The sequence below is a fragment of the Paenibacillus xylanilyticus genome, assembly GCF_047246825.1.
GTDB classification, from domain to species: Bacteria; Bacillota; Bacilli; order Paenibacillales; family Paenibacillaceae; genus Paenibacillus; species Paenibacillus xylanilyticus_B.
Map to the genome: position 1 here is coordinate 172892 of NZ_JBFOLB010000007.1, position 57671 is coordinate 230562.

The 57671-nt window shown below is 40.3% G+C and carries 53 protein-coding genes and 1 riboswitch (2 of these 54 running past the window's edge); of the genes, 13 read left to right on the forward strand and 40 right to left on the reverse strand.

Annotated elements, in window-relative coordinates:
• From AB3N00_RS27145 to AB3N00_RS27160, 4 genes are all read right to left on the reverse strand, one after another.
• Positions 1-244, reverse strand: the beginning of a protein-coding gene (locus AB3N00_RS27145; protein WP_413037339.1) for a GerAB/ArcD/ProY family transporter. 854 nt of this gene lie to the left of the window's left edge; the window shows 244 of its 1098 coding nt (coding positions 1-244); the start codon lies at positions 242-244; its stop codon lies beyond the left edge, outside the window.
• Positions 245-302: 58 nt separating this feature from the next.
• Entirely contained in the window at positions 303-2018 is a 1716-nt protein-coding gene (locus AB3N00_RS27150) for a spore germination protein (protein WP_413037340.1), read from the reverse strand.
• A gap of 165 nt (positions 2019-2183) precedes the next feature.
• Entirely contained in the window at positions 2184-3044 is an 861-nt protein-coding gene (locus tag AB3N00_RS27155; protein ID WP_413037371.1) for a methyl-accepting chemotaxis protein, read from the reverse strand.
• A 542-nt stretch (positions 3045-3586) separates the two neighbouring features.
• Complete coding sequence (locus AB3N00_RS27160) at positions 3587-4420, reverse strand: MurR/RpiR family transcriptional regulator (protein ID WP_413037341.1); 834 nt, start codon at positions 4418-4420, stop codon at positions 3587-3589.
• Positions 4421-4621: 201 nt separating this feature from the next.
• Here AB3N00_RS27160 and AB3N00_RS27165 point away from each other — a divergent pair, with 201 nt between their 5' ends.
• The 5 genes from AB3N00_RS27165 to AB3N00_RS27185 all read left to right on the forward strand — a co-directional run bounded on the left by AB3N00_RS27165 (position 4622) and on the right by AB3N00_RS27185 (position 11253).
• The gene (locus AB3N00_RS27165; protein ID WP_413037342.1) at positions 4622-5509 is read left to right on the forward strand and encodes a cell division protein FtsQ; all 888 of its coding nucleotides are present in this window, start codon (positions 4622-4624) and stop codon (positions 5507-5509) included.
• The gene (locus AB3N00_RS27170) at positions 5502-7364 is read left to right on the forward strand and encodes an ABC transporter ATP-binding protein (protein WP_413037343.1); all 1863 of its coding nucleotides are present in this window, start codon (positions 5502-5504) and stop codon (positions 7362-7364) included. Before AB3N00_RS27165 ends, AB3N00_RS27170 begins: the two co-directional genes overlap by 8 nt.
• Positions 7339-8166, forward strand: coding sequence for an energy-coupling factor transporter transmembrane component T family protein (locus tag AB3N00_RS27175; RefSeq protein WP_413037344.1), 828 nt, complete (start codon positions 7339-7341; stop codon positions 8164-8166). The genes AB3N00_RS27170 and AB3N00_RS27175 overlap by 26 nt, the downstream gene beginning before the upstream one ends.
• Before the next feature lie 42 nt (positions 8167-8208).
• Positions 8209-8988 (forward strand): PHP domain-containing protein, encoded by a 780-nt coding sequence (locus tag AB3N00_RS27180; RefSeq protein ID WP_413037345.1) that lies wholly within the window; start codon positions 8209-8211, stop codon positions 8986-8988.
• Between the two features lie 321 nt (positions 8989-9309).
• Positions 9310-11253, forward strand: coding sequence for an NAD(P)/FAD-dependent oxidoreductase (locus tag AB3N00_RS27185; RefSeq protein WP_413037346.1), 1944 nt, complete (start codon positions 9310-9312; stop codon positions 11251-11253).
• A gap of 129 nt (positions 11254-11382) precedes the next feature.
• Here AB3N00_RS27185 and AB3N00_RS27190 read toward each other — a convergent pair whose 3' ends face one another.
• Together AB3N00_RS27190 and AB3N00_RS27195 are read right to left on the reverse strand one after the other, a co-directional pair.
• Entirely contained in the window at positions 11383-11976 is a 594-nt protein-coding gene (locus AB3N00_RS27190; protein WP_413037347.1) for a TetR/AcrR family transcriptional regulator, read from the reverse strand.
• A gap of 127 nt (positions 11977-12103) precedes the next feature.
• Positions 12104-12943: an AraC family transcriptional regulator gene (locus AB3N00_RS27195; RefSeq protein ID WP_413037348.1), complete on the reverse strand. Its 840-nt coding sequence runs from the start codon at positions 12941-12943 to the stop codon at positions 12104-12106.
• A gap of 187 nt (positions 12944-13130) precedes the next feature.
• Here AB3N00_RS27195 and AB3N00_RS27200 point away from each other — a divergent pair, with 187 nt between their 5' ends.
• Positions 13131-13565 carry a DMT family transporter gene (locus tag AB3N00_RS27200; RefSeq protein WP_376768950.1) on the forward strand — a complete coding sequence of 145 codons (435 nt, stop codon included), beginning with the start codon at positions 13131-13133 and terminating at the stop codon, positions 13563-13565.
• Between the two features lie 12 nt (positions 13566-13577).
• Complete coding sequence (locus AB3N00_RS27205; protein ID WP_413037349.1) at positions 13578-14054, forward strand: DMT family transporter; 477 nt, start codon at positions 13578-13580, stop codon at positions 14052-14054.
• 188 nt (positions 14055-14242) lie between these two features.
• Here the strand turns inward: AB3N00_RS27205 and AB3N00_RS27210 are convergent, their stop codons facing one another.
• Positions 14243-14686, reverse strand: a complete 444-nt coding sequence (locus AB3N00_RS27210) for a VOC family protein (protein ID WP_413037350.1) — start codon at positions 14684-14686, stop codon at positions 14243-14245.
• A gap of 88 nt (positions 14687-14774) precedes the next feature.
• Here AB3N00_RS27210 and AB3N00_RS27215 point away from each other — a divergent pair, with 88 nt between their 5' ends.
• Positions 14775-15749 (forward strand): helix-turn-helix transcriptional regulator, encoded by a 975-nt coding sequence (locus AB3N00_RS27215; RefSeq protein WP_413037351.1) that lies wholly within the window; start codon positions 14775-14777, stop codon positions 15747-15749.
• A gap of 10 nt (positions 15750-15759) precedes the next feature.
• Here AB3N00_RS27215 and AB3N00_RS27220 read toward each other — a convergent pair whose 3' ends face one another.
• Positions 15760-16125 (reverse strand): MerR family transcriptional regulator, encoded by a 366-nt coding sequence (locus AB3N00_RS27220; protein WP_413037352.1) that lies wholly within the window; start codon positions 16123-16125, stop codon positions 15760-15762.
• A gap of 120 nt (positions 16126-16245) precedes the next feature.
• Between AB3N00_RS27220 and AB3N00_RS27225 the strand changes: the two genes are divergently transcribed.
• Positions 16246-16896, forward strand: coding sequence for a nitroreductase family protein (locus AB3N00_RS27225; RefSeq protein WP_413037353.1), 651 nt, complete (start codon positions 16246-16248; stop codon positions 16894-16896).
• Between the two features lie 221 nt (positions 16897-17117).
• On the opposite strand, the gene AB3N00_RS27230 is transcribed toward AB3N00_RS27225, so the two are convergent.
• The 9 genes from AB3N00_RS27230 to AB3N00_RS27270 form a co-directional block, all read right to left on the reverse strand.
• The gene (locus tag AB3N00_RS27230) at positions 17118-17630 is read right to left on the reverse strand and encodes a cysteine hydrolase family protein (protein ID WP_413037372.1); all 513 of its coding nucleotides are present in this window, start codon (positions 17628-17630) and stop codon (positions 17118-17120) included.
• Between the two features lie 693 nt (positions 17631-18323).
• The gene (locus AB3N00_RS27235; protein ID WP_110821651.1) at positions 18324-19784 is read right to left on the reverse strand and encodes a hypothetical protein; all 1461 of its coding nucleotides are present in this window, start codon (positions 19782-19784) and stop codon (positions 18324-18326) included.
• Positions 19785-19845: 61 nt separating this feature from the next.
• Complete coding sequence (locus AB3N00_RS27240) at positions 19846-20022, reverse strand: hypothetical protein (RefSeq protein ID WP_181429897.1); 177 nt, start codon at positions 20020-20022, stop codon at positions 19846-19848.
• A gap of 45 nt (positions 20023-20067) precedes the next feature.
• Positions 20068-21678, reverse strand: a complete 1611-nt coding sequence (locus AB3N00_RS27245; protein ID WP_413037354.1) for a TnsD family Tn7-like transposition protein — start codon at positions 21676-21678, stop codon at positions 20068-20070.
• Between the two features lie 51 nt (positions 21679-21729).
• Entirely contained in the window at positions 21730-23493 is a 1764-nt protein-coding gene (locus AB3N00_RS27250) for a TnsD family Tn7-like transposition protein (RefSeq protein ID WP_110821649.1), read from the reverse strand.
• A complete protein-coding gene (locus AB3N00_RS27255; protein ID WP_110821648.1) occupies positions 23494-25230 on the reverse strand; it encodes an ATP-binding protein in 1737 nt (578 codons plus the stop codon). It lies immediately after the preceding gene.
• The gene (locus AB3N00_RS27260; RefSeq protein ID WP_110821647.1) at positions 25220-27376 is read right to left on the reverse strand and encodes a Mu transposase C-terminal domain-containing protein; all 2157 of its coding nucleotides are present in this window, start codon (positions 27374-27376) and stop codon (positions 25220-25222) included. Before AB3N00_RS27260 ends, AB3N00_RS27255 begins: the two co-directional genes overlap by 11 nt.
• A 12-nt stretch (positions 27377-27388) precedes the next feature.
• Positions 27389-28192: a TnsA endonuclease N-terminal domain-containing protein gene (locus AB3N00_RS27265; protein ID WP_110821646.1), complete on the reverse strand. Its 804-nt coding sequence runs from the start codon at positions 28190-28192 to the stop codon at positions 27389-27391.
• A gap of 156 nt (positions 28193-28348) precedes the next feature.
• Positions 28349-28684: a hypothetical protein gene (locus tag AB3N00_RS27270; RefSeq protein ID WP_110821645.1), complete on the reverse strand. Its 336-nt coding sequence runs from the start codon at positions 28682-28684 to the stop codon at positions 28349-28351.
• Positions 28685-28849: 165 nt separating this feature from the next.
• Here AB3N00_RS27270 and AB3N00_RS27275 point away from each other — a divergent pair, with 165 nt between their 5' ends.
• Complete coding sequence (locus AB3N00_RS27275) at positions 28850-29566, forward strand: hypothetical protein (protein ID WP_110821644.1); 717 nt, start codon at positions 28850-28852, stop codon at positions 29564-29566.
• A 111-nt stretch (positions 29567-29677) separates the two neighbouring features.
• Here the strand turns inward: AB3N00_RS27275 and AB3N00_RS27280 are convergent, their stop codons facing one another.
• From AB3N00_RS27280 to AB3N00_RS27290, 3 genes are all read right to left on the reverse strand, one after another.
• A complete protein-coding gene (locus AB3N00_RS27280; RefSeq protein WP_110821643.1) occupies positions 29678-30082 on the reverse strand; it encodes a dual specificity protein phosphatase family protein in 405 nt (134 codons plus the stop codon).
• A gap of 381 nt (positions 30083-30463) precedes the next feature.
• Positions 30464-31429 (reverse strand): hypothetical protein, encoded by a 966-nt coding sequence (locus AB3N00_RS27285; protein ID WP_413037355.1) that lies wholly within the window; start codon positions 31427-31429, stop codon positions 30464-30466.
• Positions 31401-32561 carry a hypothetical protein gene (locus AB3N00_RS27290; protein WP_110821640.1) on the reverse strand — a complete coding sequence of 387 codons (1161 nt, stop codon included), beginning with the start codon at positions 32559-32561 and terminating at the stop codon, positions 31401-31403. The genes AB3N00_RS27285 and AB3N00_RS27290 overlap by 29 nt, the downstream gene beginning before the upstream one ends.
• A gap of 692 nt (positions 32562-33253) precedes the next feature.
• Here AB3N00_RS27290 and AB3N00_RS27295 point away from each other — a divergent pair.
• Positions 33254-34108, forward strand: a complete 855-nt coding sequence (locus AB3N00_RS27295; RefSeq protein ID WP_181429896.1) for a cupredoxin domain-containing protein — start codon at positions 33254-33256, stop codon at positions 34106-34108.
• Between the two features lie 279 nt (positions 34109-34387).
• Here the strand turns inward: AB3N00_RS27295 and AB3N00_RS27300 are convergent, their stop codons facing one another.
• Both AB3N00_RS27300 and AB3N00_RS27305 read right to left on the reverse strand, forming a co-directional pair.
• Positions 34388-36517 carry a heavy metal translocating P-type ATPase gene (locus tag AB3N00_RS27300; RefSeq protein ID WP_110821638.1) on the reverse strand — a complete coding sequence of 710 codons (2130 nt, stop codon included), beginning with the start codon at positions 36515-36517 and terminating at the stop codon, positions 34388-34390.
• A complete protein-coding gene (locus tag AB3N00_RS27305; protein WP_110821637.1) occupies positions 36504-36872 on the reverse strand; it encodes an ArsR/SmtB family transcription factor in 369 nt (122 codons plus the stop codon). The genes AB3N00_RS27300 and AB3N00_RS27305 overlap by 14 nt, the downstream gene beginning before the upstream one ends.
• Positions 36873-37005: 133 nt before the next feature.
• On the opposite strand from AB3N00_RS27305, the gene AB3N00_RS27310 reads away from it, so the two are divergent.
• On the forward strand, positions 37006-38064 hold the full coding sequence (locus AB3N00_RS27310; RefSeq protein ID WP_110821636.1) for a flavin-containing monooxygenase: 1059 nt from the start codon (positions 37006-37008) through the stop codon (positions 38062-38064).
• A 721-nt stretch (positions 38065-38785) separates the two neighbouring features.
• Here AB3N00_RS27310 and AB3N00_RS27315 read toward each other — a convergent pair.
• The 9 genes from AB3N00_RS27315 to AB3N00_RS27355 all read right to left on the reverse strand — a co-directional run bounded on the left by AB3N00_RS27315 (position 38786) and on the right by AB3N00_RS27355 (position 46511).
• Entirely contained in the window at positions 38786-40774 is a 1989-nt protein-coding gene (locus AB3N00_RS27315) for a peptidoglycan D,D-transpeptidase FtsI family protein (protein WP_110821635.1), read from the reverse strand.
• A 173-nt stretch (positions 40775-40947) separates the two neighbouring features.
• Entirely contained in the window at positions 40948-41565 is a 618-nt protein-coding gene (locus AB3N00_RS27320) for a TVP38/TMEM64 family protein (RefSeq protein WP_110821634.1), read from the reverse strand.
• Positions 41566-41735: 170 nt separating this feature from the next.
• On the reverse strand, positions 41736-44171 hold the full coding sequence (locus tag AB3N00_RS27325) for a heavy metal translocating P-type ATPase (protein ID WP_110821633.1): 2436 nt from the start codon (positions 44169-44171) through the stop codon (positions 41736-41738).
• Positions 44172-44190: 19 nt separating this feature from the next.
• Positions 44191-44388: a cation transporter gene (locus tag AB3N00_RS27330; RefSeq protein ID WP_110821632.1), complete on the reverse strand. Its 198-nt coding sequence runs from the start codon at positions 44386-44388 to the stop codon at positions 44191-44193.
• Positions 44389-44646: 258 nt separating this feature from the next.
• The gene (locus tag AB3N00_RS27335) at positions 44647-44976 is read right to left on the reverse strand and encodes a four-helix bundle copper-binding protein (RefSeq protein ID WP_110821631.1); all 330 of its coding nucleotides are present in this window, start codon (positions 44974-44976) and stop codon (positions 44647-44649) included.
• Positions 44977-45220: 244 nt separating this feature from the next.
• Positions 45221-45457, reverse strand: coding sequence for a glutaredoxin family protein (locus tag AB3N00_RS27340; protein WP_110821630.1), 237 nt, complete (start codon positions 45455-45457; stop codon positions 45221-45223).
• Positions 45458-45511: 54 nt separating this feature from the next.
• Positions 45512-45715 (reverse strand): cation transporter, encoded by a 204-nt coding sequence (locus AB3N00_RS27345; RefSeq protein WP_110821629.1) that lies wholly within the window; start codon positions 45713-45715, stop codon positions 45512-45514.
• 98 nt (positions 45716-45813) lie between these two features.
• Positions 45814-45996 carry a metal-sensing transcriptional repressor gene (locus tag AB3N00_RS27350; protein ID WP_258377758.1) on the reverse strand — a complete coding sequence of 61 codons (183 nt, stop codon included), beginning with the start codon at positions 45994-45996 and terminating at the stop codon, positions 45814-45816.
• 194 nt (positions 45997-46190) lie between these two features.
• Positions 46191-46511 carry a metal-sensitive transcriptional regulator gene (locus AB3N00_RS27355; RefSeq protein ID WP_079350242.1) on the reverse strand — a complete coding sequence of 107 codons (321 nt, stop codon included), beginning with the start codon at positions 46509-46511 and terminating at the stop codon, positions 46191-46193.
• Positions 46512-46659: 148 nt separating this feature from the next.
• Between AB3N00_RS27355 and AB3N00_RS27360 the strand changes: the two genes are divergently transcribed.
• Positions 46660-48258: a multicopper oxidase family protein gene (locus AB3N00_RS27360; protein ID WP_258377757.1), complete on the forward strand. Its 1599-nt coding sequence runs from the start codon at positions 46660-46662 to the stop codon at positions 48256-48258.
• A gap of 545 nt (positions 48259-48803) precedes the next feature.
• Here AB3N00_RS27360 and asnB read toward each other — a convergent pair.
• From asnB to AB3N00_RS27405, 9 genes are all read right to left on the reverse strand, one after another.
• The gene (gene asnB / locus AB3N00_RS27365) at positions 48804-50699 is read right to left on the reverse strand and encodes an asparagine synthase (glutamine-hydrolyzing) (protein WP_110821628.1); all 1896 of its coding nucleotides are present in this window, start codon (positions 50697-50699) and stop codon (positions 48804-48806) included.
• Positions 50700-50913: 214 nt separating this feature from the next.
• Positions 50914-51387 carry a C40 family peptidase gene (locus AB3N00_RS27370; RefSeq protein ID WP_110821627.1) on the reverse strand — a complete coding sequence of 158 codons (474 nt, stop codon included), beginning with the start codon at positions 51385-51387 and terminating at the stop codon, positions 50914-50916.
• Positions 51388-51392: 5 nt separating this feature from the next.
• A riboswitch (cyclic di-AMP (ydaO/yuaA leader) is annotated at positions 51393-51526 on the reverse strand.
• A 158-nt stretch (positions 51527-51684) separates the two neighbouring features.
• Positions 51685-52392, reverse strand: a complete 708-nt coding sequence (locus AB3N00_RS27375) for a response regulator transcription factor (protein WP_110821626.1) — start codon at positions 52390-52392, stop codon at positions 51685-51687.
• Between the two features lie 109 nt (positions 52393-52501).
• Positions 52502-53893, reverse strand: a complete 1392-nt coding sequence (locus AB3N00_RS27380; protein ID WP_110821625.1) for an ATP-binding protein — start codon at positions 53891-53893, stop codon at positions 52502-52504.
• Positions 53880-54065, reverse strand: coding sequence for a hypothetical protein (locus AB3N00_RS27385; RefSeq protein ID WP_110821624.1), 186 nt, complete (start codon positions 54063-54065; stop codon positions 53880-53882). The genes AB3N00_RS27380 and AB3N00_RS27385 overlap by 14 nt, the downstream gene beginning before the upstream one ends.
• Before the next feature lie 149 nt (positions 54066-54214).
• Positions 54215-54577: a hypothetical protein gene (locus AB3N00_RS27390; RefSeq protein ID WP_258377755.1), complete on the reverse strand. Its 363-nt coding sequence runs from the start codon at positions 54575-54577 to the stop codon at positions 54215-54217.
• A gap of 327 nt (positions 54578-54904) precedes the next feature.
• Positions 54905-55813, reverse strand: a complete 909-nt coding sequence (locus AB3N00_RS27395; RefSeq protein WP_110821623.1) for a WD40/YVTN/BNR-like repeat-containing protein — start codon at positions 55811-55813, stop codon at positions 54905-54907.
• Between the two features lie 274 nt (positions 55814-56087).
• Positions 56088-57074, reverse strand: a complete 987-nt coding sequence (gene spoIIP / locus AB3N00_RS27400) for a stage II sporulation protein P (RefSeq protein WP_181429895.1) — start codon at positions 57072-57074, stop codon at positions 56088-56090.
• A gap of 444 nt (positions 57075-57518) precedes the next feature.
• Positions 57519-57671: the final stretch of a YdhK family protein gene (locus AB3N00_RS27405; RefSeq protein WP_258377754.1), read on the reverse strand. It continues 414 nt past the right edge of the window; only the last 153 of its 567 coding nucleotides appear in the window; its start codon lies beyond the right edge, outside the window — the gene reads right to left on this strand; it ends in the stop codon at positions 57519-57521.

Below are 57671 nucleotides of genomic sequence, written 5' to 3' on the forward strand. Positions count from 1 at the left end.
ATGGACCTGTAATTTCCCCAACAAACTGGAACCCCGTCTTGCTGGGAAACCTGCGGCACAGGATAACGAGAATAAATCCTACACCAGTGATGATCAGACCTGACAGGATAATGGAAATCCAGACATCCGGGGTCCCTACAGCCTCTACCGTCGTGCGTGGAAGAGTCAAAATTCCGGCGCCTAACATGTAGTTAATAATGATGACCCCTGCTTGTTTGGTTGATATCTGATTCGTGGAATTCACATTATCACCTCTTTGCCGATTGATGGTGCTAACTGCAGAAAACTCTCTTACCTATCAATTACTTTTTTCGATCCTGATCTGTCGGATTCATCATGCTGGGACGTTTCTTCATAAGCCGGAGTGGAGCTCGGACAAAAAAATCTTTCCATTCATTCAGGCTATACGGCACAACCGGACTGGCATACGGAACACCAAAGCTGCTAAGACGGACAAGATGGCTGCATATCAGAAGAAAGAACATGATCACCCCATATAATCCAAGAGCAGCCGCACTAAACATTCCAGTAAAACGAAGAATGCGCAGCGTGATTCCCGCACTGTACGTTGGAATGGAGAACGAAGAGATGGCTGTTACGGCAACCACGATCACGAGGAATGGGCTAACAATCCCCGCCTGTACAGCCGCATCCCCGATAATGAGACCCCCGACGATGCCCATCGCCGGACCAATCGGTTTGGGCAGCCGGATCCCGGCTTCCCGTAAAATTTCGATCGCTGTCTCCATAATCAAGGCTTCAATGATCGAGGGAAACGGTACACCTTTTCTTGTCTCAATAATGGTCAGTGCCAGTTTGGTTGGAATCAAACCCGGGTGGAACGAAATGAAAGAGATATACAACGCTGGTGCCAGAAGCGCCAGCATGGCTGCCAGAAAACGAAGCATCCGCAAAAATGTTCCCGGAATCCATCGATCGTAATAGTCCTCAGGCGATTGCAGCAGCATGCTGAACGTAGCCGGCACAATGAGGGCAAAAGGTGTACCGTCCAACATGATGGCAACCCTTCCTTCAAGCAGCCCGCTCATGACGCGGTCAGGCCTCTCGGTATTCTGAACCTGTTGAAACGGGCTTAGCTCATTATCCTCAATCAACTGTTCAACATATCCGGATTCCAACATGGCATCCATATTCAGTCCTTCGATCCGCTTCTGAACTTCAGCGACGAGCTCCGGGTCAGCAATATCCTGAATGTACGCAATGGCCAAATCCTTTTTGATTCGATCACCGACTTCATATTTCTGGATAAACAGGCTCTGATTGCTGCCATACCGCCGCAGTATACCTGTATTATCACTCAGTTCTTCGGTAAAACCGATTCGTGGACCGCGCAGCAATGCTTCCGACAGCGGCTCTTCTATGCTGCGTGTCTTCCCCTTGGATGTGCCAATGAGCAGCGCTCCACGCATACCCTCAATGATCAGAGCATTCTTGCCCACAAGCACGCCGAGTGCCAGCTCTTGCAGTGATTCCGTTTCCTGAATCTGGCTGACAGGAAGCAGCTGGTTTTTCAGATAATTCTTGAGATCATTCGCATGATCCGGATGCAGAAAGCTCTCCTGCTTCAGTTCTGGTACCCCATGTAACATAAGTGGTCTAATCAAATGATCATCGATCAATTGCTGATCCACCAAACCCTCGACATACATAACAGCAGCAGGTGTATTTGTCCCACGAATGATAAACTCTCGGATATGTACGTCTGCATTCTGACCAAATGTTTCTCGTGAACTGATCAAATCTGTGGCATAGTTACCTGTAAGTTTGATATTGGCGTAAGCGCCTGTTTCCATTTTCTGATTCTGGTCAGCGTTATCTGATGAAGAGCCTTTCCCTGCTTGGTTGGGTTGGTTGTTATCCTTACCTATTCCCCCACCTCTAACAGTGGATTTAAGCCAACGATTCGCTTGTAAGATTACAATGGGAATGATCAACACTAAAAAAGCCTGCACCCATATTTTCCAATCCGGAACGTGCGATAAAATTTTGGACCACATCACCCTCACCCCAACATTTCTCTAAGCTGTGAACCTGCATGTATTTCTGTGTATTCTTTCCCTGAAGTCTCACAATAATTCCCGTATTTTTGACGTTATAAAAAAACAGGCCCCTGATTAGGAGCCCGCTTCTTTTGTGGCAGTTTATAGTGAGAAAGAAATATTTTAAACAATCTTCGTTACTTGCTGAGCTTTGGCATCAAGCAGCTGTGCTGACGCAGCAATGGTTGTAAAATCATTCAATGCTATCTCAATTTGCTGCTGGCTCTGTTCTACGTATTCGTCTACTTTCTGTGTTCCCCCGGTAATGTTCTTCATCTCTTTTGTTATACCATTCACACTGTCCCGGATTTCATTAATGGAATTCTCCACCATGCTCGACAGCTTTTTGACTTCCTTGGCTACCACATCGAACCCACGTCCATACTCGCCCGCATGTGCCGCTTCAATGGCAGCATTCAGCGCCAAAAGCTGTGTCTGCGACGCAATTTCCCGAATGGTTTTGACAACCCCCTGAATGGAGACTGCCTGCTCCTGCAAATGAGTCAGCGTAGCCCGATTATCGGCTGATACTTCTGAAATTTGCGTAATGGTGGACATCAGATCCCGACTGCGTTCTATACCAATATCAGCATGCTCATTCAGTTCATGTGACATCGTTTTCAATTCATGGACCACGGCCGAAATATTTCGCTGACGGCTTGTAATGTTCGTGGCAATTTTGGACACCCCGAGAACCCTCTGGTTGAATTCATCATAGACAGGCATGTATGTGGCTTCGAGCCAGACCGAATTACCTTTTGCATCCTTGCGTTCAATCTTGTCCTGGAAACTTACCCCGTTAAAAATGCTCTGCCAGAACCGCTCATAATCCGGGCTGTTCGCAAATTCAGCAAAGCACAATTGCCGATGATGCATCCCATTCATTTCGTCTACCTGGTACCCCATCGTACTCGCAAAGACTTCATTAACGTAGGTCACTCGCTTGTCCAGATCGAAACGAATGATCGCCAGATTTTTTTCCATGGCCCTAATAACCAACTCATCAGTGACAGCATCTTTCTTTTCCAACTCTAATGTAAGCAACTGATTTCCCCCCACACTTCAATCCGTAATAGATTACTACAAACAAATATGCAAAAAATAGACACTGGGCTCCCCAACCGTTATGTATATGTATAATAAAGTTCTGAAAGCTCCTACTATTGATACCCCAATTCGGGGCATTTGGATCACTTCCATCTTGTTTTTTCAAAAAAAAGTTCGCCTAACAATCTTTTGGCCTACACGAAAAAGAACCGCTCCAACAGAACGGTCCTTTCACTATTATAATCTTAAGATCCGAATTCATTATCGCGCCTATGTTCAAGCTAAGTCCTGCTTACGGGAGGAGTCCAGCGCTTCGCCTCACTGTCGTTGGGATACTGGATGCCAGCAGGGTAAGAAATCAGTTCAATCAGCATCCCCCACGGTGATCGCCCATACACGAACTGATTGCCTTCCCCGCTTTCGATTGGGCCGGATAAAGGGCCTATATAACAGTGTCAGATCATCCCCTGTATCCGGAATCAGCCGCGAGGCAGCTTGTCCGCATACCTGCTGCGCAGTTCAGCGAGCCGTTCGAGCTTGGATAACGCCAGCTCCTTCTGCAGCAATCCCACAGCCAGCACCAGCTGCTCCATAAGCAGAAGCGGAGTAACCATGGAGTGGAATTCACCCAGCTCCCCCCGGCTTACATAGAAGGACAACTCTGTGGCCAGTCCATATAACAGATCCTCCCGGTCTGTCACGAGCACAGCCTTGCTGCTTACTTCCTTCGCATAATCCAGTATGACCTCCGCCTCAGGCAGCAGACGGGTGAAACTCATCAGTAAAACCATATCCTCCTGCTGCATGTGCATCAGGGATTCAAGCAGTTCATGTCCGCTCCCGGCAAGATGGATGACTGTTAATCCGAATCTGGATAACCGGAATGACAGCAGCTCCGCCAAACCAGCTGAAGGTCCCGGAGCGTAAAGATATACTCTTCTTGCTTCAGCGAGGATGGAAGCTGCATGCTCCAGATCTCCCTGTTTCATATGCGATAAGGTCTCCTGCAGATGGGACACCGAGGCTTCCAGCAATTGCACAGGCAAGCTGCTCGTGTCCATGCGGGAGATCGTTTTATTTAACTTGAGTGCAGGTGTGGTGTCTTCGGAAGTGCGCAGCCGTATTTTGAATGCTTTGGCATTGTCATACCCAACGGCGCGCCAAAAGCGGGATACCGTTGCTATGCTGACGCCTAGTCTGTCGGCGATCTCCTGCTCTGTCATGAACAATATCTCTTCAGGGTTACGTTCAACAAAATCGGCAATTTTCAGATGACCAGGTGACAGCTGTTCTTTCTGGGCAAATAAATTCATTCCGGATACACTCCTTTTCTCGCTCTGCCATCAGTATAACAGCTGGCTCGAGATCTAGTGGTTTATGTATGTAATATTTTTTTCATTTATATTTCATATTGTAATAAATATTACAACCTGTTTACAAATATCTCCCTTTGCGTTAATACTCTGCCCCTAGACTGTGGCTATGATCAACAACATTCAGGGAGGTATGTATCGATGAAGAAGATGACTGAGCGTTATACGCTGACGTCTTCACAGAAAATGATGGTGTTTGTGCTTTCCATGTCACTGTACGGCTTGTCCAACATGTTCACAGAGCTCATCCCCAAGCTTCAGCTTGGACCGATTGAATTGTCGGTTGAATATTTTGCTTTTATTCCACTGACGCTCTGCATTTTGTTCCATCCCATGATTGCCGCCCTTGGGGCCGCTCTTGGAGAAGTGATTTTTGGTGAGTTGATGCTGGGGCAATTCGGCGGGCTTGGTGAACTGGAGAAATTCATTACCTTTTCCTTCGCCATGTATGTCGCAGGCCGCATGGTCAGTGATCCGCGCAATCGCAGACAGGTTGGCGTGGCCGCTATGACTGGGGTTATCATCCATCAGTTTCTAAGTTCATTGGTCGATATCGGTAAAGTATGGATTGGTGTGGAAGAGCTCGAAGCCGTCCCTGGACTTGCCGAGAGTGTTGTGCTGATCGAAGGGGTTGGTTTCCTGAATGACGTATTGTTCTCGGGTATCCTGTTCGCTCTGCTGCCTACCTTGTACCTCGTTCCACTTCTCTATGGAAAAATCGAACCGCTGCTGGGCATTAAGCCTCGTAATCCTGGCATGAAATATGAAGGGTTTGGTTTTTTCCGTCCGAAACTGATTCTGATCGGTCTGCTGCTGCTCGCACTGGCCTTTGGCGCAGAATCCCTGTCCGAGATGGACATCAACTTCGCGGTATGGGAAACGGATTATGCCGATCAATATGGTTCCGCCTCGATCTGGATCAGTATCGGAGCCGCTGCATTGATTGCAGTAGTCACCCTGTTGATCATGCGGGCTAAACGGAGCAAAAACAATACGGCACCAGGTACGGAGAACCGCCCTTATGCCTAATATACATTCTTCTCAGTTAGCTTCTTCATCAGATTCCGCTATTGCTATTCATAACGTCACTTTTACCTATCCGGGTTCGGAAGAACCTGTCCTGAACGGAGCATCACTTGAGCTTGCCCGTGGAAGCTTCACTGCCATTATCGGAAGCAACGGATGTGGCAAGTCAACGATGTGCAAATTGTTCAACGGTCTCATTCCCCAGTTCTACACGGGGGACTTCACGGGTGAAGTCCATGTGCTCGGTGTCCCAGTGGCAGGACAAAGTGTTGCAGACTTATCCAGAAAAATCGGCTATGTCTATCAGGACTTCGACAATCAGCTGGTGCGTCCAACCGTGCTGGATGAAGCCTGCTTTGCCCCACTGAATTACGGGCTGTCCAACTATAAGGAGCTGGGTGAACGTGCCCTGGCGATGTGTGGTCTGGACTCCATCCATAATCGGTACATCTGGGAATTGAGCGGCGGCCAAAAGCACCTGCTCGCGCTGGCTGGTGCATTATCGCTGGACCCGGATATTCTCATCGTGGACGAACCTGTCTCACAACTGGATCCACAGCATGCCAGACTGATCTATGAATGCCTGTCTCGCTTGAACACAGAGCATGGCAAGACCATTATTGTCATCGAGCATCATACCGAATTTATCGCCGACTTCTGTGCGAATGTGGTCCTGATGGACAAAGGATCTGTGCTGTGGAACCTTCCGGTCAAGGAAGGGTTGAATCGGATCGCAGATCTGGAGCGGCTGGGCATTCAGCCTCCTGAAGTGACCCGGGCAGCCATTCAGGCTGCCCAATCATACAAAGGAATAGATGTATCCCCCTCCAAACATCTGGAGGATAGTCAGCTCTTCCCTATCACAGTGGAGGAAGCAGCCGTATATTTTAAGGAACAGTACCCTGCTAAGATATCAGCACTATTAGCGGTACAGGATAGACCACCCAGAGACGCGGAGAGCATGGTCCAGTTACGTTCTGAACACGAGAATGCCAATTCTCTTCCGATTGTTCAATTCAAGGATACACGTCTGCGGTACAGAGGGCTTGGCAAAAAGGAGCATGAAATCATTCGTGGGGTTAACTTTTCACTCCATGAAGGAGAACGGATCGCCCTGGTCGGCAACAATGGCGCGGGCAAGTCCTCACTGCTCAGACTCATGGCCGGCATCAGTCTGCCTCAGGAAGGCAGTGTCAGCGTGCTTGGAGAAATGACGCATCGTTCATCATTGGAACAGCTGGCAGGCCGGGTCGCCTATATTTTTCAACATTCGGCCGAGATGTTTATCGAAGACAGTGTTCGCAAAGAAGTTTCATATTTCCTGAGAACCCGCCGCATCCAGGGAGCCGATGAGCAAATCGCACATGTGCTGGATCGTTTCCGTCTTACGCCGCTACAGGAGCGGGACGCCCGTCTCCTCAGCGGTGGACAACAGCGGCGCGTGACCCTTGCGATCGGTGCAGCCATGAAGCCTGCCCTTATGCTGCTTGATGAGCCTACTGCCAATCTGGATCTGGCCACTCGGGAGGAACTGATCGGAGTATTGGATGAACTGGATCAGCATGTGCGGACAACCGTTATTGCAACCCATGATATGCAGCTGGTTACCCAATGGGCCAGTCGTGTCATCGTGCTTCACAATGGACGAGTTGAAGCCGATGGATCACCTGCCGTGGTGTTTGCTGATGAACCGCTTCTGCGTCGCTCCGGACTTGCGCTTACTCAGATGATGGAACTTTCACATCGGTTGGGTCTGTCTGCACTGTGTCCAACACCCGAGGACTTTGTTGGGAACCTTCGGAATCACTCGTTCACCAAGGAGGATGACATTCATGCAGCTTGTCCGCAACTGGTTTGACAAAATATCCATTGAACGCATTCAGCTGGAGCTGATGAATACCGTGTACGGCAGCGGTCATGCGAGCCTGTCACGAATTGACCCCCGTGTCATGCTGATCTGGTATCTCTTCTTTGCCATCGTGCCCTGGTTTATTCATAACGGAACGGTGCTGCTCGGCATGTTTCTGCTCATGGTCACCACGACCATTTTGTCCCGGGCTGCTCCCTTCATTATCATCATTCTATGTCTGGGGCTGATCGGTCAGGTGGGCTGGATGTTTATTATCTCGCTGTTCTTCGGGGGCAACCTGGAATCCGCCTTCCCCTTGCTGCTGCTGACCCTGAAGCTGTCGATCGTCTCGCTGGCAAGCATCACCGTCTTTTCCGGCATGGACCCGGAACGGATTGGGGATGGACTGCTGGCACTCGGTATGCCTGCGGCATTCTCATTCAGCCTTTCGTATGCGTACCGCATTCTGCCCGTGTTGTTTGGAGAATTCCGCAACATTATGCTGTCCTACAGACTGCGGGGTCAAGTTCCTTCCAGACCTGGCTGGCTCTACTGGCGACTCGTTGTCTATTATATGAAACTGTTTGTTGTGTCCTTCTTCCCGTTAATGCTGGCTACGGCCAAACGTTCCCGCACCACCGTTGAAGCACTGGAAACCCGTGGTTTCTCTTACGGGATGAAGCATCCTGAGTCCAAACGTCTGAAGCTGGCCCACCTGAAGATCACCCCGCGTGACATCGGTTTTCTTGCTGGCTCAGCCATCTATGCGGCTCTGCTGTTCTGGCTGGGCGGACATTATGAAATTTTGTAATTCATATACTTAACCATTCATGGAATAAAAGGAGTGTCTCATATGCGTATTGATCTTCATACCCACGGCAAATTATCCAAAAACTCTGATTTCTCCGTCGATTACTTCACCGAAATGGTCACCGAGGCCAAAGCCAGCGGACTGGACGCCCTCGCACTTACTGAACATTTCAATACCCGGCACTTCTACGATGTCTATGAGACACTGGATCGCCTCTACCCTTACAACGGGGAATATTATGATGCGGACGGACTCCTCATTTTTCCCGGGATGGAAGTGGATATTCAGGAGACAGGACATATTTTGCTGATGGGTCAAAAAGAACATATTCTTGCCGTTCGTGCCGGCCTGGAAAATTATACAGCCAAGGGGTCCTTCATCCCCTTTGCCGAGCTGCTTGATCTGGCTGAAGCCTGGCCCCTGCTCAAAATTGGTGCACACCCCTTCAGGGAATCCACTCCCCTGTATGAGCTGGACCGCGATCTGCTTGCGCGTTTGGATGCTTTCGACTTGAACGCCAAGGATATGTACAAAACCGGCATCCAGACCTGCCGAACTCAGGTTGAATCGTTCGCCCAGTCTCTTGGCAAACCCGTAACGGCTGGAAGTGACACACACCAATGTCTGCAATACGGCAGTGTCTTCAATGTCTTGGATCGCCCGTGTGCATCGGTTGCCGAACTCAAAGAGCTAATCCTTGCCAGAAGCTACAATATTGAAATCTCCCCCGATCTTCCTCTCCGCGTGAAAGCTTCGGTGATGCTGAAAAAAGTGATGAAACGTCTTGCCAAGCTCGAAACCGCCAGCTTGCAGGAAGTGTAGTCAATTGCATGATACGTTTGAATGATATTGGGCCCGCAGGAAACTGTCCTGCAGGTCCTTTTTAAGTTACATAATGTAAGTCCTCCGTGTATTGTATGATACTCCGCTATTACCATGTACTTAGTTCAGCTCCGTCACAGAATTAATAAGTTCATCGCCAATTTCGAGATTTGTGATTATTTTCACTTTTATTTTGAACCGGAACGATTACGATGAGTTTATCACTTATATTACTCGCGAGTAACCTGAGCTTAAAATTATGAACATTCCTATTTATCGATGAAGTACATGAATGAACCAGAACAACAGGAGGTACACAACATGAGTCATCCTTATGCCAAGCTGTTCACCCCATTCCACATCGGAAACATGGAAGTGAAGAATCGAATTGTCATGTCCCCCATGGGTACAAACTCTGCCGGTCCCGATGGCCGGATCTCACTTGAAGAGATTGATTACTATGAAGAACGGGCCAAAGGTGGTGCAGGCATGATCATCCTAGGTGCACAATTTCTAACGGAAGATTTGGCTCAAGGCGTGCTGGAAGGCATCGTTGAAAAGGATTATGTCGTTCCAATGCTCACGGACCTGGTAGATGCGGTGCAGCGCTATGGCACCCGAATCATTGCTCAGTTAAGCTGCGGCACCGGACGTAATGCGCTGCCAGACCGTTCGGGCAAGCCTCCGGTATCTGCCTCAGCCATCCCTGCCATCTACAATCCGGAGGTTCTATGCCACCCTCTCACGGTGGAGGAAATTCAAAAAATCATGGATCAATTTGCCTATTCGGCAGCCAGACTGAAACGGGCGGGCTTCGATGGGATCGAGATTCATGCCCATGCCGGTTATCTGATTGACCAGTTCATGTCCCCGATCTGGAACAAACGTGAGGATGAGTACGGAGGCAGTACCGAGAAGCGGATGCGGTTCGCTGTTGAGATTGTACAGGCGATCCGCAAGGCTGTAGGTCCCAATATGCCTATTCTGTTCCGAATCGCACTGGATCATCGCTTCGAAGGCGGTCGTACCGTTGAAGACAGTCTGGAGATGCTTCAGATTCTTGAACGGGCTGGTGTGGATGCCATTGATATCGATGCAGGCTCCTACGAGAGAATCGATTATATTTTCCCGCCAGCCTATCTGGGTGATGCCTGTATGGATTACATGTGTGGACCTGCACGGCAAGCGGTCAACATTCCGATCCTGAACTCTGGCAGTCATACTCCGGAGAGCGCAGTCAGGTTAATTGAATCCGGAGATGCCGACTTTGTCATGTTTGGTCGTGCACTCATTGCCGATGCCGAGCTTCCGAACAAGCTGCGCGATGATATGCGAGAGGATATTCGTCCATGTATCCGGTGTAACGAGGAATGCATCGGTCGCATTATTGAACGTAATACCAAAATCAGCTGTGCGGTCAACATTCAGGCAGCAAACGAAAAACGCTTCACCATCGATCCGGCAGAGACACCCAAGAACATCGTCGTGGTAGGTGGAGGTCCATCCGGACTGGAAGCAGCTCGTGTTGCCGCACTCAAAGGGCATAGGGTTACCCTGTATGAAAAAGAGGCCACAGTTGGCGGGCAGGTGACCAGTGCGGCTACGCCGGAATTCAAAGGTCAGCTGCGTGCATTGATTGGCTGGTATGAACGGCAGTTACAGCAGCTTCATGTGCAAGTACTGCTCAATCATGAGATCACACCGGATGATCCGGCACTCCAAGCGGCAGATCATATTTTCATTGGGGCAGGGGCAGTCCCTCTCATCCCGCCTATCCCAGGAATTGATAATGATAATGTCGTTGGGGCCATTGAGGCTCATTTGCAAAAAGAGCTTGTTCGGGGCGAACAGATCGTCATTACAGGTGGCGGCTTAACAGGTTGTGATCTGGGACTTGAGCTGGCCATGGAAGGCAAAAAAGTCACCATTGTGGAGATGCGTCCGGAAGCGGGACAGGACGTGATGTACATTAACCGTGCAGCTCTGATGCCCATGCTGGATAGTTACGGGGTTACGATACTCGGGGGTCATAAGGTCCTTTCCTTTGAAACAAATGGCTTGTATGCGGAGAAAGCCAATGGTACCAAGGTATTCATTGAGGCTGACACCATCATTAATGCGTTCGGTATGAGAAAAAATACAACGATAGCCGAACTGATCCGGGCCAAGTTTGAATCCAAAACAAGCCTTATAGGGGATTGCGTTAACATTGGCAAAGTAGGTACTGCCGTTCGCTCTGGCTTTTATGCTGCGAGTGCGATCTAAAGACAGCACAAAAAGAGCCGGACTTCGATAATGCGAAGTCTGGCTCTTTTTCTATCAATGAATCACGGAACGTAAAATACAACCGATCAACGTAATTGGGTAGCCATAGCTCGCTGCTTGAATAAAATATTAATCCCGATGCCGCGTGTCCAATATACCGTAGAAAAAGAGATCTTGCGTGATCCGCGCAAGCTTGGATGGCGACTCGTGCCCCGGCAGCAGCTTGATCAGCGTGAGCCGCTCCACAATGGCCAGCAGACATTCAGCGAAGAAGACCGTGTCGAGATTATGCCGGTAATATCCGGCTTGTTGTTCTGCAATCAAATTTTGTTCCATCAGACCCGCAATCTCGGCTTTAATTTTCACCGACTCCGCAGATTGATACAGCCCGATCCTGGTTAGTGCCGGATTTTCTCCAAGATACCGGTAGATCTGTCCCAATGATTCAATAACGGCCTCCTTGAGATCGTCCCCGTTCTTTCCTGCCTCGATATGACTATCCCGGACCACCTGAATTAACCCATTTCGAAAACCATCAATCAGCTCTGCAAAAGCTGCCTCCTTGCTCTCAAAATAAAGATAAAATGCAGGCTGTGTCACCCCCGCCCGGGCAACAATAGAGCTTACTTTCGTCTGATAGAACCCATTTAACGCGAATTCCTGTGTCGCAGCTTCCAGTAGTCGAAGTCTGCTCTCTTTACCGATAACCCCTTGTTTTCGCAATCCAGTCCTCTGCCCCCTCTCTACTCAGGGCTTGCCTCTGACATTAGGCCCTTCTCTAATTATACATAACCTATGTGCATTAATTAAGCAGACCGTGGTATCCGCCATCAGAGGCACATCGCCAGATTCAGGTTTTCTGAAGATCTACACGTTCTGCACGTTCATTTTTCTTATATTGAGTAGGCGATTCGCCCATCGTGTTGGTGAAAAGATTGGTGAAATAATTCGCATTCTGATAGCCCAGAATATGTGCGATCTCACTCACCTTAATGTCCGTTGTGCTCAGCAGTCGCTTCGCTTCCCCCATTCTTCTATAGACAATATAACGGATCGGGGAATCATCGTACTTATGTTTGAACACATGAGATAGGTAGTATGGGTTCATGTGAAAGTGTGCAGCGATATCCTGGAGCTTCAGGTGTTGAAGGTAGTTCTCATCCAGATACTCCTTGATCCGTACGGCAAGATGATCCGAATCTTGTTTTTTTGAGGCATTGGGTTGAACCAACCGCTGAACTAAGGCAAGCAGTACATCAAGTAACCCCTCACAGATCTTCTCGTATCCCGTCTTTTGATTGGAGGATTCCTCATACATGAACTCAAGCAGCTCGCCGATTCTGCCAGCGTACGCTTTGGTTTGGATATATGGAGATGCGTTTTCGGAAATTAAATGTTCGGTATGCGTTCCATCCGAATAGATATTGGCTATTCCACAATAATAAAGACTGAGTGGACAGACGGGAGAGGTACATTGTTCATGAATTACACCTTGGTTGTAGATTAGGAGATCGCCTTTTTTGACCGTATAGGGATGTTCATTAATTTTAATAATTCCTTCTCCATCAGACACATACACCATTTCACTGATATCCTCATGCATGTGACTTGGAAAGTTCCAATTGGGATTGCCGTTCACTTTGCCTATATACAGCAATCGGGAGGATGTTTCTTTTCTTGTCTTACTCATTGTTGTATCTTCCCTTCATCCGTGCATGATTCTCCTCTAGCTGTACTAATATACCCCTTTTGCCACAGCAAGATCTATAATTTTTCAGAAAAACAAAGCAAGATCTTTCATTGTCTTCCCCTACCCAATTTTTTATGATGAGTCATGCACCTGTAAATCCATCACATTTCAAGGAGTCGAGGATCGATTGAAAAAGCTGATTTTTTATATGATCGCCATTGCAACAGGAGCTCTTTTAAGCTTTGAAGGCGCACTGTACGGCAAGCTTGGAGAACAAGTCGGTACGCTGGAAGCTGATTTTTATAATTTTTTCATGGGTGCGATTATTTCACTGATTCTGTTAATTTTCTTCGGAAAAGGAAACCTCTCTGCCATCACCAAGTTTCCGAAGTGGAACCTGCTTGGTGGTTTGCTCGGGGTTACCTACCTGCTTACATTGGTTATTGGTGTTCCCATTGTAGGTGTAGGTATCTCCATGATCGCCATTGTGGTCGGGCAGATGGTGACCAGTATTCTGATCGATCATTACGGATGGCTGGGCAGCAGTCGCAAACCGGTAGGAAGCAAACGAATCGCCGCTTTGGTACTGATGCTGGGCGCGCTGGCTCTTACTTTATTCTAGAGGAGGATTACGATGGGCATCGGTTTATTAATTGTTGTCGTCACTTTGATTGGTGGAGCTGTGCTTAGTGCACAGTCCTCCATTAATGGTACCATTAGCCGAAATATCGGCTTGCTGGAGACGGTTTTTTTCACATTCGCTTCAGGCACACTGATTCTGGCCGTACTGATCAACTTTTTTGGCAGTGGACATCTGCTCGACTTGCTTCATGCACCGAAATTGCAGCTCTCTGCGGTTTTCCTGGGTTTCGGATATCTGTTCTTGTCCACCCTGGCCGTGAATAAACTAGGAGTGACCCCTGCCAACCTTACGGCCATTGTGGGTCAGATTGTTGCCGGGTTTATTATCGACGCCATGGGCCTTTTCGGTGGTGAGTTCATTGAATTCTCCTGGCAGCGGGCTGTATCCCTCGTACTGATGTTGGCTGCACTGGCTTTAATTTTCAGTGAAAAACATGATGAAGCTCAATCGGCAACGCTTAGCAAATAAATGACTGGTACACTTCGGTATCCGGTTCGACTAAGTGATCTTCAGATTGCTTGAACGTTCTTAAATAGAATGCCACTTATAAAGAAACCAAAGAAAGAAGAGCACATTGGGATCAATGGCTCTTCTTTTTTGTTGCTTATTGATTATGGTCTACATACCGAGTGAGTGGAGCTCATCCCTTATGTCTTTTAGAAATCATGTACGGTCACACAGAGCTGAATCGCAATCCCGAACGGATCCCGCACAATACCGTACCCCGGGCTAAATTCATTTTGTTCGTAAGGCACAAGTACCTTCACATTCTCATGCTGCACAAGTGAAGCATATAGTTGATCCATTGTACTTTTATCCTTGGATTGAATACATAGGGACGTGCTGTTTCCCAGCTGCCACGGTCTCTCCGTGTCCATTGCGTCCTCGGCAATCATGATCTTGTTGACCCCAATTTCCAGCACCGAATGCGTAATAAATTCATCTTGGCCAGCAGGGTATTCGAAACCCGGATTCATTTCCTTCATCTCTTTATAATTTTTCTTGAAGAGTACCTTGGCACCCAGATATTCCTCATAGAATGCAATGGCAGCTGCCGCGTCCCCGTTCATCGACAAAAATGGAATTACTTCAAAATTCATTGGTTTGCCTCCTTGTTTCGATTGGTTTACACTTATCACTATAACAATAAAAGGTGCCAATCCATGGCACCATTGAGAGGCTTCTATAATGAAAAAATCAGAACGCATGAACCAGATGCTGCGCTTTATCAATCAAAAACAGCAGTTTACTCTGCAAGATTTAATGCAGGAGTTTCAGATATCCAAGCGAACCGCGCTAAGAGATATTTCATCATTGGAAGAGCTCGGCGCCCCCATCTATGTGGAGTATGGTCGGTATGGCGGTTATCGTCTGCTTCAGCACATGCAGCTGCCTCCCATCTCGTTTAACACGGGTGAGCTGCATGCCCTTTATTTTGCCATGCAGGCCCTCCGCAGCTTTTCCAACTTGCCTTTTCAGGCTACGTTCCGTACGATTCACGAGAAATTTATGAGCGCGTTATCCGACAAACAAAGGCAGGATATTGAAAACATAGAGCACCGGGTTTCGTTCAAACACACCGAACAAATTAAGGATAGTGAAAACCTGGAGTTTCTATTGATGGCTGCAGTCCAGAATGTAGTGATACAGATTAAATATTCGAGTCGTCCCAGTGGAAAGGATAAAAGCTCATATTCGAGCATATCCACACCCCGTATCCGTACCATTCAACCCATCGCTCTCTATGCCATGAAAGGCTACTGGTATTGCCAGGCTTATGATCTGAGCAAAGATGCATACCGCGTTTTCCGATGTGATCGAATGACATCGCCAGAAGTTACGGACATTGAACCCTTAGCCCATATCAAGGAACTCAACCTACAGGATACCCACTCCCTCTGGGAGCCATCCGGGCAAGCCATTCCATTTCAATGCCTGATTGACGAAGTGGGGATGGAGCTTTTTCAACAGGAACACTTTCCATCGATGAAGCTTGAAGAGAGTAAGGGACAGACGTATCTTGTTGGTTCGTACGAACCCCAAGAGCTTGATTTTATCGTTCGATATCTTGCGGGCTATGGCAAATCCATTCAGATTGTGAAGCCCGCCCGTCTGAAGGACGCCCTAAGACAGTATTATCTGGATTTGCTGGATCATGTTTAATTCACGTGATTTAATACTTTCCAAACCCATCCTCACACGTAATATCCGATTCAAGAATGTTGTACAGATTTTGTTTGGACTTTTCCAATTTCTTTTGAGCCTCTTCAATTTCTGATATTTTCTCTTGGATAATGGAGGTTTGTTCCATTTTGGAGAACCCGTTTTTTGAGATCATGGATTGTAAATCTTGAATTGTAAAACCAACAGCCAAGCATTGTTTGACCACTTCCAGATGTTGAATGATACCTGGTGCATATTTCCAATAGTTGTTCTGGTCTCTAAGCACATACTCATCCGTGATAATTCCTATACTTTCATAATATCGAATAGTTGATATAGGAAGCTCTGCTATTTTGGCTACTTCACTAATCTTCATATGGATCACCCTCGATTCTTTCTCTTGCTATAAAGTATACTTTATAGTTTACACTCCTCATAGTGAGACGGATTGAAGCTTTAATCCAACTCACAAATATGATTTAGGGGAGATATCTACATGAATACAATTACTGGCCAATTTAATAAAACAAATGATTTTGATAAAATCGTCTTGGAACGTCATTCCGTGAAAGTCTACGACCCCGAAGTGAAAATCAGCCGCGAGGAAATGACTGAAATATTAGCGAAAGCTTCCAGGGCTCCTTCTGCCATTAACATGCAACCGTGGCGTTTCCTTATCATCGATAGTGCTGAAGGTAAAGAGAAGCTTGCACCACTGGCCTCCTTCAATCAAACGCAGGCCCTTACCTCTTCAGCTGTTATTGCCGTATTTTATGATGCTAACAACATTGAATATATGGACGAGATTTTCAGTAAATCAGTGGAACTTGGATATATGCCACAAGACATCAAGGAAATGCAGATGCAGCAGGCGAAACCTTATTATGCGAGCATGAGCCCATCTGATCTGCGTGATATGAATCTCATCGACTCAGGCCTCATTGCCATGCAGCTCATGCTCGTTGCCCGTGCCCACGGGTATGATACCAACCCAATGGCCGGTTATGATAAGGACCAGATCGCCGAAGTCTTCGGCCTGGACAAAGAACGGTTCCAACCCGTGATGTTGATCTCCATAGGCAAAGCAGCCAAAGAAGGCTATCCTTCCTATCGCCTCCCGGTTCAAACGATCGCGACTTGGGCATAATGACATATTCTCAAGAATGGCAGGAGTATGGAGGAAATGTTTATAATCTCTTGAAACAGAACTCGTCATTTTTTCATAACAAAAAGGGTCCTAATGACAATATTTTATGTCATCAGGACCCTTAACTACATTACTTAGATGTTATTGTATAAAAGAATAAAGATGTTTAATGCTGGCTTAGCTGAAGAATTCTAAATATGGATTTTAAATAATCGTTCTTTTTAGGATTCTTCTCCTATCCATTTTAAAAATCTATGATTCCATATATTTTCATAAAAATCAATCGTCTCTTCTGCAGACATAAATGGATTATTCAACGTAGAGGTTGCTTTCGGTACCATAACGTTCTCATATCCCAATCCATGAGCAAATTTAATTGTAGCATCCATACAGTATTCTGTTTGGGCACCGCAAAACTCAATACGATGTACAGCCAATTGGTCTAAAAGATCTTTTAAGTTCGTTTTGTAAAACGAATTCGCATGTGTTTTCCTCACAAAAAAATCCTGCTCTTGAACGTCCAGATCGGTATGAATAGCCCATGTTTCTTCCCCAGGTACTAATTCTTCATCACAGTGTTGAACAAAAAGGATTGGTTTATGTAATTCTCTATATAAATTAATTCTGCTATTTACTCTACTGAGTAAATTATCCAAGTCAAACAAATGATCTCCACTGTAACAAACGCCATTTTGTAAATCGATAACAATTAACACATCTGCACAAGTCCCCATCATTTTTAACCTCTTTCATTTTGAAATAAGTATATTCATTCTACTGTTTGAGATTGTACGATTTACTGTCAATTCAATAATCAAAAACCTTACGTTCAGTATATAACTAAAAAAGATGATATGACTAAGTCATATCATCTTTTAGATAACTTTTTTTTGTTAAAAGGCTTTATTAATCTTACTACTTTATTATTCGAACTGTTCAGTGACATTATAGTTGGTAAATGAAAAATCGCGTAATATCGCACTTTTTCAGCGCTTTGACTTAAATTACAATGACATTATAGTTGGTAAATGAAATTATTCCATATTGAAAAGTTACATTATAGTTGGTAAACCCATAATAACCCTATTTTACCAATTCAAATAATCACTTGATTACTTCATTGAGAATCGACATATTCGTCACAACTCTTACATAGTCCATAGCCCTCTTGGTTTAAGATCTTATCACAGCTCATACAAACACCTAATGTATTATACGTGCCACATTTAAGACATCTTCCTATGGTGAATCGACCCTCTTCCTCTGCCTCCGATAATTCATCACTATAATATAATGAATAGGAATGACAATTCTTACAAGATACATCTGCTAACTCACTTTCCGTAATTTCAGGAAAGTGTTGCTTTATTAACGAAATTATAACTTTATTCATTTTCAAGAGGTCTGATTCTGCATTCCAATGATCCCTAAACTAATGGCATATATGTTGTTTGCTCAGAGTTATATACTGCCTCCCCATTCGTATAATGAAGTCTGAAAGTACCTTTAAAGCCCTTGGATATTACTTGTAATGTAACTGTACTTGTTTCTCCTTCTGAAGAGTCAATATTAGGGAAGACTCTAACTTTTAACTCATTCCCAATTAAATTATGCTTAATTACTAGAATCTCACACTCTTCTTTAAGATCAGGTTCAGAATAGATAATTTCTATATCTGTACGATAATAAAAATTATCTTTTATTTCATTCAATGCGTCAGTTATATACTCTTGGTATTGCTCAATAATCTCAATATCATCTAAAATGTTGATACCTGCATCTGCTTCTACTTGTTCTCTCCAATCTAAAGCATGCTGTCTTTCTATTTCTTTAGCCTCAACCTTTATTTCCTCCAAATAGTTGGCTGCTTCGCTCTCCGTATATGTAGCAAATTTTCCCTCAGCTTCTGAAATAAGCTTTTGAAGTTCAGTCATACTTTTGTGGAATTTATCACTCAATTTTACATCAATAAGTTTATTATGTGCGACGTGGTTTCGGTCAGCGGTAAACTCTTGCCACAGACCACTGAACTTCCTAAAATCACATGAAAACCACGGACAAAAATAATCTTCCCAAAAATCTTTGTCTATTTCCATTTGATCCTTCAATACTTGGATTAAGTTAAGATGTAGCTTGTCCATTGATTTCGAGTTGAAAAGGATGCTATTCATCGTATCTTGGAAATGTACTAGTTTCTTTTTTTCTTCGTGGGACAGTGCATTCTCTGGTTCTGCGAAACCTTCAAATGGATTTATATCTTCGTCTCTAAAAATACTATCTTTTCGTAGTTTATGGGTTTTGTAACTTAGTATGAGTATTAAGTCTGCTGTATCAATAGACATTAAATTGGTATGAATGTTGTCAAAACTAGGAGTTCGACGTCTATACTGGTCATTTCTTAGGTTATACTTGTTTATTAAATCAACCGGCATATACTTTCCCCACCAGTCTCCTCCTAATTTGAAAAACAATATACTATTAATAAGTCTCCTAAGAGAATTTTCTACATTATGTACTTTCTTATACAACTCTTCTGCAAAAAGTTCGGACTGGCTGTCTTCCAACCATACACATTGTTCCCAATCTCCAATCATCAAATCTTTAATCTTTATCTTCACATCATGCAACTCAAGACTTGAAACATCCTTAGTTGGTAGATTGATATCTACTTTAAGTTGAAATGTCTCAGACGTAGCTACAACAGTAAAATTAATTAAGAATTCTGTATGTTTATACTCGAAGGTAGCTTTACGTATAATCTCTTTGTTTAAATAGAACTCCAATCCATTGGACCCTAGCTCAATCTGTAGTTTATTCATAATCTCATTTGTATAGGTATAGAAATTAAATTGATTATTTTTCTTATTAATCATGACAAACTTAATCAATGTCACTCCTCCTTTAGGGTAATTATCAAAGGTTCTCTTATTCAGCCTAAACAAGCTTAAATTATAAGTCAGAGAATGACAACTTTCTCTTACAAACATCACACTCAACTTGAATGAATAGACCATTTCCTGTAGGAATGAATGTATAAGCAAATTTTGCTCCTGTAACATCAGTTGGCTTACATGTATCCCACTCTCGTATCTTTTCAAGCATAACATCGGTAATTTCAAATATCATCTAGCCCTTCATCTCCTATAAATAAGTATGTTTTCTCATAATAAATTAAATACTCACTTTGTTTTCTCTCAAAGAGTGAACACGTTCATGATACTGTTCCGTTGTTTCAATTACCTGCTCAAGCTTCGCCCGGCTAAGAGGTAATTTTTCTCGTTTAGTGTGGATCATCGTCGTACAATGAAGCTTTTGTACTATTATTGAACGTGATATCCGACGATTGTATTTTGTTTTCAATGTAGTAGCCGTTTTTTCAATATTCTGCGCTAAAGTTTCATCTCTTTTTTTCCAATCTACACGTTGGTATGGCACTCTCTTGTCACCATAATTTTTCCTTTGACGCTTAGGTTTGTGACGAATACTTCGATTAATACTTGAACAATCCTTAGCTGACTCTGAATAATTCAAGTATTTTTTGACGGTTCCGGGATCAACCCCCAACCTTCTGGCCTTTTCTCGTAAGCTCAAAGCAGGATTCAAAGATAACTCATTTAACTTCTCCATCCATTCGGCACCTAGCTGCTTAATTCTGCCAACTCGAAAGATATCAGTTTCAGATTGATCCGGCCCTCTACGTGAATATATAAAACCACAGTTACACTGGAACGTGCCAACAGGTTTGGAGGTGTCCGAACACCTTGTCACACGGACAGATTCAATTACTCTGCTCCCAAAGTGGGATGCTGCCTTGTTTAAGCAGGGCCACGGGCCAATGCCGAAAGCATTAACTTTATTGTATTGATCTCTTTCCACTATATCTCTCATACTCATATCTAAAAAATACTGCATTAGAACATGTCGTAAGGGATGTGTTGCGTGCCGAGGCTTCCTCAACATTTTGTGCAGCCATGTACACTGACTACCTATATCTAAAGTGCTGCCTAAAGTTATAAGAAAAGTCGAACCGTAAAAGGAGTTGAATTGGGGAATAAGATCCATAAATCTGATGTTTCCTCCAGCAGTTAGGAATCCCATATCTTGAAGCTTGTACAGGTAGTATTTTCTGACTGCTTCAAGCCCCAGTGGCTCATAAGTCATTGTTAAAAGGTCAATAGATCTTTGAGCAATATCAACTTCCTTATTACTTCCTTCGAGAGGAAGCGGAATATTTTCTGGAAGTATAGACTCTAGTGGTATAAACTCATGTTTCTTTCCTTTTTGTGCATAGTGAATCGAAGAATCTAAAAGGTAACACTGATGTTCAACACATACCGAAACACCAGTTAGTTGATGAGAACGATGCCAGTAAGCAACACCAACCTTTAAACGATCCGCTGAAACACACTGACCACAGTACCTAAGAAAAAGAGGCCTCTCTACTCCGCTTGGAGGTAGTCCTAACCACATATAAATAGGTTGACAATTGGAGTGTACCAACGTGTAAAATATTCGATTAAATCGAGCTTCTTGAATAAAGGGACGATAATATGGAATTAGCGTGTGATGCTCCAATAAATACACAATAGGTATTGCCCTCCCTGGTATGTGAGTGTTTAACGTATGAAGATAACCAGAGTAAGCAGTTGTAGCAGAAACATTTGAATTAGAAAATAGATCTAATAATGTTTTTCTATTATTTTCATTTCCAGAATTAACATGGTACCTAGCAAAAATGCTGTATAATAATTCATCCGGTAAAGGAGTAGGAAAGTTGATCATGGTCTCTTTTTTCCTTCCTATGTTTGTTTGCATTGCTTAAAGGATAAAAACTCATCTCATATGAGAATTCCTTACTTTATACATTTCATCTGTTTCGATATTTGATTCAAGAAGGGCTCTACTACGCGGCAGTAAGGACAAGTTTCGATTGTACTGGATTCTTCTGATTCTTGGGAGGAGTTCAAGAATGGAATCTCTATCTATCCATCTAACCGGATTAGCATTATAAATTGTAACAATTGCTCGCTCTAGTTCAACATAAATTTCACTGTCTAAGATTTCAGTGTTAATCTCTTTAGCAGATGCTTCTTTTGAAGGAAGATGCATCTCCATCCAATCACTTTCATACTTCATTAGCCAGGAAAATTGAGTTTGTGTATATGCAGAAATTTGAGATCGGGTAGTGCCAGGACCAAGTGCCCCTATGGTTTCCATGACAACCTCTTTGTATTTTTCTGCTTTATCTGCTTTTTCAAGATTTGCTTCAGCATAAGCTACTTCCAATAAGACATCCTTTTCATTATCTAAAAGTGCATTTCTTTTTAAATCAACAAAAGGCCTCATGTATTTGTATAATATACTCTTTTTAATTCCTAGCTCTTCACTAATTTCTGTGTAATTTAATCCTTTATCCCAGTATTCAATTACTTTCTGTACAAATAAAGATCCCCATGTTTCAATAACATATTCAGATGTCTCCATTTCATTAGATTTCATCTTTTTAACATAGATACAACCGCAATATGAACATTTAAATTTCCCAGTGACTAATTCATGTACTTGGCGTTTTATACTGGTAATTACAGGTTTATTATGATAAGTACACACTGGATTGAGACATTGCCAAGGACCAGTGCCAAAAGGGATTTTATTTGAATAAATTTCGGTTTGACTAAGAAATGATTTTACTGATCCGGATAAGAATCGCATCAATAGAATGTATATAACAATAAAATTCCCCATGTGACTTTTGTTAAATAAACGTTTTTCCCTAAACTCTCGAATTAATTTTTCTTCTGATAGACCAAATTTAGATAAACAATTCTCACCGTAGAACTCAGTTAAATTGGATATTATGTCTTTGTCTGAATTAAACTCTCCTCTAAAATCGATATAATTTCGAGCCCCAAGACACATCATAAATTTAAAGTATAACAAGTTTATTCCTGTCTCTTTTTCATTCATTAATGTTTCAATATCGTCTCGTATTTCTTGATCTATATTTTCAACTCTTACATCCCTATCTATCGGGATATAATGATTACAATAGTTACAATTAAGACTTATTAACATTTCTTTTCCATCTTTTTGAACCAAACGTTCTCCGCAATGAGTACATACAGAAATGAGTTCTCCACCATGTTTTAAACAGTGGCTTAGAAAAACAAATTGATGCATTCTATGAAGATAAACTATCTGATACTGAGTAAAATCTCCCAACATGCATTCAGGACAATATCTTTCCACTTTACTGATTTGAGAATTGAATTTTTTGTTCAGTAGTTTTTTTCTTAATGAATATATTTTCATTCCTTGTAATAAATTTTCTTGTTGTATCTTTGTGAGAAAAATCTTAACTACGGGGAAGAAAGTGTGATTTTCAATGATCTTATCTGTAAAATCTTCTGATACCCCTAATTCTAGTGATATTTGTGTGAGATTTATGGGATACACCACCTTTTGTGGTGAATTTCCGCCTAAAAGTTCCACTTTACACTTAGTGAATGTTTTTGCAGATCTCAAATAATACCTATGAAGAATACTACGAAAGTCCTCATCTGGATATGTTGGTGGGAAATAAATAATCTTCCCCATCTATTGTTCCTCCTCAATAGCAAATTCAACAAACTCGTCAAATGTTGCGACAAGTCCAGCTAGCTTGAGAGCTTCATCAATGGTTCTCTCTTGTCTATTAGCTCCATAGGAAATGAAACGTATATCATCTGCATCTAAGGTTCCTTTAGTTTTTATTTTGGCTTTTCGAGGTTTACTTTCTGTGATTGGATCTACTTTATTTTCTGTTTCTGAGTCTTTATATGCAAGAACCTTCTGCGCGATCAGGGAATACAGAAGTTCTACATCGACTTTTTCATTTCTATTCTCTAATTCAATCTGCTCTGAAAAAGCCATTGCTTTCTCAGACGTAGTTCCCATCTTCATTGCAAAGGCACATAATTGGTCAATTAATACTTTGCGGTTATTTTGGATTAAAATTAACTTGTGTTCTTCAGAAAGTTGACCGTCAATCGTTATTCGATGCTGAGCATCCATGATATATTTTTTGAAAACAATCCAATCGGGCTTCAAATCTTCATATTCATCAGGATCAACTTCCTCCTCTCCCCGTATACGTTCAAATATAGGTTGAACCAGTCGGAAAGTCTTACTTGCTACCGACTCTAGCATCTCTATAGTGATTGATTCTGTTTCCTCATACAATATTGCATGACACTGAATATGCATAAACAGTTTCACTGCAAAATCGGGAATTCCTAAGGTATGATAATACAACGCTGCCTTTAATTCAGGTGTAAGAGGAGTGAATTTTTTGGTATACTGCAGATCCCAAAGACCTTGTACAAACAAATCCCATTCAACGCCATCCTTCATTCGATCTGTTATATTTTCTGCATAACCATCTGGTATCCCCCTCCTTGTGTTTGCCAAAGATGTCTTAAACAGATACAACGCTTTAAATGTCCCAATCATAATAATCGGTATCCCAATAGAATTGGTAAGTTCGGTGATGAAATCAATCATTTTTGCTTCTCCACCAGAATGTCCTTTATGAATTCGTTGGATTTCGTCAATAACAAGCACACCTAAATTAATTTGACCAGCTACTTTTGACATTCTTTTCGCCAGCACCTCAGCTCGACCATCCTTCTCCGCAAGATCATCATAATAAGAAGTGCCTAAGAGTTTATCTACGGCAAAATAGAAATTACGACAAAGTGCACCCACAGATTTATTACTTGGGCACTCGATATGAAGCCATAGCACCTGCTTGCAAGCTAAATAGTCTGATTTGTATCTGGTATGGTGAATAACTTGAGGTATTAGACTCAGAACTCTCTCGTAGGATTTAGATTTCCCCATTCCACTCAACCCTATATCAGCCATCTGTTGAGCTGTTTGAACATTGCCCATTAAATTTTCTCCATATTCATTGGTTCCAGCGGACAATATTTTATCTAAGCCAATGGAAAGTTGTCTTTGGTACATGGGACTAATGGGATTCCTAGATTGATAACCAATCTTAATCATTGTATATAGATTTCTGTATTTTTCGAAATGGGATACAAGGGGTTGCCAATACATCGGTTTAATTTGTTGGACAAGTTCTAGTCGTTCTTCATCATCAAGTTGAGATAGATCACCTGTAAATCGGGGTACCGAATATAAAAGTTGATAAAGTTGCTCTTGAGTTAATCTAGGAGGAATAGCTTCTATGAGTGGATTATTTTGATATGCCTCTATGATTTGTGGATAATACTCTGCCTCTATTTGTCTTCCTTTAAGATATACATATCGATCCGAATTATTGTTCATTCGGTAACCGCCTCTCTTTACTTTTACTTAAGAGAAAAAGTTGCATTTTACTCAAAGGGGGATTGGAAGTATAAGCTTCCTGTAACGTTGATTTAGATTCAGTAAATGTAAAAGTCTTCTCATCCGTTTGACGTCGGGCAGTCCAAGAAGTCTCACTTCCAGTAATACGAGACTCTAGTTTTCTTTTGGCCCGCTTATTTTTATACCTATTAGACTTTGGCATTCCCTTTTGTCTCTCATTCATTTTTTCTCTTTCCAACTTAGTCAAATATTTAGCAGCAGCATCTAATTCGGATTCAATTTGGTAACGCTCGTTTTTTGCCATTTGTAATTTTTTCTTTTTGAAATTTAGTATAGATTTCACATCATCAATATGCATACCTTCATATTCCTTAAATTTTGCCGTTAGACTGCATTGCACAATCGAGCCATTTTTGAGTCGAATGAAAATACTGCTGCAGTTTCTAGGATCGTAGCTGACTTCAATTTGATGTTTACCCTCTATTTGTTCATCTTCGAACCAACCTTCCTTAACCCCAAGCTCACATGCATAATTTAGTTGATTTACATTAATACCACGCCTTGTTACAACTCCCTCTTCTTTAGGTAAGAGAACATATCGAATCAGGTCTCGAGGTTCTTCATGGAGTAAGCTTCGCTTAGCACCCCAATTCCACATGGAAATTGGTGTTAAATCCACATTATCTCTAGCCATTTCACTGGTTACTAGAAAATCGTCACTAAGCGCTTTGCGATTATACTCTAGTACAAATAAAATAACGATCTTGGTAAATACCTCGAAGGTATAGACACTCTTTTTGGAAGGATCAAGTTCCCCTCTTTCACGATGTTCCTTATGGACTGCTCCTGGTATCAGTTCTTTTACACGTCCACAAAAGTTTCTGAATTGCTGTTCGATATATGGTTTCAGATCTGCTCGGTACGAAGGAGGATTCGCTAAGCGAACATTCAAATTCACTAAATTATTCGAATTCTTGCTCTTCATCTCTCCACGATCCCCTACGATCTTTTGAGGAAGATGTTTAGATGGCCAATCCTCTTCATTAATGCTCACTCCATATTTAGCACAAAACTCCACCTTATCTGTAGAAGCATTTTCTAACGCCATCATATTTTCTGCCCAGGAATTCGTTTTAGATATATGCATGCCCGCAATTAAACGACTCATTACATCTTTGACAAAATAAACATGAGGTCTCCCAATGGCTGTAAGATAATCAGAAGAGAGTAAAATTACATCAGCAGGTGTAGAATCCGTTTCATATAATGCTCCCGGATTATGAATTTCCTCAGTAGGTGAACCCAGAAGAGCTCTGGCTCTTATCTCTGCTTTACGGTTCCCTACTTTGGCAGCCAAACGACTTTTTTTGTTATATTCATTTTGATACCAATATCTGAATTGTTTTATAGATGGACAATTAGTCATATTTACAATAGGGACCTTAATCTCATGCTTTCTAAAGAATCCTTCATTATAATGCTCCTCACACATATGTTTGTGCGTAGCAGTTAAATTCATTTTCAATGCCGAATGATATTTTTTTATAGCAGACTTAAATATTTCTTTATCTTTAGCTGTCACAATAAAGTTGTGGTCTTCTGTTTTTGGCCCTGTCTTTATGTTTATTCTTCTCTTGTCTCCCGTGACCCCTACATCGTTATAGTCATGTAATAAACCATTAATTGATTTCCCATAGAACCAATACCTTTTCAGTAGTAAATATATTGTTTTCTGTGGTTTTCCTGTTCGATCTGATTCACTTCTAATTAACTTCCCCCTTGATTCGCTCCAGAAAATTTCTGGTTCTTTATTAGCAATAGATTTTATTAAGTCAAATTTCTGGTCTCTCTCAGCTCTATATTTGTTTAAATACTCATCAGTAGGATTTAAAAACAATAGATCCGGTTCATAAGAGGAAATACTCGCTTCCTCCATCTCAAGTAAGCGAAGCAGTTCTCCATAATCTCGAAAATAGGGTAATTGTAATTTACGCTTATCATCTATGTTTACTAATACCACGTATGATTGATCAGGGGAAATCCAGAGAACCCGTTCAAGCGAGATCTCCTCATGTTCATCCGAAATACACTTTTGAAAAGCAACAACAGAGTTAATATAAATCACGATTTACACCACCTATTTACTTTTTGAACGTTCAATTTGAAGAGGAGCACTCTCTCGTATAGGTTCCATCATTGAAGTTGTCCATTTCTTATTAGCTAACATGTGTTTTATCATAAACATCGATGTCCCAGGTTCTACACCCAGTTGATTATCACAGTTAAGACACTTTTTGCTTATGGACATTGTCCGACTGAGAGATTGAAGTTTATATAGTAGAGGTTCTGCTAACATGTTAACCATTTCAAGATCCATACCTGGCCTACCTTCCAATCGTTTCGCGTCATATAACCAATCAATGTTTCGTATGAATGAAATAGGCCTCCCAACATCAAAAACAACTTTCCACTCTAAATTCAATTCTTTATAGTACTGACGCTCAATCTCGAATAGTTCCAAGGTTCTTTTGTTCAATTTATTAGTAGGTTTGATGGTACGTGGGTGCTCCTGAAGCTCACCATGTACACTCATCGTAGTAAGCATAAAGTCAGTGGACATAACTACATCCTCTCCTTTAACTTGAGGATGTTTGATATTCAGCCTCGCTGCAATTTCCTGAGTAGCTTCAATGGGTGTTAGAGGGTATTGCTCCCTAATGTCTACAACTTGATCAGACCAATCCTGAACAATTAAATATTGATATTCATATTTTGAGAGTGTGTGATGTATCCGATTAGAGTGCCACCCTAAAGTACGGGTAAGCCATCCCTCCGAAGCTACTTTATTGTCATTGGCTTTGATGAATGGAACATACTGTTCACCTCTACCTTGCCCTCGTCCATCCTTCAATCGATTAACGTGAGTCTTATTAATTGACATTTCTCACACTCTCCTTAAAGAAAAGACACATAACCTTGACGTTATGTGTCTCTCTAATGGTGTATATTTTCCTCATCATATCACAGATAAATAGTATTTTTAACTCTTTTTGTAAAAACTTGTCTAATAGGCAAGTTAGATCCATTCTCCTCACATCTACAGCTTGTTACGATCCTTTCTCTGCCTTTTTCTTCGTGGCATCCTCTTGAGTTGTTGCATTTGTGTAAAGTATGCCTCCCTATTCTTTGTACTGATTTCTACATCGTTGATACGACTACAAATAATATCAGGTTTGTTTTGACTAGGTCTTAGAATCAGTTTGTCTTCATGTACATTGTATTTATAGATAGTTATCATCCAGCCCTTAATCATCGCTTTCTCGTACCAGCGTTCCTTCAAGGCTTCTCTACAAGAGTAGTATTGATCTCGGAAACAAATTCCTTGTATTGTGACTAATGCGAACTGTTCCTGGTCCACAACTCTATCATCCATCCTTCATCCTCCCCTATCCTTTATTACTATCTTTATATCCGTATACGGATAATATATACAATATTATCGTTATATCAATTTAATTATTTTTGTTTTGCTTTCATCCCAACAGTAATTTTTATATTATCTTCCTCCGATAAGGTATATAAAGGAGAGTTGATAGAGATGTATAGACACTCAGTTCAAGATCAAAAATTAAAAAAAGAATTGTACAAGATTTGCTTCGAGGATATTACATTGCAAAATAAGCTACTCAATAAGCGTGCAACATGGTTTGAAGGTATTTTTCTACTCTCACTAGCAGCCAGTGTTATTTTGCTCATCGTTTCTGGGATTTTAATAGCTTTTTGGAACACGACCCTAAGCCCTATGTACGGAATAACTATGGTTGCTTTATTGGTTATTTCTCTTTGTTGTATGTTAGCTACAATTTCGTCTTCTCGTATACATATCAAATCACAGTACAAGGATTTAGCTTTTCTGATTGGTAAGAGTAAATTTAAGCTGGATCGAGAGGTTCTCTTCTCTATTCGATGTGATCAAGTTTACTATTATCTGAAGAACAATGATTACGATTATAATGCACTAGATGATCTCATTGCTTATTATTCCATTGAAGGGGACACAATTAAAAAAAATGGATGGGTTCCTTTTGCTATTTTTACAGCTTTCATCTTTCCCTTCTGGAATGAAACAGTAAGCAAATACCTAAATTGGACAGAAATTGATCAAATTGTTCCTTTAGTTTTGTTTGCTATTCTCCTTCCTATGGGGATTTGGGTGTGGAGACAAAATGTTGAATTGTTCATCTTCTCTAAACCCAACAACTATCTCGAAATTGCTAGAATTTTACGCACAGTAAAATCCTTCCCTAAGTTTTAAAGCCAGTTATACATATGAACTTTTAGAACTTAATATGAAAATCAACTTGTTATTGTACAGATATCAAAAGACGTTGTCATTCACAATGACAACGTCTTTTGATAAGCTTGTCTACGCTCCAAACATATTCTTGAGCACATTACGCATTTCAGGCTTGATTGAAATTTCCGGACGTCTCTCTATTGCGAGTTTTTCAGCTTCTTCAACTGTAGTAGCTTCACCCACGTTCATCAAAAGAGCTGTAGCTACTGTACCCGTACAGTTCCGGGCAACAGCACAGTGAAAGAATACTTTTTTACCTTCCTGAACAGCTTCAGTCACGGCTTGAATGGCGGACTTGATGGATTCTTCCTGATCATTCCGATTTTCAACAATTGGATAATGATATCGGTGTGAATCAGGAAATCCTTCTTGTGCCTTACCATCATCTCGGAGATCAAATACCTCAGTTACACCTTGCTCCTTGATCGCACTTAGAGCAGCATCTGCTCCCCCAATATATACTTTACCTTTCATGATAATTAGACATCGTTATTCTCCCCTTCTCTAGTTGTTCCTAACAGTAGCTTGGGCCTCCGCTAACGACGAGTTCAAGTCCATCATCATATCAACTCAGAGAACCTGAAAATTTTTACTAGTTTTTGAGCAGAGCTTGAATAAGGGTATCTTTTATACTCCTCAAAATTTTAAATATCCTACAAATTACAAAAAAACTGCCAAATGGCAGCTTCCTCATCATTGTTAAAGAAATAAATACAAGAGTTTCTGCAAGTAATATGTGAATGGAGGTCTGGCGGGTTATTGTGAATATAAAGAAGGTTACATCATTCACAATAAGCAATTGCAATAAAAATAGGAAAACCAATGAGTTTCAAATACTCCATAATGAAATTCAGATTATAGTTGTCCTTCTGGAACTAAATCATCAATAGTGACTTGAGATTCAAAGATTTTTTCTCTATTGGTTTTATATTTCGGATTAATTGGGGAATTTGTTCTCAGTCTCTCCGACATTTCTTGAGCCAGATCCCTGAAAGTCTTAAATGTCGACGGTTTGCAACCAGGCTTGATTCTCATAAGCCTACCAGATTTAGCTTTGGAGTCCCATGAAACAAAACCTTTTAATTCATGTTGTACACCGTCATTAAGAACTATTTCAATCTTATTTTCTATTTCTTTACATAGTCGCTTTCCTAATTTCGTAGGGTAAAGCCCCGGGTAAGTTGTAGCAACTGAAGCTGCTAGATCCTGCAGCGTGAAAACTTCTTTATCATTAAGGGATAATTCGACAAGGCTTGCAGAAACAAGAGAAATATATTTTGATTTTGGAGTAGAGGCACCAATTTTGAAGACTTCATGTATGAAACTTGGATAATCTATTGGCTGTGAAAAAAAGAATTCTAAGTCATCGTCATATATAGTCTTACCGGTAGAAGCAATAAGAGTTGGTTCTTTTGAAACAGAAAACAGTATAAAATCATATTGTTTTGTTTCCTCAATGATATATTCATGGTTATTTTTATTATAAACTATGGCAATATCATGGGTGTGTGTAGATAGATCATTCGAAGATACTCCCCCATTTTCAACCATTTCTTGAGGTGATAATTCACCATATTTACTCAATTGCTTAGCTTCAGTTTTCCCACTTTTACATTCAAAAGAAATTGCGTGGTTTTTTTCTAAATTGTTTAACACCAAATCAAATTTTACTTCAACATCTTTTCCTTTCTGTTGGACATCAAATTCTCGTTCAGTAAATTCAATTCTATAACCTGCCTCGAAAAAAACTTTAGGATAATTGGCAATATTAAGTGTCATGCTTGCGAGAATGTTAACTAAGTCCTGCTCTAGATAAGTCAACCTTGAGTCCAAACTCTCCTACCTCCAAAGTGGCCATCGCATCGATGTAGTGATTAATATTAGCGAGAAGCCTAAGAATTGTATTGCCACAAGAATACTTTGGTAAAGATACTCGGATAAATTCCTGATCAATTTCAAAAGTCAGTTTAGCGCCTGAATTTCCATGATGCATGTCAACTGCATACACACGGTATTGGTCGCGTCCTAGATCGTTAGGCATTCCCCATAATCGAAATGGCTCTTCTCCTGAAAATAAGAAATCAACCAATTTATTCGGTTGAACCCTCTTACTGAATTTAATTGTAATTGGGGTTCCTGACAAAAATCCTTCTTCAAAACTAAGACCGTAACTCTCAATATTGCTAATTGCTGAACTATATAAATCAACAAGATTATGCACAACTTGAGAATGATTTGAGTAAGAATTCCCCTTAGCAGTTATCTTTCCATCAAATCTAATATCATCAATAATGAAGCTAGATTTCTGTACATTTTCTCCTTCATCTTCTTTTCTTAAAAGAGAGACTTTAGATAAACCCATCATATGGGAAAATTCTGATTTCATGAGAATTTGAAAAAAATTCTTTGCAAAATGTCTATTTATATTCAAACTTACATCTTGGACATCTTCTGTGCTGTCGTTTCCTTCAATAAGAGAATCTTCTAAAGCCTCTTTGTACTTTACACCAATACCCCAAAGCTTTCCGAAGTCTATGGTTTGAAGTAAGAGGGGAACAGGTAACCATAATGTATCTAAGCCCTTTGTATTTTGAAACTTTCTAATAAAGCGATCAGTAATTTTTGTTGAACTAGCAGAATGAAGAATAACATATCTTCTAAATGTAGTATCAATAAAATAGTCCCCATCACTTGTATGTAGCCTTAAGAGAGATTCTTCTTCAGTTTCAATAACTTTAGATTTATCATCAACTTCCAATGCTTTAGACAAGAGTGTTGACAGCAATGAATCATAATTAGTTTGTTTGTTGATTTCATGTATTTCGATAATATACGTCTTTAATGCATTGCGACCATAACCATATTTTTGATATGTTGCATGGTCCGTATGATTCCTAGTAAGGATATTATCAAATAATAATTCTAGTTGGGCACGAGTTCTGATAGTGTCCATGATAGTCACTCCGTCTAATCAATTTTTACTCAGAGTATCATAATTTTTACGCTTTTAGGATGTTCAAAAGAATAATAAGAATTGAATTCAATTCTTCGTCGATTAAACAAGATTACTTTAAATATGTATCAATATTTAATACTATTTTCCTATGGATCATAACATACAATATATGATAAAGAAATATATCCTTTCCATTTTCGAAGATATATGTCCCATGGTGGATACATATTGTTTCTGCTTGTCAATGCACATCCCTTTGACTTTCTTTGATATTAAACTCAATGAGAAAAACCTTCCATTATTTTAGTTAAGGAAGGTTAGTATATATCACCAAGGTATGAGAATATATAATCTAAGGTTAGTGCAGAAGGTGCTTAAAGGTAGGACAGACTTATCAGCAAATTTCCTTCACTGCGAATATATTCTCTAATATATTCTATCGACTAACTACATATCTCCCCTACCTACACACAGTAAATGATGAGCATCCATCCCCTACTTGTTTTAGCTGTAAGAGCCTTTATGGATAAATCCCATACCCGAATAGTTTTCCTTCTTTGAGCTATTTACTTAAAATTTTATGAATAATTAGAGAATGTTTCGAATTTAAACTGCATTGTTTTTATAAATGCACTACAATGTGTAGTACACGTTTATTTAAAATTTTATATATCGGGAGGCTTATGATAATGTTACTTACATTATTAAGCATAGTGATGATTACCATTTTATCCGGGTACGTCGTGTTGAAAACCTATAGACGAAAAGATAGAGTCACAGGTATGCATGGAATGATGATCGCCATGAGCATTGGAATGATGTCTAGTCTTGCCCTTGGTTTTCAACTAGGCATTGTGTTTGATCATGATTTGGCTGTCCCTTCCATCATCGCTATTTTATTCGGTTTGGGGACCGGTTACTTTACAGGAAAACCTGTGAGTGTACTGGCATCGTTAGATGGAATGTTAGCTGGAATTATGGGTGGAATGATGGGAGCCATGCTCGGATCTATGCTTGGTTTTACCTATATCATGGCATTGTTTGTTGATATCCTATTTATCCTTATAATATGTGTGATTCTTCAAATAACAAGTTCAGATTCAAATGAAACCGATAAAAAAACAAGCAGTGGGATTAGCGTGCCCTTTATCGCAGGAATAATAACTGTTGCCTTTGGAACTGTATCGGTGGGTTTGCTGCTATTTAATCAGTATCAAGATAATCGAACCTCTGTAGTTTCTTCTCAAATTAAGGAACAGAATTCTGTTCAAGAAAATGCAGGCTATCAAGTTATTTCAGTAGATGTAAAAACCAATGGCTTTATCCAAGAAAATATTGTAGTCAAAGCCGGTGTTCCGACAAAGTTAAATTTCATAAAACAATCAGGCTATACGTGTATAAAAAGTGTTGGATCTACAGATTTAGGCATTGATGTTTACCTTGAAAAGGGAGATAACTTCATTACTTTAGATAATTTGAAACCTGGAACATACCATTTCAATTGTGGTATGTATATGTATTATGGGACTATTACAGTTGTATAATCGAGTTTCGACTGGTTTCCGCACAGTAAAAACGCTATTATCCCATAGTTTGGCTTGTAATGTCCGTTTTAAAGGGGGGGGTCATGCTTTCTTTTTTTAATGCAACTTAGAAGCATAAGTTTGTTGTGAGACCCAATAGAACGCAGTATTATAATTCAAGTAGACAGCCGACTAATTAGTCGGCTGTCTTTTCATTAAGCTAACGAGTAGGGTATTTCAATCGTAAGTAAGGAGTATAGTATTTACACAAAAAGACCGCCTTTTAGCGGTCAGATCGTATTACTTTTCTTTTTGTATCTTTAAAAGCCTCAAACTGTTAAGGGTCACAATCAAAGTTGCTCCCATATCAGCCAGAATAGCAAGCCATAGAGTAAGCCATCCCGGAACGATTAGTATTAAAGCTAACAACTTTATCCCTAATGAAAAGCCCACGTTTTGTTTAATGATCGCCAGTGTTTTTTTACTTAAACGGATAGTGTAGGGCAATTTCCGTAAATCATCTGCCATTAGTGCGATATCGGCCGTCTCAAGAGCAGTATCCGTACCTGCGCCACCCATGGCTATACCCACAGTGGAAGCCGCAAGTGCAGGTGCATCATTTACTCCGTCGCCCACCATAGCTACATGGGAATACTCTCCCCGGAGCTGCTTAATGTAATCCAATTTGTCTTGAGGTAACAGTTCCGCTTTAATCTCTGCTACACCTAATTGCTGCCCAATTGCATTAGCTGTCGCTTGGTTGTCACCAGTGAGCATGATTGTCTTTTTTACGCCTATAGAATGTAATTCACTAATAACAGCCTTACTGGAATCACGTACGGCATCAGCCACGGCAACTAAGGCAATGACCTCTTGATGCGTCCCCAGCACCATTACCGTTTTCCCTTGCATCTGAAGTTTAACAATCTGCTCACGTATTGTACCGGAAACATCAGCTTCCAGTTCATCAAATAGCTTAGGGCTACCAATATAATATTGTTGTTGCCCAACCGAAGCTTTGGCACCCTTCCCTGTAATTGATTGAAAGTGATCAACTGAAATGGAGAGATCGGCACCCATTTGTTCCGCTTTCCGGACAATGGCTGATGCTAATGGATGTTGTGACCCTTTTTCAATTACAGCAGCAATGGAAAGCATCTCAACCTCACTATGTTCTCCAAAAACAGTAATATCCGTTACCTCCGGGAATCCTTTAGTAAGGGTACCTGTTTTATCAAATGCAACAGCCGAAATGCGCCCAGCTTCTTCAAGATGGATGCCCCCTTTAATCAATACACCGTTTCTCGCTGCATTTCCAATAGCCGTAACAATCGAAATTGGTGTAGATATAACCAAGGCACAAGGACACCCTACTACAAGCAAGGACAACCCAGAATATATCCAATCTCCCCAGTCTCCACCCAACAAAGGCGGAATAGTGGCGATGCCCAAAGCCATTACCATAATGACAGGCGTGTAGTATTTAGCAAACCGGTCCACAAAAGCTTGAGATGGTGCTCGTTCAGCTTGTGCCTCTTCCACGAGATGAATGATTTTTGAGATTGTTGTATCTTCAACATGTTTGGTAACTCTGACTTCAAGCAATCCTTCCTCGTTTAGGGTACCGGCAAACACTTCATCGTCAACAGTTTTAGCGACAGGAACAGACTCGCCTGTGATTGCTGCCTGATTTAACGTCGATGTTCCTTTTATTACAACTCCATCCATAGCTAGTTTTTGCCCTGGCTTGACGATCATTACGTCTCCAACTTGGATATCATCAACACTTATGGTCATTTCAGCAGAACCACGTCGAATCAGAGCTTCTTTAGGTGCAATGTCCATAAGTGAACGGATCGACTGACGTGCCTTTTGCATTGAATACCGTTCTAAAGCTTCGCTAATGGCAAAGAGCAACACAACAACAGCACCTTCGCCCCACTCTCCGATAGCAGCTGCTCCAATGATGGCAACAGTCATCAGCGTGTTCATATCAAATTGCAGCTGAAATAAGTTCTTGATCCCTTTTTTAAACAGTTCATATCCGCCAATAATTATAGCTGCACCAAATGCTAACGCAGGAACGAGTGCTTCTTCTCCATAATACGAGGCTAAGTAATAACCTGCCGCCATCAACAAAAGTGACAAAAGCACATTCCAATTCTCTTTCCAAAAAGGCTCTTTCTTTTCTACTATCCGTTGTTTTTCAGGTGTTATCTTTAGGTTTTCAAAGGCACCTGCCTTTTCTAACTCTTCGACCGTTGCATTTCCCATAACAGTAATTTTGGCTGCCCCAAAATTAACCTGTGCGTCTGTGACACCAGGAAGATTTTTTACGTTACTTTCAAATTTACCAGCACAATTTGTACAGGTAAACCCTTGTACACGATAGACCTCTTTGTTACTTTTTTCTTCCTCATGTTGTTGCATGCGTCATCAACTCCTTGCTATGTGTTGAAGCTAAATGAACTAATTGGCGTACGTAATCATCTTCCAGTGAATAAAACGCCAACTTTCCTTCTTTCCTGTATTTAGCTACTCCAAGCTGTTTTAGCGACCTCAAATGGTGAGATGCGGTAGCAAGTGAGGACCCCGTAATGTTGGCGACGTCACATACACAAAGTTCGTCTTCTTCACATAAAGCAAACGCAATCTTCATTCGAGTTTCATCTGCCAAGACTTTAAACATCTTGGACATGCTTTTTATATCTTGCTGTTCCAATGCCTTTTGCACTTTACGAACCTTAGGCTCGTCATAACAGTAGATTTCACAACTATCCTTCATAAATATACCCTCCACTCAATCAAATTCTTGTTTGATTATTGTTACCTTACCATATTATAATAACTCAATCAAACGGAAGTTTGATTGATAGCGAACGAATAGCTTGTATTAACTCAATTTAAGGAGGATAACTATGTACGATGTGTTAGTTATTGGTGCTGGACAAGCAGGATTAGCCGCAGGGTATTACTTAAAACAAACTTGTCTAAACTTTATGATTCTGGACTCTGCATCATCAATAGGCGATTCTTGGCGACGCCGCTACGAATCACTTCATCTCTTTACGCCTCGTATGTATGATGGATTACCAGGAATGCTGTTGAATGGGGATAAAAATGGTTTACCGAGTAAAGATGAGATTGCCAGTTATCTTGAATCATATGCAAATTACATGGAGCTCCCGATCAAGCTGAAATGTCTAATTAAACGACTTTGGAAGAATGATAATCACTTCATAGTAGAATCAACCGATGGTATTATGGAGGCGCGCAAAATTATCGTTGCAACAGGTCCCTTTCAAGTGAAAAGAGTTCCACCCTTTTCTAAGTCCTTGTCAGAGGGCGTTATACAGTTACACTCTTCAGAATACTTAAATCCGGATCAATTAAGCCCTGGAAGCACGCTGGTTGTTGGTGGTGGGAATTCAGGTGCTCAAATAGCAGTGGAGTTAGCAAAAGATCAAACTAAAAACAATTCAGTATACATATCCGTAGCACGTGAAATTTCGTTCAAACCCTTGTATATCATGAATCGAAGCATTTTCTGGTACTTTGAAAAACTCGGTTTTCTTCGTGCTAACACTCAGAGTCCAGTTGGGAGATGGCTGAAAAACCAGACTGAGCAAGTGTATGGAGTTGAATTAAGACAACTAATTAAAAGTGGAAAAATAAATCTTTCTCCTCGCACACTGAACGCTAGTGGCAATTATATTTATTTTGAGGATGGAGCTCGGGTCGAGGTGAATAATGTAATATGGGCTACTGGATTTATGAGAGATGATAATTGGATTGATATTCAGGATGCATTTGATTCATTTGGTCAAATTCAACATAATGAAGGTATTTCCCAAGTTACTGGACTGTACTATGTCGGGTTACCATGGCAAAGTTCTAGAGGCTCAGCACTGTTGGGCTGGGTAAAATATGATGCTCAAAGAATCGTTGATCATTTAACTCTAACTACTAACCAATAATTGAGTTTAGATATCTCCTATGCTGCGCGTGAGTTTATTGACCGTGAATAGAAAACGATAACTCCTAAAAAAAATGTGGGCAGTCGAACATAAATGAACAGCACCATAATTGTTTACTCCATTAACAAATGGAAGTGCGGTTTATCAAAACTAATTTAGAACAGAAGCAATATCAAGAGCAGGACCCGAAGATTTTAGTCCATTTGCTGTATTTATGAGCTAGTCTTGATTAGAATGCCCTCTAATCGGCAATAAGTTCTTGTCCTTAGCTTGGGACAAGAACTTGATACCCTAAAAAAGCAAAAAACTTGGCGACTTTCTAGCAAGTATATTCTTGACCCCGATAAAGCCCGATAGAGACATTCAGCGGTTGAAATTAGCGTCAAACATCGTAACCATGAGTCATGCTTGCTGCTTCTCCATCTGTTTCAAAGATAAGAAGGGAAACGTCTTTCCTCTATAAATGATACCCAGAAGCAAGTCCTGCCTGCCCTCCACCTCAGATATTTTGATTAAAATTATCGTTAAAAGTACTTTTTAATCAAATAAATTAACGAATAAGAATAAAGGAAGTAGATATAAGCCTTATGTCCTAAATAACAGCTTTAATATTAGCCACTTTTCTTCTTGTTAAGCATGTATCTTCTTGTTCTATTATTAAACTCTTTTTTACATCAACTATATCTCAATTGAACAATTATTATTGCTTTGATCTATCGGATCACTTTGCTGAATCGGGTTCCAGACCATATTCCATATCATAGGCATCAAATATTTCACGAGCAATGGGTGCTGCGCTACTTGATCCATACCCCCCTTCAGGTACAACCACGGCTACTGCCAGTTTTGGATTCTCACGAGGTGCAAAGGCGATGAATACCCCGTTCTCAACATTAATTGACTGACCATTTATATAAATAGTTTGTTGGGAGGTGCCTGTCTTTCTCGCAAAATCATATGGAAACCCACTGAACGCGACATCTACATTGGTAGACATTCCACGTTGAATAGTGCGCCAGTATCTGTCTTCATAATTTGCTGTATTCAGTATTATAGGTTTAACTTTTTTAACTATATTTCCTTCCGAGTCACGTATTTCTTTTACCAGGTGTGGTTCTAGACGCTTTCCTTTATTGGCTAACATCACGGTATATTGTGCAAGCTGCATCGTTGTATACTTCCCTTGTTGTCCAAATGAAGCAAAAGCCAAGCCTGTGAGTGCAGATTGGTTTTCCTGGTTATATTCAATTCTGCCTCTAAATTCTTTGGGTAAATCCACTCCGGTGTCAACGCCCAAGCCAAATTCTTTCATATATCCATCCCATACTTTAATTCCTTCAACATTATACTTATTCCAAAGCTGCTCACCGATCATGTCAATCATAAAAGCATTGGATGATTTCATAATTGCTGTTTCCGGATTTAAGAGCCCATATACGCTACCTGAGGAGTTCCTGACTCTGGTACGGTCTTTACCAAACTCCGCGTATCCTCGATCCTGATATGTTGAATTTGGAGCAAAAAAACCTTCATTTAGGCCAATTAAAACACTCAATGGTTTAATTGTTGACCCCAATAATACGGTTGACTCTGGGTGCTTTCCGGTATCGTTTGGGGGGAAAGATTCAACTGTTCCATTTCTATAGATGTATTTTATCTTTTCATAATCCCATTCCGCATTCGGATCATAATCCGGCATACTTGCCATAGCCACGACATTACCGGTATCCACTTCCATAGCGACAGCAAATGCTGTTTTTGCATTGGAGTGAAGCTTTCCTGAAACAGGAGTTCGCTGTAGCCAATCCAACTGTTCTTTAATAGCTTGTTCTGTTTGAACTTGCACGTTTTTGTTGATGGTCGAGATGATATCGAAACCTTTTTTTGGAGGGAGCATGTTCCCGCCTTCTTCAGGCAAATTCAATGCATTAATTGGGATCTCTTTATAACCACTTTGTCCTCGTAGCACATCCTGATATTGAAGTTCAAGACCATCAACACCAACACTTTCCAGCTCAGAATATACAAGTCCGGGATTAGTTTCAGTTTGATTTAGATTATCAATTTCTTTGTATTTCTCTAGAGTCTTTGATGTTTTAAATGTTTTCATGTAACCAATAGCTTGAACAGCCACACTATCTTCATCATATTTACGTTTACTTTCCTCCACTACACTCAATCCAGGAATGATATTTTTGTTTTGAAGAAAATAAGCGACTTCTCTATCGGATAATTCACTCTTGATCAATCTCGGAGAATAACCTTGAGTCTGTCGATATTGCAGGTCCATCGCATTTAATATATCTTCTACCGACAATTCTTTGCTCCCAGGATCTTTAAATTCCTGAAACACTCCATATAGTTTCTCTGCAAATTGTTTAGCTTCCTCACGATTTGGGTTTTCAGGACCACCTTCCTGTTGACTATAATTTTTATATAAAGTGATATATAGCGACTGAATAGGTTCAGAATATGCCAGTTTCACTTTGCCTGATGAATCATAGATGGTACCTCGGACGGGTAGCATAGGACTCGATCTGGTGACACTTTCATTTTGTAAACGGGCAAGTTCAGGGCCTTCTACAAATTGTATAACAGCAAGACGAATGATAATAATTGAAAAAATGACAAAGGATAAAAAAAAGAAAAAGTTAATGCGTAAATTGGAACTCTTTTGGTTGGCTTCTTCTACATCGTGATGATTGTTCATCTGATACTACTCCTCTTGGTTTGTTCTTAAGAAATATTGTAAAGTTTAAATTTGAAGTAAGTGTGGATTTTGTTATATCAATACAATAAAATTTCAAATGACCGAAGAATTCAAAAGCAAAAAAGCACTACGAAGAACGTAGTGCTTTTTTAATTCACCTTATGGAATTGTAACTATTCTTTGTGACGAAGAAATATTCTATTCACGATAAAAACCAATAATAAAAATGAAGCATAGACCAGACTGACTTGTACCAAGCGTGTTCCATTATTCCAAAATTCATGCCCTATATACGCAAAGGCAATCATAGCAGGGATTTTACCTATACAGGTTGCAAGTATGAAAATCCTAAAATTTAAATGGAATACCCCAGCGTAAATATTGATTGCAGCAGCTGGGAAAAAGGGTATGATGCGAGCAAAAAGAATCGTCCAAAACAGGCGCTGGCTGCTCGTCGTATGCAATTCGTTTAGGAAGGTAAATTTCCGAATGATCCTGCTTCCCCAAGAATGAAGAGAGGACTTTGCCAATACATAGACAATGCTTGCCGCTAAAGTGGAGGTGGCCACGTTCAAAACACTGCCCCATACTACACCATATTTAGCGCCTATCACTCCACCTACGATGCCGAATGGGACCACAGGAAATATAGCAAGCATAGTCACAACGAGAAACATCAGGGGAAAACTAGGCGTATTCTCCCCAGCAATCCATGCATACAATGAATCTCGCTTACTGAAAATGAGAATAAACATAATCAGGTTAGCACCGAATATAATCCATTTTTTCAACCTAACATTCTCCTGAACAGATTTCTAATTTATGTGTGCCTTTTCTTCACTAAAGTACCCACGCAGGGGATACCCCGTATCCCTGCGTGGGTACTTTTATATAATATAACAACAATAGAATCTATAACAAAATATATTTTATACATTTATTAGCTTTAATCACGTCGCCTCTATGAATTACGTATTTTCACACGTTGTAGCCGAAGTGCATTAAGAACAACGGATACTGAACTCAATGCCATCGCAGCACCTGCTACCCATGGGGCCAAGAGGCCGATTGCGGCTATCGGAATACCCAGCGTATTGTAACCGAGTGCCCAGAATAGATTTTGTTTAATGTTAGCCATCGTTTTACGACTCATATAGATGGCATCTGGGATACTGGATAGATCGCCACGCATCAAAGTTACATCAGCAGCTTCCATAGCCACGTCCGTCCCCGTACCAATAGCCATCCCGATGTCTGCCATAGCAAGGGCCGGAGCATCGTTGATACCATCTCCTACCATCGCTACCTTTTTACCTTGAGCTTGCAACTTTTTAACTTCATCCGCTTTTCCTTCAGGAAGAACTTCAGCGAGGACATGATCAATTCCCACTTGAGCCGCTATCGCTTTTGCCGTCCTTTCATTGTCCCCTGTAATCATAATGACCTGGATACCCATTTCTTTTAAACGGCTGACAGCAGCTTGTGAGGTTTCTTTGATAGTATCTGCCACAGCAACCATACCCGCATACTCTTTATCGATAGCGACAAGCATAGCCGTTTTCCCAGATTCCTCTAAAGTAGACATCGTAGTGTAAGCTTGTTTTGCTTCTACATCGAATTTATCCATGAGGCGACGGGTACCAATTAATAATTCTTTACCATCAACAGTAGCCTTGATTCCAAAACCTGGAATGGCTTCAAAGGATTCTGTCCCGGGCAGTTCAATATTTCTTTCCATAATACCCGCAACTATAGCCTCGGCCAATGGATGTTCTGAATTTTTCTCAGCTGCCCCCACAAGTTTAAGGAATTCTGTTTCATCTCCATCGACCAAAACATCGGTAAGTTCAGGTTTACCTTTTGTTACTGTACCTGTTTTATCGAGAATGATCGCATCAATTTTATGGGTCTGTTCCAGATGTTCTCCACCTTTAAATAAGATTCCAAGTTCAGCTGCGCGCCCAGAACCAGCCATAATGGAGGTTGGTGTAGCAAGCCCTAGAGCACAAGGACAAGCAATAACCAGAATTGCAATTGCTTTTTCTAAAGAACCTGCAAAGTCACCAGGTGTAACTATAAAGTACCATACCAAGAATGCCACTACAGCGACACCTACAACAATAGGTACAAAGATCCCGGAGATGACGTCGGCTACCCGTTGAATAGGAGCTTTTGAACCTTGCGCTTCCTCGACCACTTTAATAATTTGTGCAAGAGCAGTTTCTTTACCTACTTTTGTTGCTTTAATTCGAAGCACACCGTTTTTGTTAATGGTGGCTCCAATAACAGCATCCCCAGCTTTTTTTTCAACAGGGAGGCTTTCGCCTGTAAGCATCGATTCATCCACAGATGATAGGCCTTCCAGAACTTCCCCATCGACAGGCACTTTACTACCTGGGCGAACAATTACAACATCACCTGCAATCACTTCTTCCACGGGAATGGTCAATTCTTGACCTTCTCGGACAACTATTGCTGTCTTGGCTTGAAGCCCCATTAGGGATTTAATGGCTTCAGACGTACGTCCTTTTGCCAGGGATTCAAACAGTTTCCCCATTACCACTAATGTAATCAACACGGCACTTGTTTCATAGTACATCGCTGGGCCATGATGTACGCTACCGCCTTCAAACGCCCACACAACGGTTAGATATAGACTGTAAAAGTAGGCTGCTGAGGTCCCTAATGAAACGAGAACGTCCATGTTCGCACTACCATTACGTAATGCTTTATATGCACCAATATAGAAGGGTCTTCCGATATAAAATTGAACAGGAGTTGCTAAAATCAATTGGAACCATGGATTCATAAAGAGATCTGGCAGCCATACCCACGAAGTGAATGAAAAGTGACTTACCATCGCCCAGAGCAAGGGAAATGATAAAATAGCAGAAATAAGAAGTTTCCGTTTTTGTTTTGATAATTCTTTTTGTCGACGTTCCGCCGGGTCGCTTTGTTCCTGTTTGGGTACAGCTTGATATCCAAGTTTCTCTACTCTCTTTTGCATATCAGTCACAGAAACATCTGCCGGATTATATTCGACATGAGCAACTTCCATGGCGAAATTAACGGTGGCCGTGCTTACGCCGGGTAACTTATTCAGAGTCTTCTCGATTTTCAAGGCACAAGCCGCACAAGTCATACCGACAAGTTCCAAATCAACAGCTTCCTTAACTGTACTGTAGCCAAGCTTCTCAATGCTTGCTTCCATCTTACCGATGTCGACTTTACTCGGGTCATACGTTACTGTCGCCTTTTCCATCGCAAAGTTTACGTTAGCTTCTGATACGCCTTCCAGCTTGTTCAGAACCTTTTCAATTTTTAAAGCACAAGCGGCACAAGTCATACCTGTGAGTTGAAGTGATGTTTGTGCTTTTTTCTCTTCGATTGTTGACACTACATATACACCTCACCTTTTAGACTTCGTATCCTTGCTCTTCAATAGTCTCTATAATGCGCTCTAGAGTCACCTTATTTTCATCATATACTACGGTAACAGTGCCATTTTCAAGATTAACATCCCCGTGAACACCGAGTGATTTTAAAGCACCTTCGATCGAGTTGACACAATGCCCACAAGACATGCCTTTCACATTTAACACTACATTTTGCATAATTCATTACTCCTTTTATTCGAGATTTATATTTCGTAAGATTTGCTTGACTCCATATGAATACAATACCCCCCTACCCTATATTATGTCAAGCAAGACTCGATAATTTTCAGCCCATTTTATTGTTGATATGTATTATGTTATTTGTTATTCCCTTTACATAAATCGATTGTTTCTTAGGAATTCGTTAAAGAAGGGGTTTTCTCGGAATTTAAGAACTGATTCTGAGAAAACCCCTTAGGTGTTACTTGTTTTTTATTAAGCGGCCATTTCACGACAGATTTTTGCACAAGCAAAGCATGCTTCTGCGCATTGCTGACAATGCTCAAGATCATGTTTTTTACATTCGTTTCCACACGCTTCACAAGCTTCTGCACAAACCAGACATATAGCTTTAGCATATTTACTATTGATCGACATCGCATGAGCGGCAAATTCGCAGATATCCGCACATTCACGATCCAATCGAATACATTCCTTCATCATTCCAACATGCTCTTCATCCAAACAAGAAACATAACAATGATTACATGCGACCATACATTTTAAACACTCTTCAATACACTCTTTGTACTTTTGATGTGACATTAATAAATCTCCTTTATATATAAATTTAGGGTAGTCCCCTATTCTATATATACCCCATATAGAAATATTCTATTCACGGAGCATTTCAGAAGATAATCAACTACTCTAGAGTATAAGGGATTCATGTGTAATCCGTTTTAATGGTTTAGAAATTTTAATTCCATATGCTCTAATTTCATCTTAGTGAGTTGGCAGAAATAACCTATACCTTAGGTTAGTAAATCGATTTTGCATATATCCTTTCCTAATCAAGAAGTTTTTGCTCAATTTCTTGACGATTGAAGACAAATCCGAAATAAACTTCATTATCAATGAAAATTGTAGGTACCAGGTTTTTACCTGTTCGTTCACGAAGTATAACAGCATTTTCTGGATTATCAGCTATACTAAACTCTGTATACAGTATTTGATGATCATTTAAGAATTTTTTGAAATTTTTGCAATCTTCACAAGTTGGCGTTGTATATACCTCGACATTCATACGCTTCACCTTCTTCTATGTGATCTTACAGTTCAAGAAGATCGACTACAAACGTTATTCAACTATGTCGTAACCTTGATTTTCTATCGCTTCTTTAATAACCGAGAGCTTAAGTTTTGTTTCATCAAATTTCACTTCAACTTTTTCGTCGGCAAGAATCACTTTTGCGTCAGCTCCTATCTGATTCAGAGCCCCTTCTATTGAGTTTACACAATGTCCACATGACATTCCTTTAACTTTTAGCGTAACATTTTCCATTTTCGAATACTCTCCCCTTTTAATTGTGATTTCAATATATGTTATTTCATTATGGATTGAATTGTTTTCATTAATTCATTCACCACTTCAGTATCACCTTATTGATCCCGATCCACCACAAAGTCCTCAATCCGCCCTCTCAAAAGAACGTTGCTGACATCATTTAGCCCTGCCTCAGCAGCCGAAATTTGATTCAATACTTGATCGCAGTAGTTATCTTTCTCAATAAGACCCTTGATTCGCCTTATCTTTCCTTCAATACGATTTAGACGAATTGGCATATTATTTTCTCTTTTGATGAATGGTAACTGTTCCGATTGTATTTGGATGAATAACCTAGTTCTATATTGTCCAATGGAATGTCATTCAATGTACACACCTCCTTTTTCATTAGAATACCCCCCTACCGTATATTTGTCAAAATATTTTGCTGTAAACAAAAAAGGGTTGCAAGAACCCTCTTTTGTTTACAACACTATTTGATTAATTTATTTATAGTAACTAATAATTCATCAATAACTTCGTTTTCACCTTCCTGAATGCGTTCCATTACACAGCTTTTCATGTGATGCTCTAACAAAAGTTTACCTACCCCGTTCAATGCTGCTTGGACTGAAGAGATTTGATTCAGCACATTATCACAATAAGTGTCCTTTTCTATTAATCCCTTTAGTCCTCTAACTTGTCCCTCAATTCTGTTAAGCCGGCTAATCAAATTATTCTTTGTTTTCTCAGAATGATGACTTCTACGTTCTTCGGTGTTACATGACTCCTGCTCTTGAATTAAATCCCCCATGTTCCGATCACTCCTTTTCTTTATACATTTATTATACTATAGCCCCCCTATACTATACAAAATGAAAATCAACCACATTATTTCTACATAAATTATCTATACTATTATTGTTATTACCAAACAAATACAAAACATGGAGGAAAGATATATGAAAAAATCTATGCTTATAAAGAGAATTATCGTAATTAGTTCTTTTGCTATTTTTGCTACGGGATGTGCAAATGCTATTAAAAACAACGCAATGGAAGAAATGGATCATTCAAACATGAATAATCCTACAACGGTTAATTCCAGTCCTAATACCGTGAAATTCACATCTGCTACTCCAGTGGTAAACGGTAAAGAATTCGCGATCACTGCCGAAGAGAGCAATCTTGAAGTTTCCAAAGGTAAGATATTACCTGTTTGGACATTCAACAATTCTGTCCCCGGACCTCAAATCCGTGTAAAAGTTGGAGATAACGTAAAAATCAATTTAAAAAATGAATTGAATCAGCCTGTCTCCATTCATTGGCACGGCTATCCGGTTCCCAATAATATGGATGGCATACCTGGCGTCACACAAGATGCTGTTGAACCAGGTAAAACATTTACGTATGTTTTCAAAGCCAATGTACCAGGTACCTATTGGTACCATTCTCACCAAGACAGTGTAAACCAAGTGGATAAAGGACTGTATGGTTCGCTTGTTGTTGAAGAACTCAAAAATGACTATGACCGGGACTACACTCTTATGTTAGATGAATGGATGAGTTCTGGCGACATGAGTATGGGTGATTCCGACAGCAAGGATATGAAAGATATGGATCATAATGAAATGAATATGTCCGATTCGGATAAGAATATGGACGAGGACACGTTGAGTATGGGCGGACATGATATGAGCATGTATGACCTATACACGGTAAACGGAAAAACAGGTCCTGCCATTGAGAAGCTAGCTGTGAAAGAAGGAGATAAAGTTAGAATTCGCCTAATTAATGCAGGATTTATCAGTCATCAAATGCACTTACATGGCCACAATTTTAAAGTAATTGCTTCGGATGGTCAGCCTATTAATGAACCCGGGGTGATTAAAGATCAAATTCTTTCTATTGCTCCTGGAGAACGTTATGATATTGAATTTACAGCGGATAATCCAGGCTCCTGGCTACTTGAGGAACACGGAACTGAAAAACCGATACAAAATATGAAAGCCGTTATCCAATATGAAGGTTCAAAAGTTCAAAATGACATTTCTAATACTTCTCTCAAGCTTCCCGTGTTTGATTTAGAGAAATACGGTAACATTTCAAATCCTAAATTTTCTTTGAATCAAACATTTGATCAGAACGTGACTATGAATTTAAATACGGAGATGAAAGACGGAGAAATGGTTTACACAATCAACGGAAAGGTGTTTCCGGATACAGATGTCATACAAGTCAAGAAAGGTGACAAGGTCAAAGTTACTTTTGTAAATCAGTCCAAGACGGATGACCATCCCATGCATCTCCATGGTCAATTTTTCCAAGTACTAAGTAAAAATGGTCAATCCTATCAGGGGTCAACGATCATGAAAGATACCCTAAATATTAAACCAGGAGAAACCTACGTTGTTGCTTTTGAAGCCGATAACCCAGGAGATTGGATGTTCCATTGCCATGATTTGCACCATGCTTCCGCGGGAATGGTAACGGAAGTAGTGTATACAGATTATGAAAGTAACTATACACCTGATCCGAATGTAGATAACGTGGCTGAATAAGGATAATTAATGAGAAGCATTTTCCACGCTCTACTATAAACTGCTGATACAAATGACAAGTCTAGTCAATGAGATACTAAAAAACAGAAGAATCCATTATGCGGCGATCTTCTCCGGAATCCAACCGAGGAGTGATCGCCGCATTTGTTTTGATGCCCCTAATTGTAAAACAAGCGATACTGACATAATGTAGGCCCTACTGCTACAAATTATGGGTTTCTCTAGATTTAGTTCCTCAATTTTCAGTAACAAAAATGATTTTTGCGTTCTATCTCCGGATTTGGTCCACGCTCTTGATCTTAAACGTCACTCTCATTCGGTTGTTGATCTGCCATCAGACGAACATTCCTATTGCTTATTGCTTTTCCTATTTGGGTGGCATAAGAAAATCCCCCGGTATAATGAGCTCATTTTAACATGATCTCTATCTCGAGGGATTGATACCATCAGCTTTTCAAAAATGTTGGTCATTTTTGTTCAGCAAAGGCTCGTTTTTCGTTTTTGTTTTCTCATCTTCTTTGGAGAACTTTGTTAAAGATAAAGGATTACAAAATCATTCTTTTGGAAGAAGGAACGGAAAAGGAATACACACGATTTTCAATATATATTTGATGCCATAATATAAATACAAGGATGGTCCACAATTTACGGCTTACATCCAATTTTCCTTCCTTATGGATCTCAAGTAGCTGCAAAACATACGCTTTATTGATCCATTGATCTACGTCTGCCGTCATAATCAGATTTTTAGCCCATGTGTACCATTCACTTTTCAACCATACCCTGGTAGGCACAGGAAAACCTAATTTTTTTCGGTGCTGTACATCAGGTGGAACCACACCTTTCATAGCTTCACGGAGCAATAATTTGGTTGCTGTAGGTGTAACTTTATACTTTGTGGGAATTGTAGCAGCTAATTCAAATACTTTTGTGTCTACAAAGGGAACCCGAAGTTCCAAGGAATTAGCCATAGACATTTTATCTGCTTTCATTAGGATGTTTCCACGCAGCCAAGTATGAATATCAATATACTGCATCTGCGTGACTTCATCATATAACTTCGCTTGGTTATAAAGCGGCTTAGTCACCTGAAGAGTCGGTTCACATACCCCCTGCTCCGTTAACCATGGTGCTAATACCTTATCTTTTTCATGATCCATAAAAATTTTCGCATTCCCAAAGTAACGTTCTTGTAGAATAAGACTACCTCTTTCCAAAAATCCCTTGCCTTTCATGCCATCGGGCATTAACCTTCCAAGATGTCCTGCAAGACTTCTCAATCTTCCTGGAAGATCCTGAAACATACGGAGAGCATATGGTTCCTGATAAATGTTGTAGCCACCAAAAAATTCATCCGCGCCCTCTCCTGAGAAGGCCATTTTAACATGCTGACTAGCCAACCTCGATACAAAGTAGAGACCCACGGCTGAGGGGTCTGCTACTGGCTCATCCATATGCCATATTAGAGAAGGTAGTATATCTATATAGTCGCGGGCATTAATCCGAATTTCATGATGCTCAGTCCCAAAATAAGCGGCTGTCTTTCTGGCATCATCCAATTCACTATATCCCGGCATATCGAATCCAACGCTGAATGTTTGGGTTGGTTCCAATTGATGAAGTAATCCAACTAAACTGCTTGAATCAATACCGCCCGATAAGAATGCGCCCCTGGGGACATCTGAGTTCTTGTGAATACACACCGATTCCGTTATTACCGATCGAGTCTCCTCTACTAAATCGGAATAGGACCTGTTTTCATTTGGCTCAAACTTCACTTCGTAATACGGTTTAATGATCAATTCATTATCCTGTACAATCAAATAATGGCCGGCTTTCAATTTATGGATTCCTTTGAACATGGTTGAAGGTTCAGGTACATATTGAAATGTAAGATAATGATATAGTGCATTCTCATCTACTTCCCGATCAATCCTACCTGAAGCCAGTATCGATTTAATTTCAGAACCAATCATGTATCCAAAGGCGGTTTCACTGAAATATACAGGCTTTATCCCGAAATGATCCCTTGCCGCAAATAAAAGATCTTTTTTTCGATCCCATATGGTGAAACCAAACATGCCCCGTAAATAGCTGACACATTTAATTCCAACGTCTTCATAAAGCCTCAGCAGCACTTCAGTATCCGAATCTGTATAAAATGTATGACCTTTTTGGCTTAACCAATCCTTCAACTCTTTATAATTATAAATCTCCCCATTGAATACAAGCCAAATATCTCTGGTCTTATTGGTCATGGGCTGCGCCCCGTGCGCGATATCCAGTATACTTAGTCTCCTGAAGCCCAAACCGATATGATCATTGATATACATACCTTCATCATCTGGGCCACGATGAGCTATGGAGTCTGTCATATTTTGCAGAAGGTTTGCATCTACTGGCATACGATATTTGTTATATATACTTACAAATCCACACATTGGGCTAATCTCCTCTAATCAATATAAGATTAGTTTAGCCTTCATGTATGTGGAATTTGTGAAAATAATATGGTCTGTACTATAAATCACAGTTTCCTTAGTTATCTATTTATTTTCAGGTTTTGTTCAACTACAAATGGTGGTATCTGTTCAGAGGTAGTTGTGAAACAAAATGGACAAACCCGTGAATTACTCACGAGCTCGTCCATTTTTTTTAATGACTATCGTCAATCATTTTAAGATAGTTCTGATCGCTAACCACTCGGCGAGCTGTAACATATCTGGTTTTATAATAACTTTCAGATAAGCTACTAATTCGAACACCTTTACTGCTTGAAGAATGTGCAAATTGATTATTACCTACATAAATACCTGCATGGGAGATGCTACGACCATTCGTATTGAAGAAGACGAGATCTCCTGGACGGAGTTCTTCTTTCTCTACAAACGATCCCTTCTTTGCTTGCATACTGGAGGTACGCGGCAAATCTAATTTAAACGCATTAAATACATACAAGATAAAGCCGGAACAATCAAAACCCGATGTCGTTGTGCCGCCATATAGGTATGGAGTTCCAACTACTTCTTTTACTTCTGCAGTTAGTTTTGCCTGACTAGCAAATGCTCCCGTTGCAGTAGACGTAAATAAAACTGTTGCTCCAAGCACCGACAAAATTACTTTTTTCAAACTCTTGTTCCTCCCTTTGTTGCCTACGGAGTTAGCTTAAGGATTCGGTTAAAGGATCCCTATATTCTTTTTGTGCAAGAATAATTCACCCAACAAATGGTTCCCCCGTTTTCAAGACGAAATTCGGCAAAAATAGTTAATAATTTGTAACCATAATGAGTATTATAGTTTTAAATTGTGTGGATTTTATGTAGAAATTTCGTAAATCTTAGTGTACGAAAAAATGAAGCGACCGCCTCCTGTCGAATTCAGGTAAGCAATCGCTTCTTTTATTGTTAACTGACAATGCTGTATCGCTCACGACCCCTCTACACTGTATAACCACTTATAACCTATACCCCAAACCGTTTGAATGGGGTTTTGATTTAATCCAGCCAATTGCAATTTCTCGCGGATATTTTTGATATGAGTATCAACGACTCGATTATCCCCGAAAAAATCGTTTCCCCACAGACGTTCTATTATTTCATCTCTAGAGAAAACTCTTTGTGGATGTTCCGCCAATATAAGAAGGATATCAAGTTCTTTTTGGGTAAACTCCAGACTTGTGTCTAATACAAACACCTGTCTTCTATCTGGGTAAATAATCAGATCCGAATACACGATCTTTTTACCGGCTTCTTTTAAGCTCGAATATTGAGAGGAACGTCGAACAAGCGCATACAAACGAGCGATGAGCTCATCCGAATTAACAGGTTTCACCATATAATCATCTGCACCCACACCTAACCCATGTACCTTATCCTTCACATCCCCTCGAGCTGTAAGCATCAATATTGGTGTTTCACTAAAATCTCTGATTTTTTTACAAAGATGCCAACCATCCATATCCGGCATCATAACGTCTAATAAAATGACATGATACGAATGTTTCTGAAGATAGGACAGAGCTTCGGTTCCATTATGAGCTTCCGTAATATCAAAACCTTCTTTAGTTAAATAAATACGCAAGAGATTTCTCATATTCCATTCGTCATCAATAACTAATGCTTTCAACTTATTCATACGGTTACCACCACCCAATAAAATCTATAACATCATAGCCTACACCAAAGGCCATGAACTTTTTCTTCTTACTGTGACTTTCAAATCATTAGCTCATTTGATTCACATATTATAATTTAAAGCTATGTGGTTTCAATGAAGATGTGATGGGAGGGAAAAATATTTTAAATGATGTGCCCACTCCAATCTTACTCTCTACATTTATTGTTCCTCCTTGTTGTAACACAAGACTTTGAACAATAGACAGCCCAAGTCCTGTTCCTCCATATTCACGTGACCTAGATTTCTCAACTCTGTAAAAGCGTTCAAATATGAATGGAAGTTCTTCAGCTGAAATCCCTGGTCCGGAATCGCTAATATTAATCGCTACTCCACCTACTTCGGAAGTTAGTGAAACTTGGATATTCCCATCAGCTGTGTAACGAATTGCATTATCCAATAGGTTTAAAATGATCTGTTCTAACCGATTGGGGTCCACAAAAATATGGGGTACGGGACTCAACTTACTTTGAATAGTAAGATCTTTCTCTTGGGCTTTTAATTGAACCTTATCTATAGACCTCTGGATGATCGAAGTGGGTTCGACTGACATTAGCTTCAAGTCAATTTTACCTTCCTCCATTTTAGACAGTTCAAAGAGATCATTTATGATTACATTCAAACGTTGTGCTTCCTCTGAAATAATTTGTAGATATTTTTTCTTTTCTTCTTCATTTTCCACAAGATCTTTAGCCAAAATATCCGCATACCCTTCTAAGTAAGTAATGGGTGTCCTCAATTCATGGGAGACGTTGGCAAAAAACTCAGAACGATTATCTCGATATTGCTTTAATTCTCTAGCCAGGTCGTTTATGGCTTGTGACAATGAACCAATCTCATCTTTAGTTTCTACAGGGATTTTTAAATTCAGTTCTCCTTTGGCAATCTGACGAGTTGCTTTTTCAATTTTTAACAAGGGATTAGATAATCTTTTAGATAAAAAAAAGATGCATCCCATCGCGAGCAACAGTGATCCAATGCCGGCTATAAAAAGTAAATTTCTGATCGTTTGGATCGATTCTTTCATGTTTTCTAGAGAACTAATCACATAAATTCCTTTGACTGTTGGAATTGTGGTCACGGGGATACCATGAAGCAAGTAAAGTTTGTTATTAAAAGTAAATTCTTTTTCCACCTTCTGCCCTTCTAACAATTTATCATTCTCCCAGATATATTCAGGGAGGGTAGGAATGCCTGAAGCCTTTGATTCAATGAAGGTTCCTTTTGAGCTCAAAATATACATCTGAACCCCCGTAAAATCGGCCATTTGTTCTGCACTGGTACCTTGCTCCTCAAGCATAGAGGACAAATGTGCTGCTAACTCGTTGGCTTCATCGTGTACTTTAGATGATAAGAAATTCGTAAATATGAGGTTAAGTACAATACTTAGCAATATTAAAATTCCAATAAACAAACTGAAAATGGTAAAGCTCAGTTTTAAATGAATTTTATTCCATGTCAAATGCATCACCTTTTTTATCGTTATTAAGAAACAAAACAGTCGCCAAAATGGCGACTTCATAAATTTTCCCTTCAGAAAGGACGAGATTATTTTTTACTAACAGTACTATGGCATTAAATTTAGATATTAAAACGGAATTTCCCCAATCAGTGGTTAATTTCATTTTCGCCATTTACTATAAATTTAAAGCCATTCCCTTTAATTCTTCTACAGAGATCCTCTTCAAAAACTTACTGAATTTTTCTTTACCTTTTGCGTGTACTTTGTAGTAATCAATTATGTTCAATACAGTTTGTGTCACTTCCGCTTCCGTTAAACCAGCTAAAAAAGTTCTGCTAAAGAAGCTTTGATTCCCTTTGGATCTCCACCAACATAAATATCGAATTTCTCTTTCATTTTAACGATGCCGATATCTCTCAGAAGGGGTTCACTAGTCCCAAGTGCGCAGCCAGCATATCCGACCTTAAGAGGTGTCGGTGTCAATATACCCGCTATAGCTTTATTTAATTTTTGAGCAATATCTAGTCCAGTATCCTCAGCTCCCCTGCAGAAGGTGCAGGCTATCAGGCTCTTGGTTGCAAAACCTGCTGGGTTTACCTCAAGTCCGATGCTTCGAAGATTGTCCGTTATAATCCTTTCCGATTCAACCGATACTTCAATATATAATTGTTTAAACGGAGTCATTTCAGTCTTTGCTCTGGACCCATAAGTTTACTAATGGCTGAAAGTTGTCCCGCAGTAAATAAGCTACCTCCTACTTGAACCGGTGGAGAAACTGCAATCATCAATCTTTCATTGTTCACCTTTTTTCCCCTTTAACCGATTTATTTTTCCTTGGATGCCTTGATCGTAATTTAACGATCTTAGTATACCCCCCTATGGTATTATATTCAACCCTTTCTTTTTACTACATAGTATGCTGAAAATTCTATTCAACCTATCATTATTGACAATATCCTTACAGATATCCATCTGTCCGTAGTAAGGATCGGATTATATCTGAGCTGTTCTTCATGATTCCCTTAAAGACCATTTTGCTCCACCATCATTGCTTTCATAAACCGAATACTGATCTGTCACGATGACCAGCCGATTTGGATCTTGCTTTGAACCTTTGATCCCCAAAGGCATCTCACCATGTAAGTCTACCTCAAGGTCAGACCACTTTTCTAAATCTGTAGATTTTAAAAGACCACTTTCTGTCATGATAATCGTGCCTCCATCGGATAAAGAAAGTACCTCGTATGCTGGCTCGTTGGTAATCTGGATTTGCTCTATATCGCTGTCCTTGATGTTATAGCGAACCAGACCTGTTTCCGTAGCAGCCAAAATGGTTTCTGTAGCCGAGGGAAGTATGGAAATGGAATAAGCCCCTTGAGGTATGCTCCCGACACTTTGCCACTGTTCACCTCCATCTTTCGTTTCATACAAATTTTTGTCAGCACCAGCGAGCATCGCAAATAAATGACTTGAGTTCTTCGGATCCATTGCTAAATAGTGTACATCGGGCTCATTGGGTTTTGCTTGACTTGGAAGACCATTCTCAGCAGTTTCCCAGGTCTCCCCGCCATCATTAGAACGTTTTACAAATCCATGCCCTGCAACAATAATGTTTAAGGGATTATTGGGATTCGTTTCAATTGCCATCACATCACTTGTCATAAGTTCTTTAAAAGTTCGCTGCCATCTTTGATCTATAAGTTCATATACTCCGTTATGAGTACCCATCCATATGGTTGTATCATTGGCTGCATAACTAAAGATATGAGGATGGGTGTTGGTCTGGGCCGTTAATACATCCAAATTTGATTTAGTTTCCTTTTTAACCCCTCCCCAAATAGCAAAACCGACAATCACCACTAATAATAATGCGAAATAAAAGCCGATACCCAAGGTAAACCCTTTTTTCTTTATAGGCATGTACCGTTCTCTCCTCACCACTGATAATGTTAGGTCATTATAGAGAAAAATTGTGAAGATTCTGCGAGTTTTAACGTAGAAATGAGGAGGAGGACTCTATTAGTACATGATGGTATAGCCTAAAAATTATTCATTTAACAGCTTGAGCCATAAGGTTAAAACGAGCTTCATGGATGAATATAGCCAATAGTCACTTCGCTTTAAATTGGGGTGAAATCGCAATAAAAAAACCCAATCAGCGAAAGCTAATTAGGGTGTGGATGATATCTTGCTACTATGAAAGTGTTGATCCATGGTCTTCATGCCAGATTTGGTGAATTACATCGGCCAAGATTGAAATCGTTCTGTAATTTTCTTCTAATACATTCTCTACACCGCCGATTTCGATAAGGGCACTTGATTCAGCAAGCGATTGGTTGTATTTTCCGTTACCACTAGAATGATCTTTTGAGTATATCCCCTTCGATAATCCTGGTATTTTTTTATTTAATTTGTTTTGTATTCTGGTGGCAAATTTCATCGTTTCTTTCCAGTTGGGATTTTCCTTTCCTACAACAAAATATAATTGTGCATAGTTAAGTTTATCAAACATAATGGTCGTCTGATCTTTGGGTTGTGAATCACGATGGATATCGAAGACATAGTCAAGTGATTTGTGGTTAGACAATTCCTGGCTCAACGTAGTCTTTGAATAACTGTAGGATTTAGCGTATTCGAAGTTCTTGACTATACTCGGATAGTCTACAGTAGATTGAATCACATTCATCCCTTTCGCTAATAATTTATTCGTGAGGTCCTTTCCCAGTAAGGTGACATTAGTATTAGAATCAAATGCTTCATCGGCAGAGATTTTGCCTTGCAGCTCTGGTAACCAAGATTCACGATTATGAGTATGATAAATAAGAACTTGTGGTTGGGTGGATCGAGAAGCACTTTTTTGATGGGTTATATTTTTCGTTACAGATACGTTGTTTGGCTTCTTAGTCACATGCTCATGGTTTGTATTTTCTGTTTTAGTCGGAGGGTTGGTTAGCTTATCTTCAGAATTCTGCGTGTTCTTACTTAGTTTGGGTATCTCTTTTGATACTGCGCCGGCCGATTGATCTGCAGTGATATCCTTTACCTCTACCTGACTGCGTTGAGGTAAGATTTCCTCTAATGGAGTTAAGTCAATGTACATAGGGATAACTTTCAAGGAGATAATGAAAGATGATAGAAATGTAAAAACGACTAACTTTCCCATTCTTGTTTTTCGAGCCATTTCGTTTCTCCCTCTCTTTTTCATTTTGTCTCTATTATTTCTATTCACTTTTTCATAGAATAGAACAACATTCCTATCCCAGCCCACAATAAAAATAGGAAGGCTCTCATAGCTTTCCTATGGATTTATATAATCAAGTCTGTTCTCTATTGGCCATATATATTTCATAGTTATAAATTCCCTTATGTTTACACCGTTTTTAGAGTGTCTGTTCATAGGGACAGTTATCGACTTAAGGGCTGAAATTTGTGAAAAAAGGTACTCCGATACTTCAAGGACATATCTTTAAAAGGTAAACATCAATCTTCCCTAAACATAAATTTAATTTTGAACACTAGAGACAATTAAAGTATGTAATTTAACTTCGACCCAAAATTATAAACCTTGATGTTGCGCAGAAAAAGAAAAGAATGACGTCATTTCTGACGTCATTCCATACGGGGTCTATTTTGTTGAAAGCTCACTCTCTACTAACCATTGGTGATTTTTAACCGGGTTTCCACCGTTAGTTGGTGTATAATCCACCATATAAATTGTTGTCTTCTCAACCGAGTCAATAGTGGCCTCAGCACCCATCATACCTTCCATATGTTCAGC

Excerpts from the sequence above, each read along its gene's own strand:
- AB3N00_RS27395 (WP_110821623.1), bottom strand. The coding sequence starts at position 55,813 with ATGCCTATAAAGAAAAAAGGGTTTACCTTGGGTATCGGCTTTTATTTC.
- AB3N00_RS27350 (WP_258377758.1), bottom strand. The coding sequence starts at position 45,996 with ATGCCAATTCGTCTAAATCGTATTGAAGGAAAGATAAGGCGAATCAAG.
- AB3N00_RS27280 (WP_110821643.1), bottom strand. The coding sequence starts at position 30,082 with ATGAAAGGTAAAGTATATATTGGGGGAGCAGATGCTGCTCTAAGTGCG.
- AB3N00_RS27205 (WP_413037349.1), top strand. The coding sequence starts at position 13,578 with ATGGGCATCGGTTTATTAATTGTTGTCGTCACTTTGATTGGTGGAGCT.
- AB3N00_RS27290 (WP_110821640.1), bottom strand. The coding sequence starts at position 32,561 with ATGGACACTATCAGAACTCGTGCCCAACTAGAATTATTATTTGATAAT.
- AB3N00_RS27210 (WP_413037350.1), bottom strand. The coding sequence starts at position 14,686 with ATGAATTTTGAAGTAATTCCATTTTTGTCGATGAACGGGGACGCGGCA.
- AB3N00_RS27390 (WP_258377755.1), bottom strand. The coding sequence starts at position 54,577 with ATGACTCCGTTTAAACAATTATATATTGAAGTATCGGTTGAATCGGAA.
- AB3N00_RS27240 (WP_181429897.1), bottom strand. The coding sequence starts at position 20,022 with ATGATATTTGAAATTACCGATGTTATGCTTGAAAAGATACGAGAGTGG.
- AB3N00_RS27220 (WP_413037352.1), bottom strand. The coding sequence starts at position 16,125 with ATGAAGATTAGTGAAGTAGCCAAAATAGCAGAGCTTCCTATATCAACT.
- AB3N00_RS27340 (WP_110821630.1), bottom strand. The coding sequence starts at position 45,457 with ATGAATGTCGAGGTATATACAACGCCAACTTGTGAAGATTGCAAAAAT.
- AB3N00_RS27245 (WP_413037354.1), bottom strand. The coding sequence starts at position 21,678 with ATGATCAACTTTCCTACTCCTTTACCGGATGAATTATTATACAGCATT.
- AB3N00_RS27275 (WP_110821644.1), top strand. The coding sequence starts at position 28,850 with ATGTATAGACACTCAGTTCAAGATCAAAAATTAAAAAAAGAATTGTAC.
- AB3N00_RS27230 (WP_413037372.1), bottom strand. The coding sequence starts at position 17,630 with ATGGGGACTTGTGCAGATGTGTTAATTGTTATCGATTTACAAAATGGC.
- AB3N00_RS27270 (WP_110821645.1), bottom strand. The coding sequence starts at position 28,684 with ATGGATGATAGAGTTGTGGACCAGGAACAGTTCGCATTAGTCACAATA.
- AB3N00_RS27385 (WP_110821624.1), bottom strand. The coding sequence starts at position 54,065 with ATGGCGAAAATGAAATTAACCACTGATTGGGGAAATTCCGTTTTAATA.
- asnB (WP_110821628.1), bottom strand. The coding sequence starts at position 50,699 with ATGTGTGGATTTGTAAGTATATATAACAAATATCGTATGCCAGTAGAT.
- AB3N00_RS27255 (WP_110821648.1), bottom strand. The coding sequence starts at position 25,230 with ATGAACAATAATTCGGATCGATATGTATATCTTAAAGGAAGACAAATA.
- AB3N00_RS27155 (WP_413037371.1), bottom strand. The coding sequence starts at position 3,044 with ATGGAAAAAAATCTGGCGATCATTCGTTTCGATCTGGACAAGCGAGTG.
- AB3N00_RS27360 (WP_258377757.1), top strand. The coding sequence starts at position 46,660 with ATGAAAAAATCTATGCTTATAAAGAGAATTATCGTAATTAGTTCTTTT.
- AB3N00_RS27335 (WP_110821631.1), bottom strand. The coding sequence starts at position 44,976 with ATGTCACATCAAAAGTACAAAGAGTGTATTGAAGAGTGTTTAAAATGT.
- AB3N00_RS27160 (WP_413037341.1), bottom strand. The coding sequence starts at position 4,420 with ATGAATTTATTTGCCCAGAAAGAACAGCTGTCACCTGGTCATCTGAAA.
- AB3N00_RS27315 (WP_110821635.1), bottom strand. The coding sequence starts at position 40,774 with ATGAACAATCATCACGATGTAGAAGAAGCCAACCAAAAGAGTTCCAAT.
- AB3N00_RS27375 (WP_110821626.1), bottom strand. The coding sequence starts at position 52,392 with ATGAATAAGTTGAAAGCATTAGTTATTGATGACGAATGGAATATGAGA.
- AB3N00_RS27265 (WP_110821646.1), bottom strand. The coding sequence starts at position 28,192 with ATGTCAATTAATAAGACTCACGTTAATCGATTGAAGGATGGACGAGGG.
- AB3N00_RS27355 (WP_079350242.1), bottom strand. The coding sequence starts at position 46,511 with ATGGGGGATTTAATTCAAGAGCAGGAGTCATGTAACACCGAAGAACGT.
- AB3N00_RS27345 (WP_110821629.1), bottom strand. The coding sequence starts at position 45,715 with ATGGAAAATGTTACGCTAAAAGTTAAAGGAATGTCATGTGGACATTGT.
- AB3N00_RS27330 (WP_110821632.1), bottom strand. The coding sequence starts at position 44,388 with ATGCAAAATGTAGTGTTAAATGTGAAAGGCATGTCTTGTGGGCATTGT.
- AB3N00_RS27175 (WP_413037344.1), top strand. The coding sequence starts at position 7,339 with ATGCAGCTTGTCCGCAACTGGTTTGACAAAATATCCATTGAACGCATT.
- AB3N00_RS27250 (WP_110821649.1), bottom strand. The coding sequence starts at position 23,493 with ATGGGGAAGATTATTTATTTCCCACCAACATATCCAGATGAGGACTTT.
- AB3N00_RS27195 (WP_413037348.1), bottom strand. The coding sequence starts at position 12,943 with ATGAGTAAGACAAGAAAAGAAACATCCTCCCGATTGCTGTATATAGGC.
- AB3N00_RS27165 (WP_413037342.1), top strand. The coding sequence starts at position 4,622 with ATGAAGAAGATGACTGAGCGTTATACGCTGACGTCTTCACAGAAAATG.
- AB3N00_RS27215 (WP_413037351.1), top strand. The coding sequence starts at position 14,775 with ATGAAAAAATCAGAACGCATGAACCAGATGCTGCGCTTTATCAATCAA.
- AB3N00_RS27150 (WP_413037340.1), bottom strand. The coding sequence starts at position 2,018 with ATGTGGTCCAAAATTTTATCGCACGTTCCGGATTGGAAAATATGGGTG.
- AB3N00_RS27300 (WP_110821638.1), bottom strand. The coding sequence starts at position 36,517 with ATGCAACAACATGAGGAAGAAAAAAGTAACAAAGAGGTCTATCGTGTA.
- AB3N00_RS27310 (WP_110821636.1), top strand. The coding sequence starts at position 37,006 with ATGTACGATGTGTTAGTTATTGGTGCTGGACAAGCAGGATTAGCCGCA.
- AB3N00_RS27295 (WP_181429896.1), top strand. The coding sequence starts at position 33,254 with ATGTTACTTACATTATTAAGCATAGTGATGATTACCATTTTATCCGGG.
- AB3N00_RS27225 (WP_413037353.1), top strand. The coding sequence starts at position 16,246 with ATGAATACAATTACTGGCCAATTTAATAAAACAAATGATTTTGATAAA.
- AB3N00_RS27180 (WP_413037345.1), top strand. The coding sequence starts at position 8,209 with ATGCGTATTGATCTTCATACCCACGGCAAATTATCCAAAAACTCTGAT.
- AB3N00_RS27185 (WP_413037346.1), top strand. The coding sequence starts at position 9,310 with ATGAGTCATCCTTATGCCAAGCTGTTCACCCCATTCCACATCGGAAAC.
- AB3N00_RS27170 (WP_413037343.1), top strand. The coding sequence starts at position 5,502 with ATGCCTAATATACATTCTTCTCAGTTAGCTTCTTCATCAGATTCCGCT.
- spoIIP (WP_181429895.1), bottom strand. The coding sequence starts at position 57,074 with ATGGCTCGAAAAACAAGAATGGGAAAGTTAGTCGTTTTTACATTTCTA.
- AB3N00_RS27305 (WP_110821637.1), bottom strand. The coding sequence starts at position 36,872 with ATGAAGGATAGTTGTGAAATCTACTGTTATGACGAGCCTAAGGTTCGT.